Source organism: Nonomuraea sp. NPDC005730, assembly GCF_040630865.1.
Lineage (GTDB): Bacteria > Actinomycetota > Actinomycetes > Streptosporangiales > Streptosporangiaceae > Nonomuraea.
In genome coordinates this window covers 90,063-143,258 of sequence record NZ_JBEXYK010000007.1, presented here as the reverse complement: position 1 = coordinate 143,258, position 53,196 = coordinate 90,063, and the positions used below count along the sequence as shown (strand labels likewise).

59 protein-coding genes, 2 tRNA genes and 1 other RNA gene (2 of these 62 running past the window's edge) are annotated in these 53,196 nt (G+C 70.8%); 31 read left to right on the top strand and 31 right to left on the bottom strand.

What is annotated here, in order from left to right:
- From ABZ444_RS12705 to upp, 4 genes are all read right to left on the bottom strand, one after another.
- A protein-coding gene (locus tag ABZ444_RS12705) for a helix-turn-helix transcriptional regulator (RefSeq protein ID WP_357995118.1) crosses the window boundary here: on the bottom strand, positions 1-41 show its 5' end (the start). 1,303 nt of this gene lie to the left of the window's left edge; 41 of the gene's 1,344 nt are visible here — the first part of the coding sequence; its start codon is at positions 39-41; its stop codon lies beyond the left edge, outside the window.
- A 96-nt stretch (positions 42-137) separates the two neighbouring features.
- Complete coding sequence (locus tag ABZ444_RS12700) at positions 138-671, bottom strand: PH domain-containing protein (RefSeq protein ID WP_357973922.1); 534 nt, start codon at positions 669-671, stop codon at positions 138-140.
- Positions 672-923: 252 nt separating this feature from the next.
- The gene (locus ABZ444_RS12695; protein ID WP_352318442.1) at positions 924-1,148 is read right to left on the bottom strand and encodes a hypothetical protein; all 225 of its coding nucleotides are present in this window, start codon (positions 1,146-1,148) and stop codon (positions 924-926) included.
- Positions 1,149-1,358: 210 nt separating this feature from the next.
- Positions 1,359-1,997: a uracil phosphoribosyltransferase gene (gene upp, locus ABZ444_RS12690; RefSeq protein WP_357995116.1), complete on the bottom strand. Its 639-nt coding sequence runs from the start codon at positions 1,995-1,997 to the stop codon at positions 1,359-1,361.
- 155 nt (positions 1,998-2,152) lie between these two features.
- Here upp and ABZ444_RS12685 point away from each other — a divergent pair, with 155 nt between their 5' ends.
- From ABZ444_RS12685 to ABZ444_RS12670, 4 genes are all read left to right on the top strand, one after another.
- Positions 2,153-2,662, top strand: a complete 510-nt coding sequence (locus tag ABZ444_RS12685; protein ID WP_357973918.1) for a tRNA adenosine deaminase-associated protein — start codon at positions 2,153-2,155, stop codon at positions 2,660-2,662.
- A gap of 18 nt (positions 2,663-2,680) precedes the next feature.
- A complete protein-coding gene (locus tag ABZ444_RS12680) occupies positions 2,681-3,157 on the top strand; it encodes a tRNA adenosine deaminase-associated protein (protein ID WP_357995114.1) in 477 nt (158 codons plus the stop codon).
- Entirely contained in the window at positions 3,154-3,609 is a 456-nt protein-coding gene (tadA, locus tag ABZ444_RS12675) for a tRNA adenosine(34) deaminase TadA (RefSeq protein WP_357973914.1), read from the top strand. The genes ABZ444_RS12680 and tadA overlap by 4 nt, the downstream gene beginning before the upstream one ends.
- 10 nt (positions 3,610-3,619) lie before the next feature.
- Positions 3,620-3,709, top strand: a tRNA-Ser gene (locus ABZ444_RS12670).
- A 39-nt stretch (positions 3,710-3,748) separates the two neighbouring features.
- On the opposite strand, the gene ABZ444_RS12665 is transcribed toward ABZ444_RS12670, so the two are convergent.
- The 4 genes from ABZ444_RS12665 to ABZ444_RS12650 form a co-directional block, all read right to left on the bottom strand.
- A complete protein-coding gene (locus tag ABZ444_RS12665; protein ID WP_357995112.1) occupies positions 3,749-4,066 on the bottom strand; it encodes a hypothetical protein in 318 nt (105 codons plus the stop codon).
- A gap of 109 nt (positions 4,067-4,175) precedes the next feature.
- Complete coding sequence (locus tag ABZ444_RS12660; RefSeq protein WP_357995110.1) at positions 4,176-4,472, bottom strand: type II toxin-antitoxin system VapB family antitoxin; 297 nt, start codon at positions 4,470-4,472, stop codon at positions 4,176-4,178.
- Positions 4,473-4,517: 45 nt separating this feature from the next.
- Positions 4,518-5,375 carry a neutral zinc metallopeptidase gene (locus ABZ444_RS12655; RefSeq protein ID WP_357995108.1) on the bottom strand — a complete coding sequence of 286 codons (858 nt, stop codon included), beginning with the start codon at positions 5,373-5,375 and terminating at the stop codon, positions 4,518-4,520.
- Between the two features lie 53 nt (positions 5,376-5,428).
- On the bottom strand, positions 5,429-6,388 hold the full coding sequence (locus ABZ444_RS12650; RefSeq protein ID WP_357995106.1) for a neutral zinc metallopeptidase: 960 nt from the start codon (positions 6,386-6,388) through the stop codon (positions 5,429-5,431).
- Between the two features lie 88 nt (positions 6,389-6,476).
- Here ABZ444_RS12650 and ABZ444_RS12645 point away from each other — a divergent pair, with 88 nt between their 5' ends.
- Positions 6,477-7,118, top strand: a complete 642-nt coding sequence (locus ABZ444_RS12645; RefSeq protein ID WP_357995104.1) for a LysE family translocator — start codon at positions 6,477-6,479, stop codon at positions 7,116-7,118.
- Positions 7,119-7,125: 7 nt separating this feature from the next.
- Here ABZ444_RS12645 and ABZ444_RS12640 read toward each other — a convergent pair whose 3' ends face one another.
- Positions 7,126-7,602 carry a hypothetical protein gene (locus tag ABZ444_RS12640; RefSeq protein WP_357995102.1) on the bottom strand — a complete coding sequence of 159 codons (477 nt, stop codon included), beginning with the start codon at positions 7,600-7,602 and terminating at the stop codon, positions 7,126-7,128.
- A gap of 173 nt (positions 7,603-7,775) precedes the next feature.
- Here ABZ444_RS12640 and ABZ444_RS12635 point away from each other — a divergent pair, with 173 nt between their 5' ends.
- A complete protein-coding gene (locus ABZ444_RS12635) occupies positions 7,776-7,979 on the top strand; it encodes an SRPBCC family protein (protein WP_357995100.1) in 204 nt (67 codons plus the stop codon).
- A gap of 5 nt (positions 7,980-7,984) precedes the next feature.
- Here the strand turns inward: ABZ444_RS12635 and ABZ444_RS12630 are convergent, their stop codons facing one another.
- The 3 genes from ABZ444_RS12630 to ABZ444_RS12620 all read right to left on the bottom strand — a co-directional run bounded on the left by ABZ444_RS12630 (position 7,985) and on the right by ABZ444_RS12620 (position 10,010).
- Entirely contained in the window at positions 7,985-9,097 is a 1,113-nt protein-coding gene (locus tag ABZ444_RS12630; protein ID WP_357995098.1) for a CU044_5270 family protein, read from the bottom strand.
- On the bottom strand, positions 9,094-9,681 hold the full coding sequence (locus ABZ444_RS12625) for an RNA polymerase sigma factor (RefSeq protein ID WP_357995096.1): 588 nt from the start codon (positions 9,679-9,681) through the stop codon (positions 9,094-9,096). The genes ABZ444_RS12630 and ABZ444_RS12625 overlap by 4 nt, the downstream gene beginning before the upstream one ends.
- A gap of 241 nt (positions 9,682-9,922) precedes the next feature.
- Positions 9,923-10,010, bottom strand: a tRNA-Ser gene (locus ABZ444_RS12620).
- Positions 10,011-10,117: 107 nt separating this feature from the next.
- Between ABZ444_RS12620 and ffs the strand changes: the two genes are divergently transcribed.
- Together ffs and ABZ444_RS12610 are read left to right on the top strand one after the other, a co-directional pair.
- An RNA gene (gene ffs / locus ABZ444_RS12615) (signal recognition particle sRNA small type) lies at positions 10,118-10,213 on the top strand.
- Positions 10,214-10,244: 31 nt separating this feature from the next.
- Positions 10,245-12,605 carry a DNA polymerase III subunit gamma and tau gene (locus ABZ444_RS12610; protein ID WP_357995094.1) on the top strand — a complete coding sequence of 787 codons (2,361 nt, stop codon included), beginning with the start codon at positions 10,245-10,247 and terminating at the stop codon, positions 12,603-12,605.
- Between the two features lie 28 nt (positions 12,606-12,633).
- Here the strand turns inward: ABZ444_RS12610 and ABZ444_RS12605 are convergent, their stop codons facing one another.
- Entirely contained in the window at positions 12,634-13,890 is a 1,257-nt protein-coding gene (locus ABZ444_RS12605) for a GAF domain-containing protein (protein ID WP_357995092.1), read from the bottom strand.
- 494 nt (positions 13,891-14,384) lie between these two features.
- Here ABZ444_RS12605 and ABZ444_RS12600 point away from each other — a divergent pair, with 494 nt between their 5' ends.
- The 5 genes from ABZ444_RS12600 (at position 14,385) to ABZ444_RS12580 (ending at position 18,277) form a co-directional block, all read left to right on the top strand.
- On the top strand, positions 14,385-14,735 hold the full coding sequence (locus ABZ444_RS12600; RefSeq protein WP_125640519.1) for a YbaB/EbfC family nucleoid-associated protein: 351 nt from the start codon (positions 14,385-14,387) through the stop codon (positions 14,733-14,735).
- Positions 14,736-14,737: 2 nt separating this feature from the next.
- Positions 14,738-15,337 (top strand): recombination mediator RecR, encoded by a 600-nt coding sequence (recR, locus tag ABZ444_RS12595; RefSeq protein ID WP_352362189.1) that lies wholly within the window; start codon positions 14,738-14,740, stop codon positions 15,335-15,337.
- A complete protein-coding gene (locus tag ABZ444_RS12590; RefSeq protein WP_352362187.1) occupies positions 15,330-15,860 on the top strand; it encodes a DUF5063 domain-containing protein in 531 nt (176 codons plus the stop codon). Before recR ends, ABZ444_RS12590 begins: the two co-directional genes overlap by 8 nt.
- Before the next feature lie 87 nt (positions 15,861-15,947).
- Complete coding sequence (locus ABZ444_RS12585) at positions 15,948-17,222, top strand: aspartate kinase (RefSeq protein ID WP_352318411.1); 1,275 nt, start codon at positions 15,948-15,950, stop codon at positions 17,220-17,222.
- Positions 17,219-18,277 (top strand): aspartate-semialdehyde dehydrogenase, encoded by a 1,059-nt coding sequence (locus ABZ444_RS12580; RefSeq protein ID WP_357995090.1) that lies wholly within the window; start codon positions 17,219-17,221, stop codon positions 18,275-18,277. Before ABZ444_RS12585 ends, ABZ444_RS12580 begins: the two co-directional genes overlap by 4 nt.
- Positions 18,278-18,417: 140 nt before the next feature.
- Here the strand turns inward: ABZ444_RS12580 and ABZ444_RS12575 are convergent, their stop codons facing one another.
- Positions 18,418-19,167 carry a hypothetical protein gene (locus ABZ444_RS12575; protein ID WP_357995088.1) on the bottom strand — a complete coding sequence of 250 codons (750 nt, stop codon included), beginning with the start codon at positions 19,165-19,167 and terminating at the stop codon, positions 18,418-18,420.
- Between the two features lie 319 nt (positions 19,168-19,486).
- Between ABZ444_RS12575 and ABZ444_RS12570 the strand changes: the two genes are divergently transcribed.
- From ABZ444_RS12570 to ABZ444_RS12555, 4 genes are all read left to right on the top strand, one after another.
- The gene (locus ABZ444_RS12570; RefSeq protein WP_357973867.1) at positions 19,487-20,155 is read left to right on the top strand and encodes a TetR family transcriptional regulator; all 669 of its coding nucleotides are present in this window, start codon (positions 19,487-19,489) and stop codon (positions 20,153-20,155) included.
- 66 nt (positions 20,156-20,221) lie between these two features.
- Complete coding sequence (locus tag ABZ444_RS12565; protein WP_357995086.1) at positions 20,222-21,187, top strand: LLM class F420-dependent oxidoreductase; 966 nt, start codon at positions 20,222-20,224, stop codon at positions 21,185-21,187.
- Complete coding sequence (locus tag ABZ444_RS12560; protein ID WP_357995084.1) at positions 21,187-22,611, top strand: amidase; 1,425 nt, start codon at positions 21,187-21,189, stop codon at positions 22,609-22,611. The genes ABZ444_RS12565 and ABZ444_RS12560 overlap by 1 nt, the downstream gene beginning before the upstream one ends.
- Positions 22,612-22,676: 65 nt before the next feature.
- On the top strand, positions 22,677-23,021 hold the full coding sequence (locus ABZ444_RS12555; RefSeq protein ID WP_357995082.1) for a YkvA family protein: 345 nt from the start codon (positions 22,677-22,679) through the stop codon (positions 23,019-23,021).
- A gap of 18 nt (positions 23,022-23,039) precedes the next feature.
- On the opposite strand, the gene ABZ444_RS12550 is transcribed toward ABZ444_RS12555, so the two are convergent.
- The 4 genes from ABZ444_RS12550 to ABZ444_RS12535 all read right to left on the bottom strand — a co-directional run bounded on the left by ABZ444_RS12550 (position 23,040) and on the right by ABZ444_RS12535 (position 26,482).
- Complete coding sequence (locus ABZ444_RS12550) at positions 23,040-24,236, bottom strand: amidohydrolase family protein (protein WP_357995080.1); 1,197 nt, start codon at positions 24,234-24,236, stop codon at positions 23,040-23,042.
- Positions 24,237-24,394: 158 nt separating this feature from the next.
- Positions 24,395-25,138 (bottom strand): tyrosine-protein phosphatase, encoded by a 744-nt coding sequence (locus ABZ444_RS12545; protein ID WP_357995078.1) that lies wholly within the window; start codon positions 25,136-25,138, stop codon positions 24,395-24,397.
- A gap of 10 nt (positions 25,139-25,148) precedes the next feature.
- Positions 25,149-25,970 (bottom strand): SURF1 family protein, encoded by an 822-nt coding sequence (locus tag ABZ444_RS12540; RefSeq protein WP_357995076.1) that lies wholly within the window; start codon positions 25,968-25,970, stop codon positions 25,149-25,151.
- A gap of 32 nt (positions 25,971-26,002) precedes the next feature.
- Entirely contained in the window at positions 26,003-26,482 is a 480-nt protein-coding gene (locus tag ABZ444_RS12535) for a helix-turn-helix domain-containing protein (RefSeq protein WP_357995074.1), read from the bottom strand.
- A gap of 58 nt (positions 26,483-26,540) precedes the next feature.
- Between ABZ444_RS12535 and ABZ444_RS12530 the strand changes: the two genes are divergently transcribed.
- From ABZ444_RS12530 to ABZ444_RS12520, 3 genes are read left to right on the top strand one after another with little or no spacing between them, the layout of a single operon-like run.
- Entirely contained in the window at positions 26,541-27,053 is a 513-nt protein-coding gene (locus tag ABZ444_RS12530) for a GNAT family N-acetyltransferase (RefSeq protein WP_357995072.1), read from the top strand.
- Positions 27,050-27,649: a TetR/AcrR family transcriptional regulator gene (locus ABZ444_RS12525; RefSeq protein ID WP_357973844.1), complete on the top strand. Its 600-nt coding sequence runs from the start codon at positions 27,050-27,052 to the stop codon at positions 27,647-27,649. The genes ABZ444_RS12530 and ABZ444_RS12525 overlap by 4 nt, the downstream gene beginning before the upstream one ends.
- 33 nt (positions 27,650-27,682) lie before the next feature.
- A complete protein-coding gene (locus ABZ444_RS12520) occupies positions 27,683-28,660 on the top strand; it encodes an NAD(P)-dependent oxidoreductase (protein ID WP_357995070.1) in 978 nt (325 codons plus the stop codon).
- Here ABZ444_RS12520 and ABZ444_RS12515 read toward each other — a convergent pair.
- The gene (locus ABZ444_RS12515; RefSeq protein WP_352318383.1) at positions 28,632-28,934 is read right to left on the bottom strand and encodes a hypothetical protein; all 303 of its coding nucleotides are present in this window, start codon (positions 28,932-28,934) and stop codon (positions 28,632-28,634) included. The two genes, ABZ444_RS12520 and ABZ444_RS12515, sit on opposite strands and share 29 nt — an antisense overlap.
- A 124-nt stretch (positions 28,935-29,058) precedes the next feature.
- Here ABZ444_RS12515 and ABZ444_RS12510 point away from each other — a divergent pair, with 124 nt between their 5' ends.
- A complete protein-coding gene (locus ABZ444_RS12510) occupies positions 29,059-30,471 on the top strand; it encodes a class I SAM-dependent methyltransferase (protein ID WP_357995068.1) in 1,413 nt (470 codons plus the stop codon).
- Positions 30,472-30,726: 255 nt separating this feature from the next.
- Here ABZ444_RS12510 and ABZ444_RS12505 read toward each other — a convergent pair whose 3' ends face one another.
- From ABZ444_RS12505 to ABZ444_RS12495, 3 genes are all read right to left on the bottom strand, one after another.
- On the bottom strand, positions 30,727-33,732 hold the full coding sequence (locus tag ABZ444_RS12505) for a BTAD domain-containing putative transcriptional regulator (RefSeq protein WP_357995066.1): 3,006 nt from the start codon (positions 33,730-33,732) through the stop codon (positions 30,727-30,729).
- A gap of 255 nt (positions 33,733-33,987) precedes the next feature.
- Positions 33,988-34,632: a GNAT family protein gene (locus ABZ444_RS12500; RefSeq protein WP_357995064.1), complete on the bottom strand. Its 645-nt coding sequence runs from the start codon at positions 34,630-34,632 to the stop codon at positions 33,988-33,990.
- 141 nt (positions 34,633-34,773) lie between these two features.
- Positions 34,774-36,060, bottom strand: coding sequence for a pyridoxal phosphate-dependent aminotransferase (locus tag ABZ444_RS12495; RefSeq protein ID WP_357995062.1), 1,287 nt, complete (start codon positions 36,058-36,060; stop codon positions 34,774-34,776).
- Positions 36,061-36,139: 79 nt separating this feature from the next.
- Between ABZ444_RS12495 and ABZ444_RS12490 the strand changes: the two genes are divergently transcribed.
- The 3 genes from ABZ444_RS12490 to ABZ444_RS12480 are packed head-to-tail and all read left to right on the top strand — an operon-like array spanning position 36,140 to position 38,754.
- Entirely contained in the window at positions 36,140-37,075 is a 936-nt protein-coding gene (locus ABZ444_RS12490) for a LysR family transcriptional regulator (RefSeq protein WP_357995060.1), read from the top strand.
- A 9-nt stretch (positions 37,076-37,084) separates the two neighbouring features.
- Positions 37,085-37,756: a ribonuclease HII gene (locus tag ABZ444_RS12485; RefSeq protein ID WP_357995058.1), complete on the top strand. Its 672-nt coding sequence runs from the start codon at positions 37,085-37,087 to the stop codon at positions 37,754-37,756.
- Between the two features lie 17 nt (positions 37,757-37,773).
- Positions 37,774-38,754: an LLM class flavin-dependent oxidoreductase gene (locus ABZ444_RS12480; protein ID WP_357995056.1), complete on the top strand. Its 981-nt coding sequence runs from the start codon at positions 37,774-37,776 to the stop codon at positions 38,752-38,754.
- A 54-nt stretch (positions 38,755-38,808) separates the two neighbouring features.
- Here the strand turns inward: ABZ444_RS12480 and ABZ444_RS12475 are convergent, their stop codons facing one another.
- The 3 genes from ABZ444_RS12475 to ABZ444_RS12465 all read right to left on the bottom strand — a co-directional run bounded on the left by ABZ444_RS12475 (position 38,809) and on the right by ABZ444_RS12465 (position 41,680).
- Positions 38,809-39,195: an SCO5389 family protein gene (locus ABZ444_RS12475; protein ID WP_125640462.1), complete on the bottom strand. Its 387-nt coding sequence runs from the start codon at positions 39,193-39,195 to the stop codon at positions 38,809-38,811.
- 77 nt (positions 39,196-39,272) lie between these two features.
- Positions 39,273-40,202, bottom strand: a complete 930-nt coding sequence (locus ABZ444_RS12470; RefSeq protein ID WP_357995054.1) for an ATP-binding protein — start codon at positions 40,200-40,202, stop codon at positions 39,273-39,275.
- A 98-nt stretch (positions 40,203-40,300) separates the two neighbouring features.
- The gene (locus ABZ444_RS12465) at positions 40,301-41,680 is read right to left on the bottom strand and encodes an LCP family protein (RefSeq protein ID WP_357995052.1); all 1,380 of its coding nucleotides are present in this window, start codon (positions 41,678-41,680) and stop codon (positions 40,301-40,303) included.
- Positions 41,681-41,807: 127 nt separating this feature from the next.
- Here ABZ444_RS12465 and ABZ444_RS12460 point away from each other — a divergent pair, with 127 nt between their 5' ends.
- Both ABZ444_RS12460 and ABZ444_RS12455 read left to right on the top strand, forming a co-directional pair.
- Entirely contained in the window at positions 41,808-42,536 is a 729-nt protein-coding gene (locus tag ABZ444_RS12460) for a class I SAM-dependent methyltransferase (protein ID WP_357995050.1), read from the top strand.
- A gap of 40 nt (positions 42,537-42,576) precedes the next feature.
- Entirely contained in the window at positions 42,577-44,007 is a 1,431-nt protein-coding gene (locus ABZ444_RS12455) for an MFS transporter (protein ID WP_357995048.1), read from the top strand.
- Here the strand turns inward: ABZ444_RS12455 and ABZ444_RS12450 are convergent.
- From ABZ444_RS12450 to ABZ444_RS12440, 3 genes are all read right to left on the bottom strand, one after another.
- Positions 43,985-44,545, bottom strand: a complete 561-nt coding sequence (locus ABZ444_RS12450) for a hypothetical protein (RefSeq protein WP_357995046.1) — start codon at positions 44,543-44,545, stop codon at positions 43,985-43,987. The two genes, ABZ444_RS12455 and ABZ444_RS12450, sit on opposite strands and share 23 nt — an antisense overlap.
- A 48-nt stretch (positions 44,546-44,593) precedes the next feature.
- Positions 44,594-45,268, bottom strand: a complete 675-nt coding sequence (locus ABZ444_RS12445; protein ID WP_357995044.1) for a hypothetical protein — start codon at positions 45,266-45,268, stop codon at positions 44,594-44,596.
- Between the two features lie 84 nt (positions 45,269-45,352).
- The gene (locus tag ABZ444_RS12440; protein WP_357995042.1) at positions 45,353-46,336 is read right to left on the bottom strand and encodes a polyprenyl synthetase family protein; all 984 of its coding nucleotides are present in this window, start codon (positions 46,334-46,336) and stop codon (positions 45,353-45,355) included.
- A gap of 124 nt (positions 46,337-46,460) precedes the next feature.
- Here ABZ444_RS12440 and ABZ444_RS12435 point away from each other — a divergent pair, with 124 nt between their 5' ends.
- Positions 46,461-47,411: a serine hydrolase gene (locus ABZ444_RS12435; protein ID WP_357995040.1), complete on the top strand. Its 951-nt coding sequence runs from the start codon at positions 46,461-46,463 to the stop codon at positions 47,409-47,411.
- Between the two features lie 5 nt (positions 47,412-47,416).
- Here ABZ444_RS12435 and ABZ444_RS12430 read toward each other — a convergent pair whose 3' ends face one another.
- Positions 47,417-48,370 carry a zinc-binding dehydrogenase gene (locus ABZ444_RS12430; RefSeq protein ID WP_357995038.1) on the bottom strand — a complete coding sequence of 318 codons (954 nt, stop codon included), beginning with the start codon at positions 48,368-48,370 and terminating at the stop codon, positions 47,417-47,419.
- Positions 48,371-48,454: 84 nt separating this feature from the next.
- On the opposite strand from ABZ444_RS12430, the gene ABZ444_RS12425 reads away from it, so the two are divergent.
- Positions 48,455-49,042, top strand: a complete 588-nt coding sequence (locus ABZ444_RS12425) for a helix-turn-helix domain-containing protein (protein ID WP_357995036.1) — start codon at positions 48,455-48,457, stop codon at positions 49,040-49,042.
- A gap of 45 nt (positions 49,043-49,087) precedes the next feature.
- On the opposite strand, the gene ABZ444_RS12420 is transcribed toward ABZ444_RS12425, so the two are convergent.
- Positions 49,088-49,957 carry a LysR family transcriptional regulator gene (locus ABZ444_RS12420; protein ID WP_357995034.1) on the bottom strand — a complete coding sequence of 290 codons (870 nt, stop codon included), beginning with the start codon at positions 49,955-49,957 and terminating at the stop codon, positions 49,088-49,090.
- Between the two features lie 71 nt (positions 49,958-50,028).
- Between ABZ444_RS12420 and ABZ444_RS12415 the strand changes: the two genes are divergently transcribed.
- A complete protein-coding gene (locus ABZ444_RS12415) occupies positions 50,029-50,907 on the top strand; it encodes a 4-hydroxy-tetrahydrodipicolinate synthase (protein ID WP_357995032.1) in 879 nt (292 codons plus the stop codon).
- Here ABZ444_RS12415 and ABZ444_RS12410 read toward each other — a convergent pair.
- Complete coding sequence (locus ABZ444_RS12410; RefSeq protein ID WP_357995030.1) at positions 50,869-52,023, bottom strand: FAD-dependent monooxygenase; 1,155 nt, start codon at positions 52,021-52,023, stop codon at positions 50,869-50,871. The two genes, ABZ444_RS12415 and ABZ444_RS12410, sit on opposite strands and share 39 nt — an antisense overlap.
- A gap of 84 nt (positions 52,024-52,107) precedes the next feature.
- On the opposite strand from ABZ444_RS12410, the gene ABZ444_RS12405 reads away from it, so the two are divergent.
- On the top strand, positions 52,108-52,548 hold the full coding sequence (locus tag ABZ444_RS12405) for a MarR family transcriptional regulator (RefSeq protein ID WP_357995028.1): 441 nt from the start codon (positions 52,108-52,110) through the stop codon (positions 52,546-52,548).
- Positions 52,549-52,714: 166 nt separating this feature from the next.
- Positions 52,715-53,196, top strand: the start of a protein-coding gene (gene abc-f, locus ABZ444_RS12400; RefSeq protein ID WP_357995025.1) for a ribosomal protection-like ABC-F family protein. Its footprint extends 1,174 nt past the window's final position; only the first 482 of its 1,656 coding nucleotides appear in the window; the start codon lies at positions 52,715-52,717; its stop codon lies beyond the right edge, outside the window.

The window sequence follows — 53,196 nt, the reverse complement described above, 5'->3', positions numbered from 1 at the left end:
AGTCCACGGACGCGGTCACCGATGGTTCCCTGACTCGGCATCTCATCTCTCAAGGCGGGGAAGGGTCAACAACACGCAATGATTGCATGAAGTAGCCGAATCTGGTATCCCCGCGTGAAGAATTTGCCACGCGGAGTTTAATCGTCGCTCTCGTCCTTGCTGGGGAAAAGCATCTGGCAGACCTCCAGGTAGAGGGTCTCCGGATACGGAATGTACTCGACCGTTGACAGAGCCTGGTCCTGACCAGCGGACTCGAGGATGAACTCGCCGTAACCGAGCATGCGGCCCAGGAGAGATCGCTGGAAGCTCATGTCGGTGACCTTGCCGAGCGGCATCATCGCGACCTTGCGTGTGATCAACCCGGTGGTGAGCAGCATCCGCTTGGACGTCACCACAAAGTAATCGACCGACCACTCCGCGACTTTCCACACGAAACGCACGAGCAGCAGCAGCCACAGCCACCAGACCACGACGAGCGCCGTGCCGCCGGACTCCCCTCCACCGAAGAACTTGCTGAGGAGCCCGGCGATGATCAGGCCGCCGAAGACCTCGGCGACCGGACGCAGCAGCACGGCGGGATGACGCCGCACCATGATGACCTGTTGTTCATTGGGGAGGAGGTAGCGGTTGACCGACGACGGAGCAGAGTCCCCGTGGGTCACCAGTCTCATGCGAGGTTGTTCACAAATTGGGCCAGAGAGTCGGCCGCGTTGAACACCGTGTCGAACGCCCCCTTCACCGCGTCTGCGGCATCAGCTGGTCGTGCGAACAGGTAGTACGCCACAAATGCGATCCCACTGTATGTGAGGACTTTTTTGACCTGCACTGTCGCCTCCGTGCCACTAACCCACTCCACCCGCCGTATACATTACCCACCCGGTAGCCGGGGTAAAGGTAACTTGGCGGGTTAGTTTTGATCTTGCTTAGCCACGTTCGCTGGCGACCAGCGCCAGGACGTGAAGGTGCTTCCGGGCGATGCGCTCCACAAGGCTCGGATGCGCATAGCCGGTTACCTCCAGCGCGCCGTAGTGCGCTGCTTCCACACAGCGCGTTACGGTGGTGGAGGAATGCACGCCGGCGAACTCGTCGCGCAGCGCGGCCTCGACCTCCGCGTACGGGGTCGGGTCGGCCTCGGTGTGCTCGCTCATGCGCCCTCCTGTGCCGGTCGCATGAGACGGGGCGCTGCTGTTGCCGGTCGCTCGCTCGTTCACGAGGACCCCTCGGCACCGGGCATGTCGCTCATCGTGCTTCCCCCACGCGCATGCGGAAGTTCCCTTCCTGTCTCTTCGTACCCACCCAACCACAGTATGTAACGAAGTGACGACCCAGCGTAAGGAGAAGGGGAGCCGATGGAAGGGTCAGACCACGCCGTAGAGGCGGTCGCCGGCGTCGCCGAGGCCGGGGATGATGTAGCCGCTCTCGTTGAGCCGCTCGTCGAGGGCGGCGGTGACCACGCGGATGGGCTTGCCCGAGTTGGCGAACACCTTGTCCATGTACGCCAGGCCCTCGGGGGCGGCCAGCAGGCAGATGGCCGTGACGTCGACCGCGCCCCGGTCGAACAGGAACTGCACGGCCGCGGCGAGCGTGCCGCCGGTGGCGAGCATCGGGTCGACGACGAAGCACTGACGCCCGGACAGGTCGTCGGGCAGGCGGGTGGCGTACGTCTCGGCCTGGAGGGTGGACTCGTTGCGGATCATGCCGAGGAAGCCGACCTCGGCGGTGGGCAGCAGCCGGGTCATGCCGTCGAGCATGCCGAGCCCGGCCCGCAGGATGGGCACGACCAGCGGCTGGGGCTTGGCCAGGCGCACGCCGTGGGCGGGGGAGACCGGGGTCTGGACGGTCACCTCGGTGACCCGGACGTCGCGCGTCGCCTCGTACGCCAGCAGCGTCACCAACTCGTCCGCGAGCCTGCGGAAGGTCGGCGAGTCGGTGCGGACATCGCGCAGCGTGGTGAGCTTGTGGGCCACGAGCGGATGGTCGACGACGAGGGTTTCCATAGAGGCCAACGGTATCCGCTGGACGGAGTGGTGGCATCCCGGGCCTTTGGTTTTGATCACAATTTGGTCGGAGAAGCACACGCCGCGTGGCCTGTTCTGGAACGATTGGGGTCTGGTGCGAACCTGTCGTGTCAGAGGCTCGGGTGGGGATGGCGATGACAGACGAAGATGCGCTCGACTTCGCCATAGTGATTTACCGCGAGGACGAGCGGTGGCACGCCGAGCTGCTGCCCGTCACGCTCACGTCCGACCTCCAGGGTCTGATCCAGGCTCTCAGGCAGCAGCCGAGCGAGAGCGGCACCATCGGCCTGATCGCCGTCGGCGACGAGTTCTTCGTGGCGTTGCGCGTGCTCGGCGACCGCGTCGACGTCTTCCTGTCCGACATCGCCGCCTCCTGGGACTTCCCGCTCGCCCGCCAGGTGCTGCACTACCTCGACGTGCCGGTCCCCGACGAGGAGGAGCTCGACGAGATCCTCCAGGACGAGGAGACCGTGCTGCCGGCGGGAGATCTGTCGATCTTCGCCGATCTCGGATTGGACGAGATGGAGCTGGGCATCCTCTCCGGCGACATCGATCTCCTCCCCGAAGATGTGCTGTCCAGCATCGCCGCGCGGCTCGGCTTCTCCGAGCCGTTCGAGCGTGCCATCGAATCGGTCTTCGGCTGACCCCCCTGGAGTGCGGGCATGGCGTCCAACACCTTCTCTGCGGCTTTTGTCAGGACTTCTGACGGCTGGACCGGCGCAGAGGTCGATCTGCGGGACGCGGAGATCGTCGACGACTTCGGTGACGCCGTCATCGAGACCCTGGGTCTGACGGGCGACGAGCTGGCCCTGCTCTGCGTCGAGGTCGAGGACGAATGGTTCGCCATCGCCCGCTACCGCGGCGAGGACGAGCCCCGGGTGTTCCTGTCGGACGTGCACGCCATCGTCTCCAACAGCATGGGGGAGCTGTTCGCCGAGTTCGCCGGCGTTGCCCCCGACAAGGAGGGCAACGGGCTCGGCGTGCGTCCCGCCGGTGACTTCGAGCTGCTCAGCGACCTCGGCGTGAGCTCGGAGGAGCTGCTGGAGCTGAGCATGGAGGAGGGCCTGCTGCCCGCCGACATCCTCTCGGTGATCGCCGAGCGGCTGTCGTTCGCCGACGAGCTCGACCGGTTGCGTTGACCCACGAGGAAGCGATGCGCCTGGCCCTGGCCGAGGCCGTCGCGGCCGGCGGCAGAGGCGAGATCCCCGTCGGCGCCGTCGTGCTCGGCCCGCTCGGCGAGGTGCTGGCCGCGGCGGGCAACGACCGCGAGTCCGCCGCCGATCCCACCGCGCACGCCGAGGTGCTCGCGCTCAGGCGGGCCGCCGCGCTGCGCGGGCAGTGGCGGTTGAGCGGCTGCACGCTGGTGGTCACCCTGGAGCCGTGCACGATGTGCGCGGGCGCGTCCGTGCTCGCCCGGGTGGACCGGATCGTGTACGGCGCCGTCGACGCGAAGGCCGGCGCCGTGGGCTCGCTCTGGGACGTCGTACGCGACCGGAGGCTCAACCATCGGCCCGAGGTCGTCATGGGCGTCTTGGCCGGAGAATGCTCTGCCGTCCTCAAGGAGTTCTTCGCTACTCGGAGAATCCGGTAAGCTCGTCCGCGGTGGTGTCGCCTAGTGGCCGAGGGCGCACGCCTCGAAAGCGTGTGATGGGGCAACTCATCCGTGGGTTCAAATCCCACCACCACCGCCATCGGGCCTCCGACGACCTCGGAGGCCCTTTTCTTTGCCCTCAGGGCTGCTGGGTGGGCCCGTCGGCGGGCGGATTCAGGTTGAGCTGGATGTCCGGCGGGCTGTCCTCGACGACCTGCGTCTGGACCGTCTCGCCGACGCGGGCCTCCGGGCGGCCGTCGTCGGTCAGGACGAAGAACAGCGCACCGCAGGCGCTCAGGAGCAGCAGCGGCAGCCCGATGGCCAGCAGCACGATCAGGTTGCGATTGTCGAGCGGCTCGGGCTCCTCGACGTACTCGTGCGCCGGCGGCTGCGCGTAGTAGGGCGGCGGGCCGTATCCGGGTGGTGGCCACGACCCGTGTGGCGGTGGATACGACACGGCATTCTCCGAACGATGTTGAAAGACGCGGACGTGACACACGGCACGTCGATCAGGTTGACACATGAAAAAGGGAGCCGCGAATGGCGGCTCCCTTTTCCGGCGCGTTTCAGTTGGGCAGATCCAGGACCCTGGCGTGCAGGATCGACCGTTGGTGCAGGGCCGCACGCAGGGCCCGGTGGAGGCCGTCCTCCAGATAGAGCTCGCCCTTCCACTGCACCACGTGCGGGAACAGGTCGCCGTAGAAAGTGGAGTCGGCGGCGAGCAACGAGTGCAGGTCCAGCATGGCCTTCGTGGTGATCAACGAGTCGAGCCGGACCTGCCTGGGAGGGATCTGCGCCCACTCTCGGTTCGTCAGACCGTGTTCGGGATAAGGGCGTCCGTCGCCGACGAGCTTGAAGATCACCCACCTCATTTTAGGAGAGAATTCGACCTGCTGCGTTGTCGGGGGCTATCGGCCCAGCTCAGACTGTTCACAGTCGCCCGGCCGGCCGTTTTGGTAGCCGCGCTGGAAGGCGTTGACGCGTTGCTCGGACGAGCCGTGCGTAAACGATTCGGGATCGATTCTGCCGCTCGTGCGTTGCTGGATTCTGTCGTCGCCCACGGCGGCCGCGGCGTCCAGGGCCTCGGCGATTTCCGTCTGGGTGAACGGCTTTTCGTAGAAGCCGGTGCGGACGGCGTTGTGCGCCCAGACGCCCGCGTAACAGTCGGCCTGAAGCTCGACGGGGACCGAGCTGCCGGTGTCCGACTGGAGGGCGCCGCGCAGGTCCTGGACGTGGTGGCCGTATTCGTGGGCGATCACGTACGCCTGGGCGAAGGGGCCGCCCTTGGCGCCGAACTGGCTGTGGAGCTGGTCGAAGAAGCTCAGGTCGAGGTAGACGCGCTGGTCGCTCGGGCAGTAGAACGGCCCGACGGCGGAGCTGGCCGCGCCGCAGCCGGTACGGAGGCTGCCGGAGTACAGGACCGTCTTCGACTGCCGGTAGTCGGAGATCTCCTGCTTCCAGTAGTCCTGGATGCTGTTGACCACGCCCACGACGCGGCACTTCTCCGACTGGTCGGCGTCCTTGCCCGTCTTGCACTCCTCGGCGAGTTTGGCCGGGGGTTGCTTCTGCGCCGGCTCGCCGCCGCCGTCCCCGCCGCCCAGGTTGTTGAGCACGAACACCAGCACTAAGGCGATCAGGCCGACGATGCCGCCGCCCCCGAGGACCATGCCGCCGGGGAAGCCGCCGCCCGAGAACCCGCCGCCACCGCGACCGCCGACGTCCTCGACCTGCGACGAGTCGAGGTTGACGTCGTCCTTGAAATCCATATCTGACGTCCCTTCTGGGTGCTGCCCGCTAGAGGACTTCCCCAGGAGGGCGCCTAGATGCCATCCGAGAAGGTGTCACATCTGTCCGGGAGGCCGCTGTCGTACCCGACGCTGAACCACTTCTCGCGTTGCTGCGAGGTGCCGTGGGTGAACGCGTCGGGCGTGACGCGGCCCTGCGAGCGGCGCTGGATGCTGTCGTCACCGACCGCCGCGGCGGCGTCGAGGGCCTGGTTGATGTCGGCCGGTGTGAACGGCTCGCGGTAGAAGCCCGTCTTGACCGCGTTGTGCGCCCAGACGCCGGCGTAGCAGTCGGCCTGCAGCTCCAGGCGCACGGACGCGCTGCCGGCGCCCGGTCTGCTGTTGTTGCCGACCTTGTCCATGGTGCCGAGCAGGTTCTGGACGTGGTGGCCGTACTCGTGGGCGACCACGTATGCCTGGGCGAACGGGCCGCCCTCGGCGCCGAAGTCGCGCTGGAGCGTGTCGAAGAAGGCCAGGTCCAGGTAGACCTTGCGGTCGCGCGGGCAGTAGAACGGGCCCACGGCCGAGTCGGCGGGGCCGCAGCCGGTGTTCACGGCCCGCGAGAACAGCACGGTCTTGGCCGGCGTGTACTGCTTGTCGCGTTCCTTGAACTCCTGCCGCCAGTAGGACTGGATGCTGTTCACCGTGCCGACGATCCGGCAGTCCTCCGCCTGGTCGGCGTCGGCGCCCGTTCGGCAGCGTTCGGCCAGGTTGCCGCTGGGGGAGAGCTGGCCGGGGGCGCTCGGGTAGCGTCCGCCGCCCTGCTCGCCGCCCTCGTCGCCGCTGAACGGCGTGGGGGCGAGCTTGAACAGGAACAGCCCGGCCACCGCCAGGACCAGCAGCAGGCAGCCGCCGCCACGGCCGCCGATGGGCAGCATGCAGCCGCCGCCCGGCATCCCGCCCCAGCCGCCGCCGCCCCGGCCGGGCTGGGAGCCGGTGGCCCGGACGTCCTCGACCTGTGAGGGGTCGAGTGGCGCGTCATCGTCGAACTGCATGCTCTGAGTCATCCCCCGTAGTCGGGTGATTACGCAAAGCAATGTGCGGGACTGGGATTTTCTGCGACTTGTCCGCTAATCTGCCGCCATGACGGGTGGCTTGGTGGGGATCGCGCTGGTGTCCCTGGGCATGGTCCTGACGCCCGGACCGAACATGATCTATCTGGTCTCCCGCTCGATCAGCCAGGGGCGTCGTGCCGGGCTGATCTCGCTCGTCGGCGTCGCGCTGGGGTTCATGGCGTACCTGACGGCGACGTGCCTCGGGCTGACGGCCGTGTTCGCGTACGTGCCGGTGGCCTACACGGCGTTGAAGCTGGCCGGGGCCGCGTACCTGCTCTGGATGGCCTGGAACGCGGTAAGGCCGGGCGGCGCCTCGGTCTTCCAGCCGCGCGAGCTGGCGGTCGAGAGGCCGCGGAAACTGTTCGCCATGGGGCTGTTCACCTGCCTGCTGAACCCCAAGATCGCGATCCTGTACCTGTCGCTGCTGCCGCAGTTCATCGACCCCGCCATGGGGCACGTGCTGCTGCAGAGTCTCGCGCTCGGCTCGGTGCAGATCGCGATCGGCACGCTGGTCAACGCGCTGATCGCGATCTCGGCCGGCGGCCTCGCCGCCTTCCTCGCCCGCCGTCCGGTGTGGCTGCGGGTGCAGCGGTACGCGATGGGCACCGTGCTCGGCGTCTTCGCCGTACGGATGGTCGCCGACCGCTCCAAGGCGCTCGTACCGGCCTGAACGGGCTCTACTGGCTCACCTGGGCCCTGAAACGCTCGTGGGCCGCCTGCTTGGAGATCCCCATCGCCTCGCCGATCTCCGCCCAGGAGGCGCCGTTGTCCCGCGCCCCGGCGACGGCCTGGTCGAGCAGCGTCCGCTGCCAGCTCTCCACCTGGGACAGCAGGGTGAGCGCGGCCAGCGGCCGGTCGGCCGCGAGCTTGACGACCTGCTCGCACAGCAGGTTCGACCTGGTCACCAGCCAGCCGGGCGGGGCGGCGGCGAGCAGCGGCGGCGTGTGCCTGCTCCACCACCGGTACTCCGCCTCCTTGGCCCCCTCCGGCGTCGCCGGATACCGCCGCCGATCGGTCCATCCGCACGAACAGGCGGCCTGGTACCCGACGAACGTCCTGGTGAAGGCGCTGGACGACGAGGCCGGCTCGCCATCGGGCAGAACGGGCGCGACGAACCCCTCGTGCCCGGGAAGATCGGCGGTGCTCAAGGTCATGACCGTCAAGATATCCTGACGATTCTAGTTCTCGCCACCCCTTCCGTGCGTGCTCCTGCCCGCGTCAGCCCGGCCAGGTCTGCTCCGAGCACAGGACCCGACGCGCCCCTTCCCGGCGGCGCCTGAACCCCGTACCCACCGCACGGCCACCGCACCACCACAGGAGAACGACCATGGCATCGACCTCGGTCAGCGGCCTGCTGCCCGCCTCCCCGCAGCGGGTCTGGGACCTCATCGGCGGGTTCCACTCCCTGCCCGACTGGCTCCCCTACATTCCCGAGAGCACCATGCTCGAAGGCGGCCGCGTCCGCCGGCTGGCGAACCCGGACGGCGAGGTGATCACCGAACGCCTGATGCACTTCAGCGAGGGTCCGTGAGCACGTCAGCAGAACATCGGCGCTCCGGCGTTCTTCGGGACCTCCGGCATGGAGTCGACGACCCTCACCGTCATCACCGCCATGCTGCCGCTCGGGATCTCCTTGACCTGGCCGCCCTCCTGCCGGCCGATCCAGCTCCGGTAGCCGAGGAACCGGTACGTGGCCGGCTCGAAGATGAGCTCCCCACGCTCCCAGCCGCCGGGGCTCTCCGACTTGAGCGAGGCGCCCACCCCGTGTCGTCCGGCGGTGTCGGTGAGGTCGGGGACGACGGTCACGGCCGGCAGCTTCGACAGCGCGCCGAAGACCGTGGCCCTGGTCCGGGAGGGGATGAGCGGGGTCTCCGCCAGCCTGAGCAACTGGCTCGCGATGACCTTCTCGACCCGCATGTTGATCTCGTCCTGGCCCAGGTCCGTCTCTCCTCGCCTGAGCTGGTCGGACCGGACGAACGCCGCCGCGCCGTGGCGGATCTTCGCCAGCAGCCCATCGGGATCGGCGGGCAGATCGGCGGCCTGCGGAGGCAGGCCCAGGGGGCTCTCGGGGCACTGTCCCGCGCGCTCGTACTCCACTGTTCCCGGCGACTGCACACGCTCCGGGTTCCGTCCGGTGATCACGTGTGTCCGTCCGTACGTCGAGCGCGTCAGGGCGGCCCTGCCGGGATCCCCGGCGGGCATCCATATCTCTCGGCGCAGCTCCTGGGTGTACTCGCCTTCGGAGCCGCCGGCGAACGTCACGACCTTCTGATCGACGTAGAAGTACTGCCCCGGTCCGGGCCGTACGTCCTCCTGCGCCGCTGCCGAGGCCGCATGCCTGAGCAACTCGGCGGCACCGGCCGGAGCGGCCCCGAACGGAGCTGCGTCGTCACCTCCACGCACCATGACCAGGGCCGCGGTCACCGCCGCCGCCAGGCCCACGGCCACGCCGGCCCTCAGCGCCAGTCGGCCGCTCAGGAATCCGCGAGCCGGCCGCTGACGTGACCGCGACGGCTGACGGTGACCACCGCCGGCGCGCTCCGCGTCGACCTCTTCGGCCACCAGCACCCATGCACGGGCGGTCACCTCGGGCGCGGGTCCGGGCAGGCTGTCGTGGTGGGCCTTGATCACTTCGAGTTCGTCCGTCACAGTGCCTCCCCGGCGGGACCGATGATCTTGCGGAGCTTCTTGCGGGCGCGGTTGAGACGTGATCCCACCGTTCCCTGAGGTATGCCGAGGGCTTCGGCCACCTCGTCGTAGCCGAGTTGGGCGCAGGCGACCAGCAACAGGACGTCCCTGTCCCCGGCGGAGAGCCGGGCGAGCCCCGCGGCCAGCAGCGGCTGCATGACCGCCGCGGAGACCCGTTGCGCCACGCGTTCGTCGTGACTGGCGATCTCCGTGGTGGTGTCGGCGCTTCTGGCCAGCGCCCGGTATCTGCGCGCCTCGCTGCGATGGTGCTCGGCGACCAGGTTGGAGACGATGCCGTACAGCCAGGGGCGGGCGCTGGGACGGGTCAGGTCGAAGCGGTCCCGGTCGCGGAAGGCACGCAGAAAGGTCTCCGCGGCGAGGTCGTCCGCGGCCGACTCGCCCAGGCGCAGGTGGACATAGCGGTGGATGGATGCGAAATAGCGATCGAAGACGGCGCCGAAGCGATCCGGGTCACGCCGCGACGCCGCAATCACCTGGGCGTCGGTGTCCTGGCTGGTCGGCGCCGGGTTCGGGGGAGGTGGCATGCATGCTGGCCTTTCAGGCGGTTGCATCGGAACACCCGTTGTTCGGCGATCCCCCGATTCGTCTTCACGGCCCATCAGGGTTCATCGCGTCGCGCGTCCCAGTGATTGCCGATGACCCGAAGATGACCGCATGCCCGCGATCTCCCGAACCCGCCACAGCACCAAAGCCCCTTGTCAGGAGACGACTGAGGCTGGAAATGCAGAAGGGCCATGCCGTTGACCTGGCATGGCCCTTCTGGACTGGCGGAGGATAGGGGATTTGAACCCCTGATAGGTTGCCCTATACACGCTTTCCAAGCGTGCGCCCTCGGCCACTAGGCGAATCCTCCGCCGACGAGCTTACCGGACTTCCAGCACTGTGGTGACCGCGATTTTTCCAGGACATGCTCAACCCCGAACCGTGGAGCGAGCACTGCTGAGGCCGGTTAGACTGTCCAGGGACCCCTCGCGCGGCGTCATCCTGTGAACCTCCCCAGGGCCGGAAGGCAGCAAGGATAAGCGGGCTCTGGCGGGTGTGCGGGGGGTCTCTTCGTTGAGAGCCCCCTCGCAGGCGGGATGGTCGCATGAGCCTTGCGCTTTACCGCAAGTACCGACCCGGGACCTTCGCCGAGGTCAAGGGTCAGGAACACGTCACAGATCCGCTGCGACAGGCGTTGCGTACGGGCCGCATCAACCACGCGTACCTGTTCAGCGGCCCCCGCGGATGTGGCAAGACCTCCAGCGCGCGCATTCTCGCCCGCTCTCTCAACTGCGAGCAGGGCCCGACGCCCGAACCCTGCGGCACCTGCGAGTCGTGTGTGGCGCTCGCCCCGACCGGCCCCGGCCACCTCGACGTCATCGAGATCGACGCGGCCTCCCACGGTGGCGTCGACGACGCGCGTGACCTGCGCGAACGTGCCTTCTTCGCGCCCGTGTCGGCGCGCTACAAGATCTACATCATCGACGAGGCGCACATGGTGACCCGCGAGGGTTTCAACGCGCTGCTCAAGCTCGTCGAGGAGCCTCCGCCGCACCTGAAGTTCATCTTCGCGACGACCGAGCCGGAAAAGGTCATCGGCACCATCAAGTCGCGTACGCACCACTATCCGTTCAGGCTGATGCCGCCGGCGACGCTCAAGGCGCTGCTGGAGGAGATCCTCACCTCCGAGAGCGTGCCCTTCGAGCCGCCCGCCCTGCCGCTGGTCGTCCGCGCGGGCGCCGGTTCGGCCCGTGACTCGCTCTCCATCCTCGACCAGCTACTCGCCGGGGCCGAGGAGGACGGCATCACCTACGCCAAGGCCGTCTCCCTGCTCGGCTACACCGACGGCGACCTGCTCGACGAGGTCGTCAACGCGTTCGCCGCGCGAGAGGGCGGCCAGGTGTTCCAGGCGGTCAACCGGGTGATCGAGGGCGGCCACGACCCGCGCCGTTTCGCCTCCGACCTGCTGGAGCGCTTCCGCGACCTGGTGATCCTGGCCAACGTGCCCGAGGCGGCGTCCAGCGGGCTGCTCGACCGTCCCGCCGACGAGCTGGAGCGGCTGGTGGGGCAGGCGTCCTCGATGGGGCCCGCCGAGCTCACCCGCGCGGCCGAGATCTTCAACGCGGGGCTCACCGAGATGCGCGGCGCCACCTCGCCGCGGCTGCTGCTCGAACTGATGTGCGCGCGCGTCCTGCTGCCGGGTGCCTCGCAGGGCGAGGCGTCCCTGCTCGCCCGGCTCGAACGTCTGGAGCGCGGCGGCACGGTCGCCCAGATGGCCTCCAGGGCGGGCGCGGTGACGATCCCGCGTCCGGCTGCCCCGGGCGGCGGCCACGACGTGCACGTCCCCGCCGCGCCCCCGGCTGTCTCCGTCGGTACGGCCGCGCCGGTCGGCGGTGACGTGGCGGTTCCGCAGCCTGCGACGCCTGGTGGGAGCAACGGTTCCGCCGGTGGTCAAGGGCCGGTGGGCGGCGGGGCCGACGACTGGCCCGAGCCCGTACGTCCCGGTTCGGCGGCGGCTCCGGTCTCCGACGCGCCCGCACCGGCGCCCGTCGCCCAGGCTTCCGCTGCTCAGGTTCCCGCGGCGGCAGGCCCGGTCGCGGGCGGGGCGGGCAGCATGCAGCAGCAGTGGCCCGCCGTGCTGGCCGCACTCAAGCAGCGCAGCATCGTGGTCTGGGCCAACGTCAGTACGAACGCCCAGGTCGTGGGCGTCGAAGGCAACCTGGTAACGCTCGGGTTCAGCCAGGTCGGCGCGATGAAGAACTTCACGGGCGGCGGCAAGGACGCCGTCGTGGCGACCGCGCTCGGCGACGTGCTCGGCGGCACCTGGCGGGTCGAGGCGGTGGTCGGCGGCTCTCCGGCGCCCCAGGCCACCCGCGGCCCCGCACGCCAGCAGCCGCCGTCGGGCGGCCCCGGCAACCCCGCCCCGCAGGCGGCCCCGGCCGCGACCCAGGCGACGACCAGCCCGCAGGGCGGGACGGGCGTCCAGGCGACTTCCCAGGGGCGGTCCGGCTCGCACGGCGGCTCCCAGGACGAGCAGGGCTCCCAGGACCCGGGCCAACCTCCGGCCGCCGCGTCAGCGCACCCGACCGCCGAGTCCGCGCGCCCGACCACCGACGAGTCGTGGCCCGACGCGCCCGACGACCTCAGCCCCGGTTCTCCGCCGAGCCCCGACCCCACCCAGACCGTGACCGCCCGGCAGCCCGCCGCCGCGCCGGTCGGAGCGGGGCTGGCCGCCGCGCGGTCGGCCGCCAAGGCGGCCGCTCAGGCGGGTCCGCGTACCCCGGCGTCGCGCGCGGGTGGCACGACGGCGTGGCCGAGCGCGATCCCGGGCCGTGACAAGGCCGCCGACGCCGACGACGTCGACCCGCTGAACGACGCCGACGCCGACGTCGACGCCGTCTCCGGCATGGCCCTGCTGCAACGCGAACTCGGCGCCCAGGTCATCGGCGAGATCGACCACACCTGACAGAAGGCTCACTCCGCCCGAGCGGGGGTCAGGGGAAGAGGCGGGCGCGGGCGGCTGCCGAGCGGGGATCCGTCGGCGGAAGGGCCGACAGACGTTCCAGGATCTGGTAGTCGTCGCGGCCGTTGGGGGTCTGGGCGTAGGTCCACAGGTCGTCGGGCGAGCCGTGGCGCAGGAGGCACGCGCGTACCTGGGCTTCGAGCTCCTCGCGTTCGCGCCGGATGTCCGGCGACTCCGAGCGCGGCAGGAGCGGCCCGGGGTAGGCGCGGGCCAGCGCGCCGGTGTCGCCCGAGGCGAGGAGCCGGCGGACGCCGAGGAAGTCCGCCTCGACCGGGCAGACCAGCCGGTACGGCTTCGCCGCCAGCACCTCCCCGAGCTGACCGCGCAGCCGATGGATCTCGGCCCGGATGGTCACCGGGTTGCCGTCGTCGCCGTACAGGTGGAACGAGAGCTGGTCGGCCGACAGGCCCTGGGGGTGCAGGGCGAGGAGGGCCAGGATCTCGGCGTGGCGCAGTGAGAGCGGACGCGGGCGGTCGCCCAGGTCGGCCGTCGGGGTGCCCTCGCCGAGGCAGGTCAGGCGCAGGGTGGGCGGCGTCGCGGACGGGGTGTCGCGCAGGAGGTAGCCGTCGCAGAAGGGTTCGAGGAAGGCGACGCTCCCGTCACGCAGGATCATGCGCTGGCCGGACAGGGGGAGTCGGGCGCCGAGCCGGCCCATGGGATCGCCCGAGATGACCCGGCCCGTGGGGGACAGCAGGATGCCGCCCCGGTTGCGCAGCGACTCGTAGCGGCGGCGCAGGCGTTCGTCGCGCTCGTGCATCCGTACGGCGAGCTGCGACTCGGCGAGCTTGGCCGTCGCGCTGACCAGGGCGACGGTCGCCGGATGCAGGGACCGCGCGATGCCGCTGACGTCGACGCAGCCGATGACGTTGCCCGACTCCGGATCGCTGATCGGCGCCGCGCTGCACGACCAGACGTGCAGCACCCGCATCAGGTGCTCCTCGGAGTAGACGTGGACCGGCCGGCCGGTGGCGAGCGCGGTGCCGATGCCGTTGGTGCCGGCCATGCACTCGCCCCAGTGATGGCCGTCGGCCAGGCCCACCTGGTCCGCATCGCGCAGGATGCCGCCTTTGCCCTCACGCCAGAGCACTTGTCCGTCACGGTCTGTGACGATCATGACGTGGTCGGCCTCGTCGGCCAGGCCGGAGAGCGTCTGGGCGAGCAGGGGCAGCAGCGGCCGCAGCGGATGAGCCTCGCGGATGTCGACGACGTCGGAGGACTCGCAGACCAAAGGGGCGCTCCGGCCATCCGGGTCGATCCCCGCCGCGAGCGATCGCCGCCACGAGGCGGTGATCAGGGTGCGGGGCGAGTCGGACGAGGTCTGCCCCGTAGCCGCCGCTTCGTGTGCTCCGCGTAGAAGGCGGGAGTACGCATCGAGATGGCCGTAACTCATCGGTCACTCCAAGTAGTCAACAACGAGCATCCGTCCTGGCGGCGATATGCGCAAGCTGTTCAGGGGGATTGCGTAGGGTGATTGAATGAACGCAACGTGTGTGCAACGTTGGTCGCACTACCGTTCCGAAACACGCGTCGGCGTGGTGCGGCCGCTCCGTCCGACGTGATGGCCGGGTCTCGGACACTGGAGGGGGGCCGAGATCCGGCCATGACAAAGGCCCGCGACGAATGCCTGGAGGGAAACATGGGGAGCCCTCCCAGTACATGACGCCGCCCAAACACCGTAGGCTCGTGGCAGTCAAGAACCGGAGCCACGAGGAGCGCACGACGGTGAACCCAGGGGATGTCAACCTGCAGCAGCTGCTGGAGCAGGCTCAGCTCATGCAGCAGCAGCTTGTGAGCGCCCAGCAGGAGCTCAACGACGCGCAGATCGAGGGCTCGTCGGGCGGCGGCATGGTCACGGCCGTCGTCAACGGCTCAGGTGAGCTGCTCGAACTCAAGATCGACCCGAGCGTGATCGACGCGGCCGACCCGCAGGACACCGCCGACACGATCGCCGACCTGGTGATCGCGGCCGTCCGCGACGCGGTGCGTGCCGCCGCCGACCTGCAGCAGGAGAAGCTCGGCCCGCTCGCCCAAGGTCTGGGCGGCGGCGGACTCGGACAGCTGCCAGGGTTCTAGGCATGTACGAAGGGGTCGTCCAGAACCTGATCGACGAACTCGGCATGCTGCCCGGCGTCGGTCCCAAGAGCGCGCAGCGCATCGCGTTCCACCTGCTGGCGGCCGATCCGGCCGACGTCAGGCGGCTGGCGCACGCGCTGCTCGAAGTCAAGGACAAGGTGCGCTTCTGCCGGGTGTGCGGCAACGTGGCCGCCGAGGAGGAGTGCCGCATCTGCCGTGACCCGCGGCGCGACACGCACGTCATCTGCGTGGTCGAGGAGTCGAAGGACGTCGTGGCGATCGAGAAGACGCGCGAGTACCGCGGTACGTACCACGTGCTCGGCGGCGCGATCAGCCCGATCGACGGCATCGGCCCCGACGACCTGCGCATCCGCGAGCTCATGACGCGCCTGGCCGACGGGCGCGTCACCGAGCTCATCCTCGCCACCGACCCCAACCTCGAAGGCGAGGCGACCGCTACCTACCTCGCCCGTCTGGTCAAGCCGATGGGCATCAAAGTGACACGACTCGCCAGCGGCCTGCCGGTGGGCGGTGACCTCGAGTACGCCGACGAGGTGACCCTGGGCCGTGCTTTCGAAGGACGGAGGCTCCTGGATGTCTGATATGTGGGATGTGCTCGCCGAAGAGATCGCCGCGCACGCGCAGAACTACGTCGACGGCCTGACCAGGGTCGCCGGCGGTGAGGGCGGCGACGCGATCTGGTCGCTGCTCCTGGTGGAGGTCGCGCAGGTGAGCCTGGCCGGCGCCAAGCTCGGCGCCAACCGCGACGTGATCCTGTCGGGCAACTACGAGCCGCCGATGAGCGAGGACCCCGACATCGACGGCGTGCGCACGGCGCTGGCCGAGCGACTGGAGGCGGTCGACGACTACGCCGAGGTGTTCGACCCGTACAAGGACACGTCGGTCACGCCGTACCGGCTGTCGGACGACCTGACCGCGGTGGCCGCCGACCTCATCCACGGGCTGCGTCACTTCCACGCGGGTCGTCCGCACGAGGCGTTGTGGTGGTGGCAGTACTCCTACTTCAACACCTGGGGCAACCACGCGGGCGCGGCGATGCGCGCGTTGCAGGCCCTCGCCGCGCACTCGCGGCTCGACGTGGCGGAGGAAGCCACCACCGTGTGATGATCATCCACATAGTGGTATGAACCATCAGGCCCATAAGAGGCCCCCAGTAGACTGGCACTTCACAGTCCAGACCGGGAGACTCTCGTGGCGCTCGTTGTGCAAAAGTACGGTGGTTCGTCCGTCGCCGACGCGTCCTGCATCAAGCGGGTCGCGCAGCGGATCGTCGCGACGAAAAAAACCGGCAACGACGTGGTCGTGATCGTCTCCGCGATGGGTGACACGACGGATGAGCTGCTCGACCTGGCCGAGCAGGTGTCGCCGCTGCCTCCGGGCCGCGAGCTCGACATGTTGCTGACCTCCGGAGAGCGCATCTCGATGGCTCTGCTGGCCATGGCGATCGCCAACCTCGGCCACGAGGCGCGCTCGTTCACCGGCTCGCAGGCCGGCGTGATCACCGACTCCACCCACGGCAAGGCGCGCATCATCGACGTGACGCCGGGCCGCATCCGTGAGGCGCTCGACCAGGGTCACATCGCGATCGTGGCCGGGTTCCAGGGCGTCTCGCAGGACACCAAGGACATCACCACGCTGGGCCGCGGCGGCTCCGACACCACCGCGGTCGCGCTCGCGGCGGCCCTGGAGGCCGACGTCTGCGAGATCTACACCGACGTCGACGGCATCTTCACGGCCGACCCCCGCATCGTGCCCGTCGCCCGCAAGATCCCCAAGATCTCGTACGACGAGATGATGGAGATGGCGGCCTGCGGCGCGAAGATCCTGCATCTGCGCTGCGTCGAGTACGCTCGGCGGTTCGACCTGCCGATCCACGTACGCAGCTCGTTCAGCACCACGGAAGGCACGTGGGTCGTCTCCGACCCTTACACCGAAGGAACCGAGATGGAGCAGCCGATCATCTCCGGCGTCGCGCACGACCGGAGCGAGGCCAAGATCACTGTTGTCGGGGTCCCCGACAAGGTCGGCGAGGCTGCCTCGATCTTCAAAACGCTGGCCGACGCCGAGATCAACATCGACATGATCGTCCAGAACGTCTCGGCCGCGGCCACGGGCCGCACGGACATCTCCTTCACGCTGCCCACGGCCGACAGCCAGGTGGCGCTGACCGCGCTGAAGAAGATCCAGGGCCGCATCGGCTACGAGTCGCTGCTCTTCGACGACCAGATCGGGAAGGTGTCGCTGATCGGCGCGGGCATGCGCTCGCACCCCGGCGTCACGGCGACGTTCTTCGCGGCCCTCGCCGACGCGGGGGTCAACATCGAGATGATCTCCACCTCGGAGATCCGCATCTCGGTGATCGTCGAGCAGGACGGTGTCGACGCGGCCGTGGCGGCCGCCCACCGTGCCTTCGATCTCGACGCCGACCAGGTCGAAGCAGTGGTGTACGGAGGTAGCGGACGATGAGCAGGCCCAATCTCGCCCTGATCGGCGCCACCGGCGCCGTCGGCACCGTCATGCGGGACATCGTGTCCACCCGGGAGGACATCTGGGGCGAGATCCGTCTCGTCGCCTCCCCGCGCTCGGCGGGCAAGGTGCTGCGCGTGCGCGGCGAGGACGTCGTGGTCCAGGCGCTCGCGCCCGAGGTCTTCGACGGCATCGACATCGCCATCTTCGACGTGCCCGACGAGGTGTCGGCCGTGTGGGTGCCGATCGCGGCCGAGCGCGGCGCGATCGCGATCGACAAGTCCGGCACGTTCCGCATGGAGCCCGACGTTCCGCTGGTGGTGCCCGAGGTCAACCCGCTCGACGCGCGCGAGCGGCCCAGGAACATCATCTCGACCCCCAACTGCACCACGCTGTCGATGATGGCGGCCATGGGCGCGCTGCACGCCGAGTACGTGCTCAAGGAGCTCGTCGTCGCCTCCTACCAGGCGGTGTCGGGCGCGGGCGTGGCGGGCTCGGCCCGGCTCTACGACGAGGTCGAGGCCCTGGCCGGCGACCGTTCGCTCGGCCAGACGGCCGGCGACGTGCGCAAGGCGCTGGCCGGCAAGCTGCCCGACGAGTCGCCGTTCCCGGCGCCGATCGCGTTCAACGTGGTGCCGTGGGCGGGCTCGTACAAGGACGGCGGCTGGGCGTCCGAGGAGCTCAAGCTGCGCAACGAGTCGCGCAAGATCCTCGGCATCCCCGACCTGAAGGTCTCGGCGACCTGCGTCCGCGTGCCGGTGATCACCACCCACTCGCTGGCCGTGCACGCCCGTTTCGAGCGTGAGATCACGGTCGAGGACGCGCACCGCGTGCTCTCGGCGGCGCCGACGGTGGTGCTGATGGACGACCCGGCCAACGGCGTCTACCCGACGCCGCTCGACGTGGTCGGCAACGACCCGACCTACGTGGGCCGCGTCCGCCAGGCGATCGACTTCCCGAACACGCTCGACCTGTTCGTCTGCGGCGACAACCTGCGCAAGGGTGCCGCGCTCAACGCGGCTGAGATCGCCGAGCTGGTGGCCTCCGAGCTGTAGCCCGGCCGACTCCGTGGGGACGCCGTGCCGTGGTGCGGCGTCCTTCGCGTTTTCCGGAAGAGTTCTGTCGTCCCGGAAGAGTCGCGTTTCCCGGCGATTCGCGCTTCCCGGGGAGTCGTGTTCTCCCGCGGGCGGGCCTGTCACCGGAAGAGGATGTCCCAGTGGCTGCTCTCGTTGGCGAAGACGGTTCCGGTGGCGGAGCGGTAGAGCGCGGCGCCGTCGCCGCGGACGCCCGTCTTGCGGTGGTGCCTGGTGATGTAGCGGTCGATGCACGCGTTGTGCGTGATGTCGAGCTTGTAGCCGTTTCCGTGGCTGTACTGGCCGGGCGCGTGACCCGCCTCGGTGCCGCCGGTCACCATGACCGGGCAGCCGCTGTCATGCTTGAGGTCGATGATCCGGGCGATCGTGCCGGCCCTTACGGAGTCGAGCGAGGTGCAGTGGTGCATGTGGCGGCTCGTACAGTGGCCCGACGACTTCGTGCGCAGGCCCGAGCTCTTGAGCCAGCGGGCGGCCAGGGCGTGGGTCATGTGCATGGCGGCCTGCCTGGGCAGCACACGGGCCAGATCAAGCTGAGATCGCCTCTGCGACCTCTGCGGCCGGTTCTGGGGCGTCATCGCCTCCTCGACGCTCGCGGGCCTCGTGACGGCTTCTGAGCGCTCGGCGCGGTCCTGCATGTCCGACTGCTCGGCGAACGCCTCCTCGGCCTCGGCCCAGGCGTCCTCCGTCTCCTCGGAGTCCTCCTTCGACAGCTGTGACTTGGCGGCCGCGGGGTCCGCCTGGTGGTGCTCGACCTGGTATGTCTCCGCCAGGGCCGCCTCGACGGCGGCCTGCCGGATGTTCGTCCACGGTCCGTCGATCCCCTCCGGGAACCACAGGGACAGGTCGAGCATCCCCCCGGTCTCGTCAGGACGGTTGAACGGTGTTGGCGCCTGAACCCGCTCTCCACCTGATGGGTGGGAGGCGGCGGAAGCGGCCGACGCCAGCGCGATTATGGTGATCTGAATGCCGAGGAGCGCCACCACGAAGGTGCGCGCTGTTCCACGTATCCACATGTCGATGCCTTTTCGCGGAAAAGAGCCCTTCCGCCTGAAACGACAATCCCACCATTCCCAGGAGATAACTCATGTCTCATAGTCATCTTTGCCCTGTGGCGGCGATCACCGTGCCACTCCATGACCCACCGCGCTTTCAAGACGTAAAGTGACGAACGTGTCCGAAGCCCGAAACAGAGGATCGGAGAGCACCCGAGAGGTCATCGTCGAGACGGCCTTGCGACTGTTCCGTGAGCGTGGCTTCGACGCGACGACCATGCGTGCCATCGCCGCCGAGGCAGGGGTGTCAGTGGGCAACGCCTACTACTACTTCGAGAGCAAGGAGGCGCTGATCCAGGCCTACTACGACCGTGCGCAGGCCGAGCACGAGCAGGCCTGCCGGGAGTTCCTGGCCACGGAGAGGTCGTTCGCCGCGCGGCTGAGCGGGGTGCTGCGGGAGTGGGTGCGCGTGTCGGAGCCGTACCACGAGTTCGCGGTGAAGTTCTTCAAGCACGCGGCCGAGCCGACGAACCCGCTGAGCCCGTTCAGCGCGCAGTCGTCGCCGGCGCGGGAGGCGTCCATCGGGATCTACCGCGAGGTGGTCGAGGGGTCGAAGGACCGGATGAACGCGGAGTTGCGGGCGGAGCTGCCCGAGCTGCTGTGGTTGTTGTCGATGGGCATGGTGCTGTTCTGGGTGCACGACACCTCGCCGGGGTGCGCGCGGACGTACCGGCTGATCGAGGTCACGGTGCCGCTGGTGGACCGGCTGGTGGGGCTGTCGCATCTGCCCGGGTTGCAGGGGATAACGAAGGATTTCATCGCCGCGGTGCACGAATTGCGGGCCTAGGGGGCTCCTTGCGGTGACATACCGCTTGGTATGGTCGGCTCACCGTCGCCGAACCGGAGGCCCTGAATGACGCCGAACTGGGGCATGACCATCCCCTTCTACGACCGTTCCCTGGCCAGGTCGCAGGAGCTGATCGCGGAGCTGCCGGGCCTCGGCTACACCGACGCCTGGTCGGCCGAGGTCAACGGGAACGACGGGTTCGTCCCGCTGGCGATGGCCTCGCAGTGGGCTCCGGGGATGAGGCTCGGGAGCGCGATCGTCCCGGTCTCCACGCGGGGGCCGGGGCTGCTGGCCATGTCCGCGGCCACCCTGGCCGACCTGGCCCCCGGCCGGTTCGTGCTCGGCATCGGCTCCTCCTCGCCGGCGATCGTCGAGCGGTGGAACGCCGTGCAGTTCGCCAAGCCGTACGCCCGCACCCGCGACACGCTGCGCTTCCTGAGGAGGGCGCTGGCCGGGGAGAAGGTCTCCGAGCGGTACGAGACCTTCGAGATCAAGGGCTTCAAGCTGGAACGGGCGCCGAAGACCGCCCCCAAGATCGTGCTGGCCGCCCTCCGGCCCCGGATGTTGCGCCTGGCCGCCGAGGAGGCCGACGGCGCGATCACCAACTGGCTCGCCCCCGAGGACGTGCCCAAGGTGCGCGCCGAGATCGGCCCGGACACCGAGCTGATCGCCCGCCTGTTCGTCTGTGTGAGCGAGGACGCCGACAAGGTGCGCGAGATGGCCAGGTGGATGCTGGCGAGCTACCTGACCGTGCCCGCCTACGCCGCCTTCCACGACTGGCTGGGCCGGGGCGAGGTGCTGCGTCCCATGCACGAGGCGTGGGCGGCGGGCGACCGTCAGGCCGCGCTCAAGGCCATCCCCGACGAGGTGGTCGACGCCCTCGTCGTGCACGGCGACGCCGCCACCTGCCGGGCCAGGATCCGCCGGTACGTGGACAACGGGCTCGACACGCCGGTGCTCGCGCCCATCCCCGGCGGCGAGGTGCCGATCGAGCAGGCCGTGCGCGACCTGGCCCCGGTCCGGGAGGGCTGATGGACGACGTGCTGCGGCTCGACGCCGTCGGCCAGGCCCAGGCGGTCAGGGACGGGCAGGTGTCGGCCCGCGAGCTGGCCGAGGCCGCCATCGCCGCCGTCGAGGCCCACGACGGCGAGCTCAACGCCGTCGTCCACCGGCGGTTCGAGCGGGCGCTGGCCGAGATCGACGACCTCCCGGCGGACGCGCCCTTCCGCGGCGTGCCGATCCTGCTGAAGGACCTGGGCTGGCGGCAGGCCGGCGAGCCGTACGCCGCGGGCTCGCGGGTCCGCGACGACCTCGACGGCGCCGGCGCCCGGGACGGCCACGGCGTGGTGCGCCTGCGCCGGGCCGGTTTCGTGCTGCTGGGCCGGACGAACACCCCCGAGTTCGGCAGCACGATCACGACCGAGCCGGTGGCGTACGGCCCCACCCGCAACCCCTACGACCCGGCGTACTCGGCGGGCGGGTCGAGCGGCGGGTCGGCGGCGGCGGTGGCCGCGGGCATGGTCGCGCTGGCCACGGCGAGCGACGGCGGCGGCTCGATCCGCGTCCCTGCCTCGCTGTGCGGCCTGGTGGGGCTCAAGCCGACGCGCGGCCGGCTGAGCCTCGGCCCGTCCATGGGCGAGGGCTGGAGCGGCTTCTCCTGCCCCGGCTTCGTGAGCAGGACCGTGCGCGACACGGCGGCCGCGCTCGACGCGGTCTCCGGCTACGAGCCGGGCGACCCCTACGACGCCCCCGCGCTGCCCGGCCCCCTGACCGCCGAACTGCACGCCGACCCAGGACGGCTGCGCATCGGCTTCCTGACCGCCCACCCGAGGCCGGACGTGCCCGCCGATCCCGGCGTGGCCGAGGCCGTCACCCGGGCGGCGGCGCTGCTGGAGAGCCTCGGTCACGACGTGACCCCGGGCGGTCCGCCGGCGCTCGCCGAGCCGGAGTTCGCCCGGCATTTCGGCGCCATCGTCGCCAACAACGTCGCCGCGCACGTCGTGAGCCTGGGCGCGGCCCGCGGCAGGCCGGTGGAGCTGCACGAGCTCGAACCGCGCAACGCGGCCATGGTCACCGCCGCCCGCGCCAACAGCGCGGCCGACCACATCCTGGCCACCCAGTGGGTGGACGGCTTCCGCCGCCGCATGGCCTCCTGGTGGGCCGAGGGCAACGACCTGCTGCTGATGCCGTCGTCGGGGGCGGCGCCGTTCCCGCTGGGCTGGATCCCGCCCACCGACCTGAGCACCGCCTTCGGCAGGACCGCGCAGGTGGTGGCCTACACCTCGCCGATCAACGCGACCGGCCAGCCCGCCGTCTCGCTGCCGCTGCACAGGAACGCGGCGGGCATGCCGGTCGGCGTGCAGCTCGTGGCGGCGGCCGGCCGGGAGGATCTGCTGATCCGGGTGGCCGCGCAGATCGAGCAGGTCAGGCCGTTCGAGCACGCCGCCATGCGCTGATCGTCAGGAACCCCTCACCCGGCTGACGCGTTATGTCGTGAGAAGCCGGGGGTAGGAGGATCCTCATGATGGCCAAGGCAGCACGGGCAGCGGCGGCGTGGCGGACGTACCGCGAGGTGACCAAGCCTGGCACGCCGGGGATGTTGACCAGGGTGCGGGCGATCCCGCGCATGATCGGCGCGGTCACCCGCGGCCGCTACGAAGGCATGGGCAAGGGCAAGCTCGCCCTGATGGCGCTCGGCGTGGTCTACATCCTGTCGCCGGTCGACGTCATCCCCGACTTCCTGGTGCTCATCGGGGTGGCCGACGACTTCGGCGTGTTCCTGTGGCTGATCGCCTCGCTGCTCGGCGAGAGCGGTCGCTACGTCGAGCACGAGCGCAGGATCATCCAGGGGCGGCTGGAGGGCTGAGCCGGGGCCCGGCCCCGGCTAGATCTCCTCCATCCGCAACCAGGCGCGCGAGGGCAGCGGGTGCCCGAACAGGCGGGCGGCGTTGCCGTAGGCGACCCTGGCGATGTCGGCGGGCGGCAGCGCGCCGAGGTTCGCGGCCACGGTCTTCTGGGTGTCGGGCCAGGTCGAGTCGGAGTGCGGGTAACCGCTCTCCTGCAGCACGTGGTCGAGGCCGACCGCCAGGCGCACGCCGGACAGCGCGTGGTCGTCGAGCGTGCCGAAGAAGAAGTTGCGGCGCAGCACCTCGCTGGGCTTGAGGCCGCCGTCCCAGGCGGCCTCGCCCGCGACCGGGTGGTCGAGCGCGTAGTCGGCGCGCTCGGCCAGCATCGGCAGCCAGCCGACCCCGCCCTCGACGATGAGGATGCGCAGCCCGGGGAAACGCAGCGGCAGGCCCGACCAGAGCCAGTCGGCGCAGGCGAACATGGCGCTGGTGGGCATCAGCGTGGTGATCGCCTCGATGGGTGTGTCGGGCGAGGGCACGGGCGACCAGGAGGAGTCGCCGGTGTGCAGGGCCACGACCGTGCCGGTCTCCTCGCAGGCGGCGAAGAACGGGTCCCAGTGGCCGGTGTGGATCGACGGCAGCCTGAGCCTGGTCGGGAACTCGGGGAAGACCACGGCCTTGAAGCCGCGGGCGGCGTTGGCCCTGATCTCCTTCGCGGCGACGTCGGGATCGGGCAGCCAGGGCAGTTGCAGGCCGATGATCCGCTCGGGGTAGGTGCCGGCCCAGACGTCGATGTGCCAGTCGTTCCACGCCTTGACCAGGGCGAGGCCGAGCTCCTGGTCGCGGGTCCTGGCGAACGGCATGCCCGCCTGGCCGGCCAGCATGCCGGGGAAGCACAACGCGGCCCAGACGCCGGCGACGTCCATGTCCTGGACGCGGGCCTCGATGTCGTGGCAGCCGGGACGCATCTGCTCGAACCTGACCGGATCCAGGGTCCACTGCTCGCGCGGCAGCCCGGCGCCCACGTCGATGCCCGCGCACGGGTACGTGGCCCCGCCGTAGCGCCAGACCTGGTGACCGGCGTCCGTCTCCACGACCTTGGGCGCGACGTCGGCGTATTTCTCCGGGAGCCTGTCCTCGAAGAGGTCAGGAGGCTCGATCAGGTGATCGTCGGCAGAGATGATCACATAGTCGCGCCGCCGGGGGTCAGGGTCGGGGAGCAGCGGCGTAGTCACGCAGGTAACCGTACGACGACGGCATAACGTCGAACAAGCTGCGACGTATCCGTTGGGTATCCATGCATTCGTACCCGGGACCGCCTGGAGGGGGATGGGGGCGATCCCGGGCTTGTGGGGTCCTTGAGGATGCTGCCCCTTGCGGACCCCGGCGCCTTCTACCCGCGGGAGATCGAATCAGTCAGGAGATTTTCGCGAAGTTCCGCGATGGTGGCCCGGTCGACCTGGAGCACGCCGGTGACGTAGCCCTCGACGGAGCCGTGCCGGTCGATCAGGTCGTCCAGGAACAGGCGCATGGCCTGGGCGGGGGCCCGGCCGAACCCCGGCCACAGCGGGGCGTCCGGATGCCTCGTGCGCTGGTCGGCGATGAAGCGCTCGGTCGCCAGGCCGGTCAGGGCGTAGTCGGCGACGATGTCGTCCTCGGCGACGCCGGCGAGCGAGAGGATCAGCGCGGTGAGCAGGCCGGTGCGGTCCTTGCCCACCGCGCAGTGGATGACGACCGGCGCGTTGTCCGCGACGGCGACCGTCTCCACGGCGGCGCGCAGGTTCTCCACGCCGTCCTCGGTCACCTCCAGGTACCGGTCGGCGAGGTAGCGCTCGACGCCGATCTCCTCGCTGAACTGGGCGATGTCCCAGGGGCGGCCCTCGATCGGCAGGTTCCGGTAGCGCAGCCCCTCGGTCTCCGGCACCCGGCCGGCCCGCTCGACCTCGGCGGGCTGCCGCAGGTCGATCACGGTGCGCACGCGCAGCGCGTGGAAGGCCCGCAGGTCGTCGCCGGCCAGCCAGCCAAGGGAGTCGGCCCGGTAGAGCCGCTGCCACCGGACGGTGCGCCCGTCCTCGGTGGCATATCCACCTACGTCACGAAAGTTGCGGAGATTGGTGAACTCAATGTGGCGGATCACCCTCCACACCTTAATTGGCGGCGGTTTCCGCCTCCTGGGTCGCCACGGACTCGCCGGCGGGTCTCCCGGACTTCCGCTCGGCCACCTCGCGCCGGATCAGCAGGATCCAGCCGCCGATCGCGATGCCGATGAACAGCCACCACTGAACGCCGTAGGCCAGGTTGAGGCCGCCGCCGGAGCCGACGTCGGGGGCGGGCACCAGAGCGGGCGCGGCGGCGGCCCGCGGCTGCTGCCCGGTGAGCTCGACATAGCCGCCCACCAGCCGGTACGGCATGCGCTGCCCGATCTTGGCCGCGTCGATCAGCAGCACCTGGCCGTCCGGCAGCCCGGACCGCTCGCGGATGCCGGTGGAGTCCTCGGTCTCGCTTTGACGTAGCCGCCCGGTGACAGTTACCTGTCCGGTGGGCGGGGCGGGGACCTGGGGAGCCGCGTCGGCGCTGGCGGCGGCCGGGATCCAGCCGCGGTTGACGATCACGGCGGTGCCGTCGCCGGTGACGAGCGGGGTCAGGACGTAGAAGCCGTTGCGGCCCTCCTGGGGGCGGCGGCGGACGAGCAGGCCGTGGGACGTGTCGTACGTGCCGGACGCGACGACCGTGCGGTAACGGTCGCCCTCGCCGACCTGCCGGCCGGGAGCCGCGAGCCGGTCGAGCGGGACGGCGGCGGCCTCGATGTTGGCGGTCACCCTGTCCTTGTTGTCGGACCGCTCCTCGAAACGCCCGAACTGCCACCTGCCCAGGAACACGAAGGCGGGGATGACCAGGAGCACCACGACGTGGAGCGCCAGCCACCGGGGCGTCAGCAGGAACCGGTACACGTCTTCAAGGTTAGGCACCGGGGCGGGTGCTCCCTCACGCGGCTCGCCCGCTAGACGTTGCGCAGCCCGGGGCCCGGGCCGGGCACCGGCGTGACCTCGCGTGGCCCGGCCACCTCGTGGCCATCGGCGCAGCGGAAGTGCAGCTCGATGGGGGCGCCGCAGTCGCGGTGGGTGAGCAGGACCGGCGGGCCCTCCTCGTCGGCCAGGTATTTGTCACCCCAGTGCATGAGCGCGACGAGCAGCGGATAGAGGTCGCGGCCCTTGTCGGTCAGCCGGTATTCGTCGCGCTGGCGCTGGCCGGGCTCGCGGTAGGGCTCCTTGCGCAGCAGGCCCTCGTCGACCAGCCGGGCCAGGCGCGCGCTGAGCACCTGGCGGGGGGCGCCGGTGACCGCCTGCATGTCGGCGAACCTGCGCACGCCGCTGAACGCCTCGCGCAGCACCAGGAAGGTCCACTTCTCCCCGACGATGTCCAGGGTGCGCTCGATCGAGCAGTTGTCCACCCGGAAGCCCAATCGGAACGGCACGTTCATCTCGGCATTATATCTGAGTTCAATTGACAGACTCAGCTCCGAGGAGCAGGCTGAGTCTATGCACGGAACCCAGATCCGCCCGGTCCGCCCGGACGACGAGGAACGGATCAGACGCTTCCTGACGGGGTTGTCGCTGCACACTCAGACGCTGCGGTTCTTCACCGGCCTGGCCGTCCCGGCCGCCCACCTCGTCCGCACCCTGCTGACCCTGGACGAACGCCGCGACGCGCTCGTCGTCACCGCCGGGGACGAGATCGTCGGGCACGCCATGAGCTACCGGGGCGGCTGCGCCGACGTCGAGGTGGCCGTCGTGGTGGCCGATCGCTGGCAGGGGAACGGGCTCGGCCCGCGACTCGTCGACACGTTGCTGCTCAGGGCCGCCGTGTGGGGGGCGCGTACGGTCGGGATGGACGTGCTGGGCGAGAACCGGCGGGTGCTCAGGCTCGTCCGCAGGCTGTGGCCGGACGCCCAGATGAAGGTCGCGTCCGGGACTGTCGAGGTGACCGCTATGATCGATCTGGCCGGAGTATTTGCGGAACAAGGTTCTGGTAGCACACCATTGACAGTGTGAAGAGTGTCAAGAACGGACGCGACGGCCGCACCCGCATCATCGAGGGCGCCCTCCGCCGCTTCAGCCAGGACGGGGTCTCGGCCACCACGCTGGCCAGTCTGCGCGAGGAGAGCGGTGTAAGCGTCGGCAGCTTCTACCACCACTTCGCCAGCAAAGAGCATGTCTACGGCGTCCTCTACGCCGAGATCCTCGACGCCTACCAGCAGGAGTTCCTCGCCGAGCTGGTCCAGCACGACGACGCCCGCGCCGGCATCGAGGCCGTGGTCGCCTTCCACATGCGCTGGGCCGGCGAGCACCCCGAGCGGGCCAGGATCCTGGTCAGCGAGCGCCCGCCGCGCAAGCACGAGCCGGGCGGCGCCGAGGTGGCCGAGGCCAGGCGCGCGTTCTTCCGCCAGGTCTCCGACTGGTGGAAGCCGCACATGAAGAACGGGCAGCTCCAGCCCGTCCACGCCACCATGTGCTACGTCCTGTGGCTCGGGCCGGCGCAGGAGATGTGCCGCCTGTGGTTCGCCGGGGCGCACACCCCGACGGAGGAAGAGATCAAGGGCCTGGGCGAGGCGGCCTGGCAGAGTCTCCGCCAGCGCGGGGAGCAATGATCTGAGTACCGTCTGTGGTGTTATTGTCCAAATGTGAGAAGACCTCGGGCTCTCGTGCTGCCCGACCTGCCGCAGAGCGCGCTCGCCCGTCTGGGCGAGGTCGCCGACGTGGCCGAGGCTCCTCCCCGGCCGAGCGTCGGCTTCACCGACGAGCAGCTCGCCGACCTGGTCATCGAGACCGGCGCGAACGTGCTCATCACCGACGGCGACCAGGTTCGCACCTCGGTACTCGGACTCCACATCGACATCGTGGCCAGCCTGGGCGCCCCCACAGGGGTTGACCTGCGCCTGGCCGCCGAACGCGGGGTCACCGTCCTGCACGCCCCCGACCGCGACCCGGAGGCGGTGGCCGAGCTGACGCTCGCGCTGCTGTTCGCGGTCAGCAGGAACATCGTCACCGCCGACCGTGAGGTGCGCAGGGGCCGCGCCCACCGAGGCAGGGTGCCCCCCGCCCAGCGCCACCGCGGCAGACGGCTCACCGGGCGCACGTTCGGCATCGTCGGCCTCGGCCGGGTCGGCCGGGCCATGCGCTGGCGCTGCCAGGGGCTGGGCATGCGGGTGGTCACCTGCGACCCGTTCGTCCCCGAGGCCACGCACACCCTGCCCGCGCTGCTGGCGGAGGCCGACGTGGTGTCGCTGCACGTGCCGCTGACCCCGGACACGAGGGGCCTGTTCGGCTACAGCGAGTTCGGCGCGATGCGCCAGGGCGCCATCTACCTCAACACCTCGCGCGGCGCCCTGCACGACCTGACCGCCCTGGTGGACGCGCTGCGCCAGGGCCAGGTGGGCGGCGCAGGGCTCGACCACTTCGAGGGCGAATGGCTCGATCCGGCCCACCCGCTGACCAGGCTGCCGAACGTGGTGCTCACGCCCAGACTGGGCGAGGCCACCGGGGAGAGCCTGGAGGAGCTGGCGGAGGCGCTGGTGGAGGACATCGCGCGGTTGCTGCGGGGCGAGCCGCCCGCGTACGCGTACGCGCCGGTCAGGCCGGTTGCCGGATCCGCGTCCTGACCTGCCAGCGGGAGCGGTCGAGGGAGATGTCCAGCCGCAGGTCGCCGCGCTGCCTGCGCAGGCCGGGCACGCGCAGCCGGTCGTGCACGTCGAACCTGCCGCGCGAGGGGTAGCCGAACCCCAGCTCGCCGGGCAGCACCCGCAGGTCGTCGCGGTTGCCGCAGCGCGGGCAGGTCCACGAGACCAGGTCCAGGCCCCGGTTGTAGTCGGAGCAGGCGTTGAAGTACTCGTCGGGCCCGAATCGCGACTCGCAGGCCAAGCAGGGGATCAGCATGGGGGCGCGCTCCTCGGTACGGCGTCTTGCACCCCTAGAGATACCGCCACCCACTTGTCCATGGCTTGCAGAACGCTTGGGTGTGCAAGTAACAGTATGAGCACTGTCGGTGGCTGGTGAAAGGATGGTGCCCGTGGAACGACTGCGCCATCACCTCCTCGAAACCGGCTACACGATCGACGGCGTCCGCGACCGGCTCGGCGCCATGGCGGCCTCGGCCCTGGCGCGGGAGGAGCTCGTACCGGCCCTGCGGGCGACCGCCGACGGCGACCCGCTGGGCACCCTGATCAGGCTCTGGTGGCTCGGCGTGCCGGTGCCGGCCGGATCCGTGCCGGCCGCGGTCCTGGAGTCGGGGCTGGTGTCCGCCGACGGCGACCTGATCAGGGCGACCGTGCACCTCCAGCCGTGGGAGACCGGCGGCTACGTGGTCTCCGACCGCAAGGTCCGGCCCGGCGACCCGGCGCTGCGGGCCGACCACGTCGTGGGGGCCGGGGGCGCCTCGGCCAACCTGGCCCAGCTCGTCAGCCGCCGGCCCGTCCCGCGCGCGCTCGACCTCGGCACGGGCTGCGGCGTCCAGGTGCTCCACCTGGACGGGCGGGCCGAGCAGGTGGTGGCCACCGACCTCAATCCGCGTGCCGTCGAGCTGGCCCGGCTGAGCTGGGAGCTGTCCGGCGTGACCGGCGTCGACGCGCGGGTGGGGTCGATGTTCGAGCCGGTCGAGGGCGAGCTGTTCGACCTGGTCGTCAGCAACCCGCCGTTCGTCATCGCCCCCGGGGCCGAGCGCACGCTGACCTACCGCGAGTCCGGCGGCGACGCCGACGACTTCTGCCGCGACCTGGTCCGGCGCACCCCGCGCCACCTCGCGCCCGGCGGGCAGGCCCACTTCCTGGCCAACTGGCTCCACGTCGAGGGCGAAGACTGGCACGACCGGGTCGGCGGCTGGTTGCGCGAGACCGGCTGCGACGCCTGGGTCGTCCAGCGTGACGTGCAGGACCCGGCCGAATACGTCGAGCTGTGGCTCAAGGACGCGGCCGAGCAGGGCACCAAGGGCTACACCGACCACTACGACCGGTGGCTGGCCTGGTTCGACGAGCGCAAGGTCGAGGGCATCGGCTTCGGCTGGATCACCATGCGCAACTCGGGCACCCTCGACCCGGTCGTGCGCGTGGAGCACCTGCCCCACCAGGTGGCCCTCCCGGTCGGCGACTACGTCGACGACGTGCTCGACTCCATCGCCGCCGCCCACCGCGCCGCCGACCTCGACGCGGCGCTGCTGCGCACGGCCGAAGGGGTGCTGGACGAACGCGTCGGCCTGCCCGGCGCCGAGGACCCGATCCGCATCGTGCTGCGCCAGACGCAGGGGCTGCGGCGCAGCAGGGAGGTCGGCACCGTCGAGGCCGCCCTGGCCGGCGTGTGCGACGGCGAGCTGGCGCTCGGGCCGCTGCTCAACGTGATCGCCGAGCTGGTCGGCGACGGCGAGATCCCCAACGCCGACGCCGTCCGGCCGCTCATCGCCGAGGGGTATTTCCTGCTTTGATTCACCGTTGATCCGACGTTGACCACGCGGGTGGAGGCTTCTGACCGAGACGCGGGCCTGGGGGGTTCGAAGGTCCGCGTCGAGTCCGGCCGGTCGTCTGTGTGAGGCGGCTAGCCGTCACGCGAAGCATCCGGATGACCGGGCCCCCTGGCGACGCGTGGCGGTCAGGATGACCGGCCGGGCTGCCATCGGCATTGACTAAGGACAGCCTTGATCAACCATGTGTGGATGACACGTCTGGACGACGAGCTGTACTCAGGACTCGACGACGGACCGTTCGACGGCGAAGCCGTCCAGCAGCAGCTTCAGGTCACCGGCCTCGGGGGCGCCGAGCCTGGTGAAGACGTCGTAGGCCTGCCTGAGGCAGTCGAGGCTCCGCGCGACGCTGCCCAGTCCGCGTAGCGCCCGGCCGAGCACGGTGAGCGAGAGCGCCTCGCCGTAGGGGTGGCCGATCTCGCGCGAGACCATGAGTGCCTGCTCGGCGTGGCGGACGGCGTCGGGGTAGCGCCCGGCGGCGATGAACGTCTCGGCCAGCCGGGAGCACACGCGTTGCTCCCAGACCCGCTGCTTGCTGGAGCGGAAGAAGGCCAGGCACTCGGCGTGGTGGTGCACCGCCTCGGTGAGCCGGCCGACCCGGCTGAGCACGATGCCCAGGTGGTAGCGGGCGCGGGCGGTGCCGGCGCCGCTGCCGATCTCGGTGAAGATGGCCAGGCCCTTCTCCGCCGCGGCGATGGCGTCCTCGGCGTGGCCGAGGCCCAGGTGGTCGCGGGCCGAGTAGCTGAGCACCAGGGCCTCGCCGGCGGGGACGCCGTTCTCGCGGTAGTAGCGGGAGGCGGCGTCGAACAGGGTGAGGGCCTCGGTGTGGCGGCGCTGCCGGCCGACGACGACGGCCAGCGCGTTGAGCACCTCGCCGGTGACGATCTTCTCGTCGCGGGCGTCCGAGAGCTCGTAGACGCGGCGGAAGTGGGTCTCGGACTCCGAGAGCTGGTTGCCGGCGAACAGCACCCGGCCCAGCACGTACCGGGAGCGCAGCTCGCTCGCCTCGTCGCCGAGGCCCAGCGCGGCGGCGAGCACCGCGCGGGTGCCCTGGTCGAACTCGCGGGTGTGGGTACCGGCCTCCAGCAGCGGCTCCATGGCCACCAGCATGTCGGCGGCGGGCAGGAGCTGCTCGCCGGCGGTGGACGTGGTCGCGGCCTGGTTGATGGCCGCGAACAGCGAGTCGCCCTCGGAGATCAGCCAGGCCACGGCCTCGTCGACGGTGGTGAAGGTGAGCCCGCTGCCGACCACGGCCAGATTGTCGGGGATCATGCTGCCCTCGTAGGCCAGCCGGTGGGCGGACCGGGACGAGGCCAGGTAGAAGCCGAGCAGCCGGCGCAGCGCCAGCGTCTTGTCCTCGGGACGCTCGGTCTTGTCCAGGACGCGCCTGGCGAACAGCCTGAGCAGGTCGTGGAAGCGGTAGCGGCCGGGCGCGGTGGCCTCCAGGAGGCTCATGTCGACCAGCGACTCCAGCAGCTCCTCGGCCTCGTACATGTTCATCGCCAGGACGGCCGCGGCGGCCCCGATCGAGATGTCGGGGCCCTTCGGCAGGGACAGCAGGCGGAAGGCGCGGGCCTGGGCGGGTTCGAGCTGGCCGTAACCGAGCGCGAAGGTGGCCTCGACGGCCAGGTTGCCCACGCGCAACTCGTCGAGGCGGCGCTGCTCGTCGGCCAGCCTGGGCACCAGCGAGGCGACCGTCCAGGAGGGGCGGGAGGCCAGCCGCGCGGCCACGATCCGGACGGCCAGCGGCAGGAAACCGCAGGCGGCGACCACGTCCATGGCGGCGCCGTGCTCGGCGGCCACCCGCTCGGGCCCGGCCACGGAGGAGAACAGCGACAGCGCCTCGTCCGGCTCCATGACGTCGAGGTCGATCAGCCGGGCCGCGGGCAGGTCGGCCAGCTTGGCCCGGCTGGTGACGATCGTGGCGCAGCCCGGCGAGCCCGGCAGCAGCGGGCTGACCTGGTCGGCGTCGCGGGCGTTGTCCAGCAGCACGAGGATGCGCCGGTCGGACAGCAGCGAGCGGTAGAGCGCCGAACGTTCGGCCAGGCCGTCGGGGATGACGTCCGGCGGGATGCCGAGCGCGCGCAGGAAGCCGCCGAGCGCCGACTCGGGAGCGGTCACCTCGTCGCTGTGGCCGCGCAGGTCGGCGTAGAGCTGGCCGTCGGGGAACAGGTCGTCGGCCGCGTGCGCCACGTGGACGGCCAGCGTGGTCTTGCCGACGCCGCCGATGCCGCACAGCGCCACCACCGGCACGCCCTCGGCCGACGACTGCGAGGACAGCAGGGTGTGGACGCGGACGGCCACCTCCTTGCGGCCGGTGAAGTCGTTGACCGCGGCCGGGAGCTGCGCCGGACGGGGCAGTTCGAGCGCGGGCGGCTCCTCCTCGGCCTCGGGCTCGCCGGCGGCCTGCTCGGCCGGGGCGGCGGGCGGCGGCACGTGGGTGAGCGCCGGGTCGGCGGCCAGGATGCGGTGGTGGAGCGCGGTCAGCTCGCTGCCGGGCTCGATGCCCAGCTCGTCGATCAGCGCCTCGCGGGTCTCGGTGAACACGTTGAGGGCGTCGCCCTGCCGCCCGCACCGGTAGTAGGCCAGCATGAGCTGGGCGCGCAGCCGTTCGCGCAGGGGATGCTCGGCGGTGAGCGCGATCAGCTCGGACACGACCGCGGCGTGCTCGCCCAGCTCCAGGTCGAGGTCCATGAGCGTCTCGATGACGCTGACGCGGCGTTCGGCCAGGCGGTCGCGCTGGTGCTCGGCGTACGGGCCGACGGCTCCGGCCAGCGGCTCGCCCTCGAACAGGGTCAGCGCGGCCCGCATGCCCTCGGCGGCGGCGGAGAGCCGGCCGGACTTGCGGGCGGCCTCGGCCTCGGCGATGCCGCGTTCGAAGCGGGTCAGGTCGAGCGCGTCGTCGGGCAGGCGCAGCGCGTAGCCCCGGCCGATGGAGGTCAGCAGCTCGGGACGGGAGCGGGCGGGCCGGTCGGGTTCGAGCACCGTGCGCAGGCGGGAGACGTACGTGCGCAGCGCGCCCAGGGCGCGGGGCGGCGCCTCCTCGCCCCACACGGCGTCGATCATCTCGGCGGGGGTGACCGCGCGGCCCTCCCGCAGGAGCAGCATGCCGAGGATCGAGCGTTGCAGCGGGGTGCCCAGGTCGAGTTCCTGCCCCTCGCGCCACGCGCGGACGGGACCGAGCACGGCGAACCACAGCCCGCCCTCAACGCTCTGACCAGCCATGCCGTCTGTCTCCTGGGCAATGGAACGATTTGTGACCAAATGATAGATCCAGTACCGCTTACCACCTAGAACTGGGCTGATCGCCGGAACGAACCGTTGATCCGCCTTTGATCAGGTGTTGACCGTGCCTCCGCATGCTGATGGCAGGCCGTACATGGCGCACCGACACGGGGGCGTGTCATGTAGAGCCGATGGGGACGCGGAAAAATACAGGCCCCGCCCGGAAAAGTATGGGCGGGGCCGTTGCCGATGTTCCTACGCTGCCTCTACCAGTCCGAGCCGCATGGCCAGCCGTTCTCGGACGAGCGGCCATTCGGAGTTCAGGATCGAGTAGAAGGCCGTATCTCGGACCGTGTTGTCGGCGCCTCGGCTATCCGCTCGTCGCACCCCGTCGAAGTGTGCGCCGAGGGCCTCGATGGCGGCCCGGGATCGGACGTTCCTGACATCTGCCTTGAGTGTGATGCGGTGGACGTTCCAGGTCTCGAAGGCGAGTGAGAGCATGAGGAACTTGCTCTCCCGGTTGACGCCGGTGCCCTGGGCGCAGGCGCCCAGCCAGGTGTAACCGATGTCCGCCACGGACGGGATGTCGCCCACCGCACCGCGTGAACCCGGAGGCCAGGGCATGGGGCCCTGCCAGTACTCCAGGTGCATGAGACGGGTGGCACCGACCACGCGGTCGGTGTTCAGCCACCGGATGGCGAAGGGCAGCGTGCGGCCCTCCGCCTGCTCAGCCATGGCGGCCTCCACATAGGAGACCATCTCGTCCCGGCCGGCCGGGACGCGAGTGAAGGCGTAAGTGGAGCGGTCTTCACTCGCCGCGGCGACGAGATCGTCGATCACCGCGTGGCTGAGAGGTTCCAGGCGCACGGAGCGCCCGGACAAGGTGACAAGAGCGGGCATGAGCACATGATGAGGCTCGCGCGGCGCGCGCGTAACCAGGCTCTCAGAGCCATCTTTCCCGGGTTTCTGGATGTGCGGTGTTTCCGCAGGTCAGAGGGCTGATTTGGTGGGTGGTGAACCAGCTCTTGGGGAAAGATTCGCCTAACCGTGACATGGCGCCGGCACCAGCGCCGGGTGACGTTCACCCACGACGCCGTGACGGACCAGGGCGAGCTCCTTCAGACCCATGGACAGATGGTTCAGATTCGCTGCGATCCATGGCAGTTGAAGGGGATCGGTGCTGTTCAGGGCGGTCAGTCGCTCTTCGGGCGTGTCGCCGTAGAGCAGGCTCACCGCCACGCGTACCCGGGCGGCCGACGGGTCGTCGCCGAAGGCGTGTCCGGGAAGGACGCCGATGCCGTGCTCGTCCAGCAGGATCCGGGTGATCTCGGCGGAGCCGCCGAGCCTGAGGTGGCTCAGGTCGGGATAGAGGTAGAAGCCTCCCTGAGGTCGCGGCACCGAGGCGCCGATCTCCATGAAGCGCTCGTGGACGGCCCGCGCCACGATGCCGTGCAACCTCCGGCTGCCGGCGACCCGGTCGGTCAGCTCGCGCGGCTCGTCGAAGGCGTAGGACGCGGCCTCCTGGACGGGAGCGGCCGGCGCCGACCAGATCTCACTGGCCACCGCCAGCAGCCGGGTACGCAGCCCGTGCGCGCCCTCGGGCAGCCGGGCCACGCCGATCCGCCATCCGCCGAGCGCCAGGCTCTTGCTGAGCCCGGTGGTGATGATCGTGCGCTCGGGCGCGAGGTCGGCCGGCGAGGTGTAGCCGGCCGACTCGTCGTGGACCAGGTCGCGGTAGATCTCGTCGGAGATCACGATCAGGTCCAGCTCGCGCGCCACGGCCGCCAGGCGGGCGACCGTCTCCGGCGTGGCCAGCCGGCCGGTCGGGTTGTCGGGCAGCGTGACCAGCAGGGAGCTGACCGTCCTGCCCTCCGAACGGGCCCGGCGGACCGCCGCGACGACCAGGTCGGGGTCGGGCACCCCGCCCTCTCCTGGCGGTGCGGGCACCAGGATGGGGCGGGAGCCCACCAGATCGGCCTGCGCGGCATAGCTGACCCAGCTCGGCATGGGCAGGACGATGTCGCCGCCGATCGCCAGGAGCAGGCCGTACAGCAGCGACTTGCTGCCAGGTCCGCAGACGACCAGCTCGGGGTCGGTCAGGAGCCCCCGTCGTGCCCAGTAGCCCGCTGCCGCGGCCCGGAGCCCGGACGCGCCCGCGACCGGTCCGTAGCCGTTGCGCTCGGAAGCGGCGGCCAGCTTGTCGCGCAGCGCCGGGTGGACGGGCAGACCGGCCTCACCGAAGGCCAGGTGCAGCACGCGTTCCCCGGCGCGCCGTCTTCGTTCGATGTCTTCGTTCGCCGCCAAGGTGGCGGACAAGGTCACGGTCATGTTTGTCACGTTCCCAGGGTGGTTGTAAGAAGGCATCAGTACAAGCGAGGCTTTTTGTGGGTAGGCGTAAGGAAGTCTGATGCTCGAATTCCGGCGTTTGGCGCTGATCTGTGAGTTCGCTCGCCGGGGCAGCATCGCGGCCGCCGCCGAGTCACTGGGTTACAGCCCCTCGGCCGTCTCCCAGCAGCTCGCGGCGCTCGAACGGGAGACCGGCACCGCGCTGATCGACAGAACCGCGCGCAGCGCGGAGCTGACCGACGCCGGACGCCGGCTCGTCCAGCACGCCGAACGCATCCTGTCAATGGTCGAGGAGGCCGAGTCCGACCTCTCCGCCCATGCGGGCACCCCTTCGGGGCGCGTCGTCGTCACCGCCTTCCCCACAGCGGCCGTGGCATTCGCGCCGGCGCTCGCGCGTTCGCTGCGCCGCCACACCGAGCTGACGCTCCGCCTGGGCCAGAGCAGGTCGGGACGGGGCATGCGGGAGGTCCAGTCGGGCGAGGTGGACATCGCCCTCGTCGACGACTGGTACGGCTCGGTCCGCGAGAGCGAGAGCCTGCGGGTCTTCCCCCTGCTGCGCGACCCCATCGTGCTCGTCGTGCCGCGCAGGCACCGGCTGGCCGACCCCGGAGTGCCGCTCGACCTGCGCGAGCTGCGCGACGAGCCGTGGATGGCCACCCCCGACGGCGAGCCCTCACGCCTGGCCCTCGACCGGCTGTTTGTGGACGTCGGCGGCACCCGGCCGACGCCCTGGGAGTTCGAGGGGCTCGGGACGATCCTCTCCCTCGTCGCCAAGGGCATCGGCATCGCGGCGGTGCCCGCGCTGGCGCTGGCCGCCGGGGTGCGGGGGTTGTCGGTCAGGGAGTTCCCCGGCAACCCGGTCGGCCGTGACGTGCACGCGGTCGCCCGCAGGTCCAGCGTGCACCGGCCGTCGGTGTCGGTGACGTTGCGGGCGATCCACGTGGCCGCCCGGTACATCGCCGGCGATCTGGAGCCGGTGACCCCGGCCGAGCGGTAGCGTCTGCCCATGGCGCCGACGTACGAGATCGAGCAGCTCCTGCTGTCCATGCCGAGCACCCGCACGGTCGCGGGCGTCGACGAGGTGGGCAGGGGCGCCTGGGCGGGGCCGGTGACGGTCTGCGCCGTCGTGACCGACCTGTCCGCGCCGCCGCCCGGCCTGACCGACTCCAAGCAGGTCTCGGCCGCCAAACGTGGCCCGCTCGCCGACCAGCTGACCGCGTGGGCGGCCGGCATCGGGTTCGGCGAGGCCGGCCACGCCGAGATCGATGCGGTGGGCATGACCGAGGCGCTGCGCAGGGCCGCCCGCCGGGCACTCGAAGCCCTGCCGGTGCGCCCCGACGCCGTGATCCTCGACGGCAAGCACGACTACATCGGCGCCCCCTGGCCGGTCCGCCTGGAGATCAAGGGCGACGCGGCCAGCGTCTCGGTCGCGGCGGCCTCGGTCCTCGCCAAGGTGCGGCGGGACGCCTACATGGGGACGATCGGGCATGACGAGTACGGCTTCGCGGAGAACGCCGGATACCCCTCGCCCGCGCACCAGGAAGCCCTGGCCCGGCTCGGCCCCACACCGCACCACCGGCTCTCCTGGTCCTACCTGGACGACCTGCCGCGATGGCGGCATCTGAAGCAGGTCAGGGATCCGCTCGTGGGTGAAGGGCAGGCCGCGCTGTTCGGCTGAGCCGTAGGATCGGGGGAGTGCGGATCGGGATCTTCGTCATCGCGGCCTGCTTTCCCGGCCAGGATCCAGGGCAGGTCCTGCGGAACTCGGTGGAGCTGATCGAGGCCGCCGAGGCGGCCGGGTTCCACGACGCCTGGATCGCCGAGCACCACTTCATGTCCTACGGCGTGTGCCCGTCGGCGGTCACGCTGGCCGCCGTGGCGGCGGGGCGGACCAGCCGGATCGGGCTCGGCACGGCGGTCAGCGTGCTGTCCTCGCAACATCCCGTGGCGCTGGCCGAGCAGGCGGCCATGCTCCACCACCTGTCGGGCGGGCGGTTCACGCCCGGCGTCGGCAGGGGCGGCCCGTGGGTCGACCTGGAGGTGTTCGGCACCGGGCTCGACCGGTTCGAGCGGGGGTTCGCCGAGTCGCTCGACCTGCTGGTCGAGGCCCTGTCCGAGGGGCCGGTGGCGGCCGCGGGGGAGTTCTTCCGGTTCAGGGAGGTCGCCCTGGTGCCGGGGGCGCGGCTGCGGCCCGTGGTGGCGTGCACGTCGGGCTCGACGGTGGCGCTGGCGGCCGAGCGCGGGCTGCCGATGTTGCTCGGCATGCACATCGGCGACCGGGACAAGGCCCAGCTGGTCGCCGAGCACGTCGCGGGTGGCGGGAGCCCGGCGGGGCACATGGCGGCCGGGGTGGCCCACGTGGCCGACTCCACGGAGGCGGCCGTCCGGGAGCTGAAGGAGTCGATGCCCGCGTGGCTGGGCCCCGGGCTGGCCGGCTACGTGCCGGTGGACGGCCGGCCGCGCCCCTCGCGGGACGTCACCGCCTACGTCGACCTGCTGACGCGCATCCACCCGGTGGGCTCGCCCGCCCACTGCGCCGAGGTGCTGCTGCGCACGGCCGACAGCACCGGGATCGAGCACGTCATCCTGACCGTGGAGGGCATCGGCGACCACCGGCGGGCCCTGGAGGACGTGCGCCGCATCGGCGCGGAGGTCCTGCCCCTGCTGCGGAGGTGAGGCCGCGGAGACGAGGCCGGGGGCGAGCCGGGACGGCCCGGCTCGCCCGTGGGTTCAGCAGTCGACCAGCTCCGGTTTCTGGTTGAGGATCTGGGCCCGCGGGGTGACGAACTCGTCGAGGGCCTTGGTGGCCGACGGGTCGAAGACGGCGACCCGGTGGCAGTTCTGGAAGGCCAGCCGTACGCCGAAGTGGCGTTCGAGCGCGCCGCGCATCGCGTCGCTCGCCAGACACCGCAGGAGCTGACCGCGGGCCTCCTCGGACGGCGGTGGCACCTGGTTGTCGGCGAACTCGGCTCCGCTCTGCGCGCGCTCGGTGACCAGCTCACTGATCAGCGACCACGCGTAGGGGAGTGAGTCGCGGACGCAGGCGACGAACGCGGCGTCGTCCACGTCTCCGGCTCGGGCCTGGTCCAGCAGATCGTTCGGGACGGTCAGCGACATGCTGTCTCCTCTCGAAGGGGATCGAATCTGACGTTATGTGGGAGAAGGGGGTAGCTCCAGATGCCTGGAGGTGCGGTTTAGGGGCCGTAGACGAAGTCAGGATCGATCTGCTCGGCCAGGTCGGCTCCCGCGCGGGCGTTGGCCCACGCGCGGGCGTTGCGCAGGTGGAACTCCGCGGTCTGGCGGCCGAAGCGCGGCCAGTCCTTCTCCTGCGCGTCGAGGGTCTTGCGCAGGACGGCGAGCGCTTCGGTGTTGGCCGGCTCCAGGTCGTCGAGCGTGAAGTGGCGGCCCTGCTCCATGGCGCGCACCGCCGAGGAGTGCTCCATCCAGGTCAGCAGGTCGTCGCCCACGTGCGCGCGGAGGAACTCCACGTCGGACGGGCCGTGGACCTTGTTGCCGACCACGGCGATCGCGACGTCGTACTTGGCCGCGTGGTCGCGGTACTGCTGGTAGACGCTCACGCCCTGCCTGGTCGGCTCGGCGACGAGGAAGGTCAGGTCGAACCGGGTGAACAGCCCCGAGGCGAAGGAGTCGGAGCCGGCGGTCATGTCGACCACGACGTATTCGCCCTGGCCGTCGACCAGGTGGTTGAGCAGCAGCTCCACCGCGCCGACCTTCGAGTGGTAGCAGGCCACGCCGAGGTCGTCGTCGTCGAACGGGCCCGTGGCCAGCAGGCGCAGGCCGTGAGGGGTGGTCACGGCGTAGTCGAGGGCGGCCAGGTCGTCGAAGCGCAGCAGGCGCGAGCCGCGGCCCGGTGGGGTGGTCTTGACCATGGTCTCGGCCGAGGCGATGCGCGGGTTGTCGCCGCGCAGCAGGTCTTTGATCCCGGTGAGGTGGGCCCCGAGCGGCTCGGGCTGGGAGTCGAGGCCGAGCACCAGGGCCAGGTGCTGGTTGATGTCGGCGTCCATGACGACCACCGGGTCGCCCTGGGCCGCCACGTGCCGCGCGAACAGCGCCGAGATCGTCGTCTTCCCGCTGCCGCCCTTGCCGACGAATGCCACTCTCACGTGCGCTCCTGAAATGACGATGAAAATCGTTTCCGTTGGGCCCGCGCACCATCATGCCACACTCCGTACTCGGGTGATGGCTGTCGGAAAGGTGAGGTTCAGCCGCAGGCGGCGTCCAGGTTGACCGGGGTCTCCGGGTTCTGGGTCGGGGCGGCGGAGTGGTGCGCGCTCGCCGACCGGTTGGCGGGGCGCTCGTCCAGGGTCTCGGAGACCTTGCGCCTGATCAGGTACCAGTCGGGCGTGACGGTGCTGATCAGCGGCGGGACGAAGCTGAGGCTCCGGATCCTGGTGTCCTTCACCTTGTCCGACAGCTCGATCAGGGCGGGCAGCAGGTCCTGGGGCACGTCGCTGGAGATGGCCCGCTTGGTGGCCGCGGCCAGCTTCTCGAAGCTCTTGAGCACGGTCATCGGATCGGCCTGCTTGGCGACCGCGTTGAGCAGGCACTTCTGGCGGCCCATGCGCACGTAGTCGTCGCTGTCGGTGCGGGACCGGCCGTACCAGAGGGCCTCCTCGCCCGACAGTTTGCGGGTGCCCGCGGGCAGCAGGCCCTCGCGGTACCTGCCGTACACGATGGGGTCCTTGACGGTGACCCGGACGCCGCCCATCGCGTCGATGATCTCGGCGAAGCCCTTCATGTCGACCATGGCGTAGTAGCTGACCGGGATGCCGAGGATGTCGCTGACGGTGCGCTTGAGCAGCGACGGGCCGCGCTTGCCCTTGGACACGCCGGGGACCGTCTCCGGGTGGTCCTCGGCGTACTGGAAGATCTCGTTGAGCAGGCCGGGGGTGCTGGGGCCGTCGCCGGTGAAGCCGTAGGGGAAGCGGCTCCTGGCCGGGCCGTGCGGGAGCTGGACCTTCTGCAGGTTGCGCGGCAGGCCGAACAGGGTGGTGGCGCCGGTCTCGGTGTCCACGCTGGCCACGGTCATGCTGTCGGTGCGCACGCCGGGCCGGCCGGGGGCGGCGTCCGCGCCGATCAGCAGGAAGTTGACGCGCTCCGCGCCGTTCCACGGGTCCTGGGCGACGACGGGGGCGCTGCTGGTGGTGGTGGCGAAGACGTGGCTGACGACGTCGCGGGACAGGTAGGCCATGCGGGTGGCGTACGCGGTGGGGGCCAGGACGAGCGCGCAGAGGGCGGCCGCGAGCGTGGTGGTCAGGAAACGTCCGGCGGTGTCGGAGGACTCGGGACGGACGAGCAGGAACGACCGGATGATCACGGCGGTCCACGCGAGCGCGATCCCGACCAGCGCCACGGTGAGCACCGTGAGCCAGCCGGGCTGGACCGCCAGCGACAACAGGCGGGTGCTGAACGCCGTGAACACCGTCAGGACGCCGGCCAGCATCAGCACGTAGGCTGCCATGAGGGCGATGCCCATCCGGTGACGGTGGGTGGCCAGGTGCGCCACCCCCCAGAGCGCGGCCGACGCGACCGTCAGCGCGATGCTCGCTCCTAGCCCGAATTCGCGTTGTTTCCCTGTCATGCCTGGTCAAACCCCCAATGCCAGCCCATCCAAGTCACCATAGTTATTGCGTTGCGGGCCAATTGAGGGTGAAGGGGAAGTGTTTGCTCAATTCCCGGTCAAGACCCACTTGAGATATAACGTGAGAGTGAGCACTCGACACGGTAGCTACGGATTCGACGCGCCGTGGGCCCTCGGCGGACTGCTCTTCGGGGCGATCGTCCTGCTGGCTCTCGCGGCGGTCTCCTTCATGCTGGACATCCCCGCCGCCGGGATCGCCTTCGCCTTCGGCGGGCTCTACACGCTGGCCAGCGCGGCCAGCTACCTCTACACCACGCGCCGGGGCAAGTTCGCCGTCTGGGCCGAGCTGCTGGAGCCGCTCGAAGGCGGTGAACGGGTGCTCGACCTCGGCTGCGGGCGCGGCGCGGTGCTGCTGACCGCCGCCGCCCGGCTCACCTCCGGACGGGCTGCCGGCGTCGACCTGTGGAGCTCGAAGGACCAGTCGGGCAACGCCGCGGCCGTCACCCTGGCCAACGCCGCGGCCGAAGGCGTCGCCGACCGGATCGGCCTGGTCACGGGCGACATGCGCGACCTGCCGTTCGAGGACGGCGCGTTCGACGTCATCGTGTCGAGCCTGGCGATCCACAACATCCCCTCCGCCGAGGGCCGCGAGCGAGCGGTCGGGGAGGCCCATCGGGTGCTGCGGCCCGGCGGGCTCATGCTGATCGCGGACTTCCGGTACGCGCCCGACTACGAGGACGTCCTGCGCGGCCTGGGCGTGATCGACGTCCGCCGGCGCGACCTCGGCGCCCGCCTCTGGTACGGCGGCCCCTGGTTCGGCACCACCCTGGTCGAGGCCAGAAAACCTGCCGTGTAAGAACGTTTGCCGTCCGTTTACCGGGTACCCAGATGCCCTTATGAGCGACGTGGAAACCGGCACGGTAACTACCAAGGTGCCCGCACGGCTGGACCGGCTGCCGTGGTCCCGCTGGCACTGGATGATCGTCATCGGTCTTGGCACGGTATGGGTGCTCGACGGGTTAGAGGTCACCATCGTCGGAAACCTGTCCGGGCAGCTCGCCAAGCCCGGCAGCGGCCTGGACATCACCCAGGCGCAGGTCGCCGGCCTCGCCGCGGCCCTCTACGTGGCCGGGGCCTGCGTGGGGGCGCTGTTCTTCGGCTGGCTGACCGACAGGTTCGGCAGGAAGAAGCTGTTCCTGCTGACGCTCGTGGTCTACCTCGCGGCGACGCTGATGACCGCCCTGTCCTTCGACGCCTGGTGGTTCTTCCTGTTCCGCTTCATGACCGGTTTCGGCATCGGCGGCGAGTACGCGGCCATCAACTCGGCGATCGACGAGCTGATCCCCAGTCACCACCGGGGACGCATCGACATCATCATCAACGGCAGCTACTGGCTCGGCGCGGCGGGCGGCGCCCTGCTGACCGTGCCGCTGCTGAACGACCTGCCGGTCAACATCGGCTGGCGGGTGGCGTTCGGGCTGGGCGTGGTGCTCGGCCTGGCCATCCTCCTGGTCCGCAGGAACGTCCCGGAGAGCCCGCGCTGGCTGTTCATCCACGGCCGCGACCGCGAGGCCGAGCAGATCGTGGACGACATCGAACGCCAGATCGGCCGGGACCTGCCCGAGGCGCGCGAGTCGATGACCATCCACCAGCGTAAGTCGATCGGCTTCCTGAAGATCGCGCACACGATGGTCGCGCTCTACCCCAAGCGCACGGTCCTCGGGTTGTCGCTCTTCATCGGCCAGGCGTTCCTCTACAACGCGATCACCTTCGGGTACGCCCAGATCCTGACCACGTTCTTCAAGATCGACTCGCACACGGGCTACTACTTCGCGATCATCGCGGTCGGCAACTTCCTCGGCCCGCTGCTGCTCGGCAGGCTCTTCGACACCGTCGGCCGGGTCCCCATGATCTCGGCGACCTACATCGGCTCCGGGGTGCTGCTGCTCGGCACCGCCTGGCTGTTCAACCAGGGCGCGCTGACCGCGATGACGCTGACCCTCTGCTGGTCGGTGGTGCTCTTCGTGGCCTCGGCGGGGGCCAGCGCGGCGTACCTGACGGTGAGCGAGATCTTCCCCATGGAGACCAGGGCGATGGCCATCGCGTTCTTCTTCGCCATCGGCACGGCCGCCGGCGGCATCGCCGGGCCGCTCGTGTTCGCCTCGCTGGTCGAGAGCGGCGCGCCGGGCGACACGGCGCTGGCGTTCTCGATCGGCGCGATCGTGATGATCGTCGCGGGGCTGGTCGAGCTGGCCTTCGGGGTCAAGGCCGAGCGCAAGGGCCTGGAGGAGATCGCCGCGCCGCTCACCGCCGCGCGGGCCGCATGACGCGCAGCACCTGGGTGCTGTCGGCCAGGTACAGGTGCGGCACGTCCACGAACACCCGCATCGGCCCGCGCTCCAGTTCCAGGTCGCGGGCCATGGTCGCGTGCACCTCGGCGAGCGGCAGGTAGTTGAGGTAGCTGGTGAAGGCGTTCTGGGAGCGGAAGGTCGCGGTCATGGCGAGCGCGCCGTCCCGGATCCGGAACGCCACGCCGATCAGGCAGGGCACCGCGTCGTACGGCTCGCCGGGGATGGTCAGCGAGATCCACGCGCTCTTGCTGTACGGCTTGACCCGCAGCAGGTCGGCGGCCCAGGCGAGCTGACTCCTGATCCGGGCGCCGTAGCTGTACTTGAACGGCGGCACGATCACGTCCTCGCTGAACTTCCTGCTGTACAGGGCCAGCCGCTCCGCGTCGCCGTACCGCGCGATGATCGGGTCGTCGCCCCGCACCTCGGCGATCTCGAACAGCACGGACGGGGCCTCGATCACGGGGCCGCGGTCGTCGTCGGCGAGCGTGCCCGCCGTCCAGACATGTCGCATCATCCACATCCACGCCTCCCCACATGACGCCCATGACGCAGGGCCGGGCATTCAGGTCTCCTGATCCGGGAACTCGTAGGGGTCGCGCGGGAGCCGGCGCCGCCTGGTCACGTTGCAGCGCACGTAGTAGACGGCGTAGTGGACCAGCGTGACGAGGAGGATGCCGAAGGCGAGCAGGAGCAGGTCGGGCGCCTGCCCGCACAGGCCCGTGAGGCCCACCGTCAGGTAGGTCGAGTTCGCCAGCGCCAGCGTCGTCACGTTGATCCCGGGCCAGGCCAGCGGCGCGTACGTCTCCGGGAAGCGGGGGTCGATCGGCAGGTTCGGGCTCCAGGCGAGCCGGTCCTTGAGCCTGGAGGCGTACAGCAGGCGGAAGTTGTTGATCGCGCGGGCCGTCCTGGCGTGCGCGCCGACCGCCTCGATCAACCGCAGGAACGGCAGCACGCTGAGCACCCCGAACGCCGTGACCAGGGCGAACAGGTACCACGGCACGCGATGCCACTCCGTGAGGCTCTGCGGGTCCACCACCTTGGCGCTGGTCAGGGCGATGGCCGCCAGGAACGGCCCCGACAACAGGCTCATGGCGAGCCTGGTCATCTTCAGCCGTTCTTCCTTCGCGGCCAGGTGGACCGCGTAGATGCCGGTGAAGTCCACGGCGGCGAGCTGGAGGAAGTGACTGGCCTCAAGCCCGTCGTCCCGGATCATCATGCGAGGGGGGGTCTTTCGCATGTGCGCTCCTGTAGTGCGTGACTCCAGTATTAGCGCGATTCGCCGGGTTGTGGAGGCGATTCCTACCAATTGTTCCAACAAATCTCAACTGACGCCCGTCAACTGCGACGACACCTCCGCGACGTGGTCGATGTAGGCCGTCGGGAGGCCGTACAGGAGGGCCGCGATCTCCCTGTCGTGGATCACCGGAAGGGCGGCCAGCGCGTCCGAGGCCAGGCCGCGGCAGAACTCCAGCGTGTTGGCCACCAGGTCGCCCGCGCGCAGCCGGCGCAGCGCCTCCTCCACCTGTTCGTCGCTCATGTCGCGGCCGAGCAGGTCGCCGAGGTCGGTGCCCGACAGGAGCAGCGGCAGGCTGTAGACGCCCTGCCGCAGGTCGTTGCCGGCCGGCTTGCCCAGCTGGGCGCTGGAGGCGGTCAGGTCGAGCAGGTCGTCCAGCACCTGGAAGATCAGCCCGAACTTCTCGCCGTACGCCGCCACGCGCGCCCGGTCCTCGGCGGAGGCCCGCGCGCAGACGGCCGCCACCAGGCAGCCGGCCCGGAACAGCGCGGCGGTCTTGCCGGTGATCGAACGCAGCGCGCTCTCCCTGGTCCTGGCCGGGTTGAACAGGTCGCTCGTCTCCAGGTACTGGCCCTCGGCCAGCTCCACCACGGTGGCCGCGAGCACCTCGGCGACCGGCCTGGACACCGCGGTGATGGCCGCCAGGCCCGCCCTGGCCAGCATGAAGTCGCCGATCACCAGGGCCTTGCCGTCGCCCAGCTCGGCGTTGAGCGTACGGGTGCCGCGCCGCTCGGTCGCCCGGTCCATGAGGTCGTCGTGCACGAGCGAGCCGGCGTGGATCAGCTCGACGCACGCGGCGGCCGTGATCACCCGGCGGTCGGGGGCCTTGCCCAGGGCGAGCGAGGTCGCCAACGTCAGCGCCGGACGCAACCGCTTGCCTCCGGCGCTGACGATCCGCCCGGCGCCCGCGTTGATCCCCGGCAGCGCGGACGAGCCGCTGAGCCGCCTGATCCTGGCCTCGACCCTGCGCAGACCTTGGCTGACGGCGGGGCTGTTCACGAGTTGCTCCATGGGACCAAGCCTGCTCCCGCGCCGCTGTGCCGCTCCTGAGAGACGCTGAGGACGTTCTCAGCCCTTGACCCTGACATCGTGTGAGCGGGTACGACAGGATGTCCCCCGGGCTTAGGAGGTCATCATGGGAATGGCGGAGCGGGTCGAGGCGGTCCTGAACGCCGGCACGGCGCCCAATCTGCACGCGGTCGTGGTCATGCGAGGCGGCGAGGTCGTCGTCGAGCACTACGGCGCGGGCGTCGACCAGCGGATCACCGAGGAGCCCCGGCACGTCGTGTTCGACCGCGACACGCCGCACGACGTGCGGTCGGTCACCAAGAGCGTGGTCGCGCTGCTGTACGGCGTGGCCCTGCGCGACGGGCTGGTGCCGCCGCCGGACGCGAGGCTGGTGGAGCAGTTCCCCGAATATCCGGACCTGGTGGCCGATCCGGGCCGGGCGCACCTCACCGTCGGGCACGCGCTCACCATGACGCTCGGGATCGACTGGAACGAGGACCTGCCGTACACGAGCCCGGCCAACAGCGAGATCGCGATGGAGCTCGCTGCTGACCGGTACCGGTTCGTCCTGGAGCGTCCCGTGGTCGAGGAGGCCGGGAAGCGGTGGCGGTACTGCGGCGGCGCCTCGGCCGTGCTCGGCGGGCTCATCGAGCGGGGCGCCGGCGAACCGCTGGCGGAGTACGCCGCGAAGGCGCTGTTCGAGCCGCTCGGGATCACCCGGACCGAGTGGGTCAAGGGCACGGACGGCGTGGCGATGGCCGCGGCCGGGCTGCGGCTGCGGCCCCTCGACCTGGCCGCGCTCGGCCGGCTGGTGCTCGGCGGCGGGCTGGGCATCGTCCCCGAGCAGTGGGTGCGCGAGATGACGCGGCCCCGCGTGGTCATCGACGGCGACTTCCGCTACGGCTACCAGTGGTACGTGAGCACCGGCGACCGGCCGTGGACCGAGGCCATCGGGAACGGCGGCCAGCGGCTGCTCGTGCTGGCCGGCGAGGAGCTGGTCGTCGCGGTGACGGCCGGCGACTACAACGGGGAGCAGGTCAGCGCCACGGTCGTGCTGGACGCCGTACTCGACCGCTGAGCCGCTCACGGGACCAGCAGGACGCGGCCCGTGACCGCGCGCGACTCCAGGAGGCGGTGGGCCTCGGCCGCCTCGGCCAGCGGCAGGGTCTCGTGGACGACGGCCCGGCTGCGTCCTGAGCCGAGCCGGGCCAGCATCTCGGGATAGTGCGTGCCGAACACCTGGCCGGCCCAGCCGGGGCCGCTGCAGCCGATGACGGTCACGCCGCGGTCCATCAGGTCGGCGGCCGTGACGGCGGCGGGCTCGCCGCTCAGCATGCCGTAGAACAACATCCGCCCGGTGCCGGGCACGAGCCGGTCGAGCACCCGCCGGGCCGACGCGCCGCCGATCGACTCGAAGGCCACGTCGATGTCCGGCAGCGCGTCCGGCCAGCCCGGGTCGCCGTGGTCCAGGGCCTGGTCGGCGCCGAGATCGAGGGCCCGCCGCCGCTTGGCCGGCGAGCCCGCGGTGGCGATCACCCGGGCCGCCCCGAACTCCTCGGCGTGCGCCACCACGTAGCCGCCGACCGCGCTGGTGCCCGCCTCGACCAGCACGGTCTCCCCGCCGCCGAGCCGCGCCCGGTGCAGCAGGGCGAGGGCGATCGCGCCGGGCGCGGCCCCGGCCAGGGCCTCCAGGGGCGTCACGTCCTCGGGTACGGGGCAGGTCATGGCGGCGGGCATGGCCACGTACTCCGCGTAGGCGCCGAGGCCGCCGGTCACCCCCACGCGTACGGTGCCGAGCAGGCCGCCGTCCACGCCCTCGCCCGTCTCGACGACCTCGCCGACCGCCTCCGCGCCGAGCACGACGGGCAGCGGCAGCGGGAACGGCAGCGCGCCCGAGCGGATCTGCGTCTCGGCGTAGCCGACGCCGATCGCCTGCGCGCGGACGAGGACCTGGCCCGCCTCGGGGCGCGGGCGGGGCAGGTCCACCGGCCGCAGGGTCTCCGGGCCGCCGGTCGCGTCGAGCTGGATGGCACGCATGGTTGATCCCGTCTGTATCTGAACCATTGGTCCAGTTAATATATGGACCGCTGGTCAAGTTTGTCCATGGGCAACAATGACCGGATGGAACGTCAAGAGCGGGCCGACGCCGCGCGCAACCGGCGGGCGATCCTGCGGGCGGCGGAGGAACTGCTGCGCCGCCACCCGCCCGACCAGGTCTCCGTCGAGCGGGTGGCGGTGGCCGCCGGCGTGGGCAAGGGCACGGTGTTCCACCGGTTCGGCAGCCGTACGGGCTTGATGCGGGAGCTCATGAGCGAGCGGGCCCGCAAGCTGGACAAGGCGGTGGCCGAGGGCCCGCCGCCGCTCGGCCCCGGGGCGCCGCCCGTCGAGCGGCTGGTCGCCTTCCTGGGCGCGGTGGCCGAGCTGGCGGCGCGCAACGGCAACCTGGTGGCGGCGCACGAGCACGCGGTCGCGACCAGCAGGTCCGAACCCCGCGAGACCAACCCGATCTACGCCGGCTGGCACCGGCACGTCACCGCGCTGATCACCGAGGGTCGCCCCGACGTGGACGCGGACGAGATCGCGCACCTGCTGCTCGGGTCCCTGCACATGGAGCCGATCGCGAGCCGGTTGCGGGCGGGGGACAGCGCGCGGCTGGCCCGCAGCTTCGCCGCCCTCGCCGAAGGTCTGCTCGGCAGGCCCAGCCCTTAGGCGCCCGGCCCCTCGCCGACGACGCCTTCCGGGCCGGGCGGGCGGTCAGAGGGGGAGGGTGGTGGCGGCGGTGTGGAAGGCGGCGACGGCCGCGCGGACCGCCGGGTGGTCGCCGTAGCCGCGGCGGAAGGCGGCCCGCGTGCGGCGGCTCAGGGGCAGGCGGGTCAGCGAGACGCCGTCCGGCGGGGTCAGCGCCGCCAGCCTGGGCACGAGCGCGACGCCCTGACCCGCGGCGGCGAAGGCGAGCACGGTGTCGAAGTCGTCGATGTGGTGCCGGACCCGAGGCTCGAACCCGGCCGCCTGGCAGGCCCTGATCGCCATGGTGTGGCAGAGCGTGCCCGGCTTGCTCATGATCCACGGGTCGTCGCGGGCGTCGAGGACGCGGGCGCGGTCGGTCAGGTACATCGGCTCGGTGAACAGCGGCTCGGTCTCGATGGAGGCGTCGGTGACCGGGGGCACGAAGTCGTACTCGTGCACGAGGGCGACGTCGAGCTCGCCCGCCCGCAGCGCCGCCGAGACGTCGGCGGGGTCGATCTCGGCCACCATCGGCTCCAGCCCCGGACAGTCCGCGGCCAGGCGGGCGAGCGCGGGCGGCAGCAGCACGCGGGTGGCCGTCGGGAACGCGCCGATCCGCAGGGGCCCCGACGGCCCGCCCTGGACGGCGGCGAGCGCGGCCGAGGCGCGTTCGAGCTGCTCCAGGACGGCCTGCGCGTGCTCGACGAGCAGCAGCCCGGCGGGGGTGAGCGTGACCGTGCGCCCGGTGCGTTCCAGCAGCGGCACGCCCGCCTCCCGTTCCAGGGCGCTGAGCTGCTGCGAGACCGCCGAAGGGGTGAACGTGACCGCCTCGGCCACGGCGGTGATCGTGCCGCGCCTGGCCAGCTCGCGGAGCAGGTGGAGCTTGCGAGGGTCGAGCATAAGTTCATCTTAAGCTCGGACGAAGAAATCCGAACTGGACCTAACAGGTCTGCGGGCGGCAGGCTCGAAGCATGCTGAGAGGAATCCACGTACCGCTGGTCACGCCGTTCACGTCGTCGGGGGAGGTGGCCGCCGACGCGGTCGAGAAGCTCGCCCGGCAGATGCTCGACGAGGGCGCAGCCGGTCTGGTGGCGCTGGGGACGACGGCCGAGGTGGCCGCCCTCGACCCCGAGGAGCGGGCCCTGGTGGTCGAGACCTGCGTACGCGTGTGCGCGGAGCGCCGGGCGCTGCTGACCGTCGGCGTGACCGGGAACGACACCCGCACGACCGCCGCGGCGCTGCGTGAGCTGCCCGCCGGGGTGGACGCGGCCCTGGTGACCGTGCCGTACTTCCTGCGGCCCGGCGAGCGCGGCGTGATCGCGCACTTCGAGGCGCTGGCCGAGGCGTCACCAGTGCCGCTGGTGATCTACCACATCCCCTACCGGACCGGGCAGGCCGTGGGCGCCGCGGCGCTGCGGGCGATCGGGGAGCATCCGAACGTCGCGGGCGTCAAGTACGCCGCCGGCGGCATCGACCAGGACACGGTGGACCTGCTCGCGGACCTGCCCGACGGCTTCGAGGTGCTGGGCGGCGACGACGCGTTCGTCTCGCCGCTGCTCGCGCTCGGCGCCTCCGGCGGCATCCTGGCCTCGGCGCACGTGCTGACCCGGAGCTTCGTCGAGCTGGTCGACGCCTGGGTGGCCGGTGACGTGGCCACCGCGCGCCCGCTCGGGCACCGGCTGGCCCAGGTCTCCCGCGCGCTCTTCGCCGAGCCCAACCCGACCGTGATCAAGGGCGTCCTGCACGCCAGGGGCCTGATCCCGACGCCGGACGTGCGGCTGCCGCTGCTGCCCGCCTCCGCCGCCGCGGTGTCACAGGCCGACCTGGTGGCGGTACATCCAGGCCAGTGACTCCTGGCTCGCGCTCCGCTTCAGGAACATCGGCAGCATCAGGTCGCGGAAGACCCGAACGACCGGGCCCGCGGCCTTGCTGTTGCTGATCGTCCTGGAGTAGGCCACCACCCGCTCGACCCTGGGCCGCCGCTCGGCCTCGAACCGCTCGAACGCCGCGCGATGCCCCTTCGCCTCGCGCAGGCACCTGGCCAGCACGATCGCGTCCTCGACGGCCAGCGAGGCGCCCTGGCCGGAGCTGGGCGAGGTGGCGTGGGCGGCGTCCCCGGTGAGCAGGACGCGGCCCCGGTGCCAGACGGGCACCGGCGGCAGGTCGTACACCGGCAGCGCGGGGCCCACGGGGCCGCGGCGGACGAGGTCGGCCGAGGGGTTCGCGTCCCCCTCGAACGCCGCCGCCAGGACGGGCCGCCAGTCCGCGGGCACGTCGCCGAGCCGCCTGGGCAGGTTCGCGAACCACCACGTGTCACCCGACTCGGTCACCGTGCAGCCGAAGAAGGCCCGCTTGCCGAAGACCATGTTGTAGACCCCGGGCTCGCCGCCGAATCCGGCGTTTTCCGTGCTCCTGACGATGCCGCCGAAGCTGTACAGGCCGCTGTAGCGCGGGCCGGGCGCGCCTGGGTCGAGCAGCGAGCGGGTGCGTGAGTGCACGCCGTCGCAGGCGATCAGCAGGTCGCCGGTGGCCGAGGTGCCGTCCTCGAAGGTCGCCACGACCTGGTCGCCGGTGTCGTCGTAGGAGACCAGGCGCCTGCCGTACGCGATGGGGACGCCGCGCCGGGCGGCCTCGTCGCGCAGGGTGCCGTAGAGGTCGGAGCGGAGCACGGTGTGGCTGACCGTGCCGTCGTCGAGGCGCAGGCCGTTGGCCACCTCGCCGAGGCGCTTGCCGGTGCCGCTCCACATGACCATGCGCGGGGTGGGGATGGCCGACGACAGCACCTCGCGGTGGACGCCGAGCACGCGCAGGGCGGCCAGGCCGTTGGAGGCGAGGTTGAGGAACGAGCCGACGTTCTCGGCGCCCCGCGGGTACGCCTCGTGGATCTCGGCGTCGATGCCGGCCGCCTGCAGGGCCATCGCGGTGACGGGCCCGCCGATCCCGCAGCCTATGATCAGAGCCTTCATGCTGGTATCCTTTCGTTCGGCCGAACGAAATATATGAGCATGGGTGGCGGGATGTCCAGGGATATTTCGGAGCATCGAAAGAAATTGTTGGACGAACTGGTCGAGGCAGGCCGGGAGAGCAGCAACGCCGCGGTCATGTACCACAGCGCCATGGGCCAGCGGCTGGGCCTGGGGATGACCGAGGAGAAGACGCTCGACCTGCTCCAACGCCACGGGCCGCTGACCGCGGGGGAGCTGTCCCAGCACACGGGCCTCGCCCCGGCCTCCGTCAGCGGGCTGATCGACCGGCTGGAGGCCAAATGGCTGGTCCGCAGGGTGCGCGACACCAAAGACCGGCGCCGGGTCATCGTCGAGATCAACTGGGAGCGGCTGGCCGGCTTCGGCGAGCTGTTCGAGCCGTTCGTGGCCGCGATGTCCGGCCTGTACGACCGCTACACCGACGACGAACTGGCCCTGATCGTCGACTTCCTCCGGCGCTCCACGGCCCTGCAACGGGCGGCCACCACCGAGCTGCGCGCCGAATAGCCGAAATAGGGGCTGTACATAAGTCCGCCTATGGGCTACGGTGTCCGGCGATATGGGTTACTGCTTCCTGTGATTCTCACGCCCGAGGCGCATACGCGTTGAGCCGACCGCTCCGCCGCGCCTCGTACCGGTCATATCCGCGTTGAGACAAGGAGGTGGAGCCTCTATGCGTACCGCTGCCCAATTGGCGCTGAACGAGATCACCAAGCGTTACGACACCCGAATCGTCCTGGACCGTGTGTCGCTCACCGTCCGGCCCGGCGAGAAGGCCGGGATGATCGGCGACAACGGCTCGGGCAAGTCCACGCTGCTCAGGCTCATGGCGGGCGTCGAGCGTCCGGACAACGGCGAGCTGACCGTGGTCGCGCCCGGCGGCGTGGGGCACCTGCCGCAGTCGCTGGAGCTGCCGCCGCACGCCACCGTGGCCGACGTGGTCGATCTGGCCCTGGCCGAGCTGCGCGAGATCGAGGCGCGCATGCGCGCGCTCGCCGGCACCGACCTGGACGCCTACGCCGCCGCCACGGCCGAGTTCGAGGCGCGCGGCGGCTACGAGGCCGACACCCGGGTGGACGTCGCGCTGCACGGCCTGGGCCTGCCCGGCCTGGACCGGGACCGCCCGGTCGCGACGATGTCGGGCGGCGAGCGGTC

Bases quoted from the DNA above. Each gene is read 5' to 3' on its own strand.
- ABZ444_RS12700 (WP_357973922.1), bottom strand. From the start codon at position 671: ATGAGACTGGTGACCCACGGGGACTCTGCTCCGTCGTCGGTCAACCGC.
- ABZ444_RS12695 (WP_352318442.1), bottom strand. From the start codon at position 1,148: ATGAGCGAGCACACCGAGGCCGACCCGACCCCGTACGCGGAGGTCGAG.
- upp (WP_357995116.1), bottom strand. From the start codon at position 1,997: ATGGAAACCCTCGTCGTCGACCATCCGCTCGTGGCCCACAAGCTCACC.
- ABZ444_RS12685 (WP_357973918.1), top strand. From the start codon at position 2,153: ATGACAGACGAAGATGCGCTCGACTTCGCCATAGTGATTTACCGCGAG.
- ABZ444_RS12680 (WP_357995114.1), top strand. From the start codon at position 2,681: ATGGCGTCCAACACCTTCTCTGCGGCTTTTGTCAGGACTTCTGACGGC.
- ABZ444_RS12655 (WP_357995108.1), bottom strand. From the start codon at position 5,375: ATGGATTTCAAGGACGACGTCAACCTCGACTCGTCGCAGGTCGAGGAC.
- ABZ444_RS12650 (WP_357995106.1), bottom strand. From the start codon at position 6,388: ATGCAGTTCGACGATGACGCGCCACTCGACCCCTCACAGGTCGAGGAC.
- ABZ444_RS12645 (WP_357995104.1), top strand. From the start codon at position 6,477: ATGACGGGTGGCTTGGTGGGGATCGCGCTGGTGTCCCTGGGCATGGTC.
- ABZ444_RS12640 (WP_357995102.1), bottom strand. From the start codon at position 7,602: ATGACCTTGAGCACCGCCGATCTTCCCGGGCACGAGGGGTTCGTCGCG.
- ABZ444_RS12635 (WP_357995100.1), top strand. From the start codon at position 7,776: ATGGCATCGACCTCGGTCAGCGGCCTGCTGCCCGCCTCCCCGCAGCGG.
- ABZ444_RS12625 (WP_357995096.1), bottom strand. From the start codon at position 9,681: ATGCCACCTCCCCCGAACCCGGCGCCGACCAGCCAGGACACCGACGCC.
- ABZ444_RS12610 (WP_357995094.1), top strand. From the start codon at position 10,245: ATGAGCCTTGCGCTTTACCGCAAGTACCGACCCGGGACCTTCGCCGAG.
- recR (WP_352362189.1), top strand. From the start codon at position 14,738: ATGTACGAAGGGGTCGTCCAGAACCTGATCGACGAACTCGGCATGCTG.
- ABZ444_RS12590 (WP_352362187.1), top strand. From the start codon at position 15,330: ATGTCTGATATGTGGGATGTGCTCGCCGAAGAGATCGCCGCGCACGCG.
- ABZ444_RS12580 (WP_357995090.1), top strand. From the start codon at position 17,219: ATGAGCAGGCCCAATCTCGCCCTGATCGGCGCCACCGGCGCCGTCGGC.
- ABZ444_RS12575 (WP_357995088.1), bottom strand. From the start codon at position 19,167: ATGCTCGACCTGTCCCTGTGGTTCCCGGAGGGGATCGACGGACCGTGG.
- ABZ444_RS12565 (WP_357995086.1), top strand. From the start codon at position 20,222: ATGACGCCGAACTGGGGCATGACCATCCCCTTCTACGACCGTTCCCTG.
- ABZ444_RS12560 (WP_357995084.1), top strand. From the start codon at position 21,187: ATGGACGACGTGCTGCGGCTCGACGCCGTCGGCCAGGCCCAGGCGGTC.
- ABZ444_RS12555 (WP_357995082.1), top strand. From the start codon at position 22,677: ATGATGGCCAAGGCAGCACGGGCAGCGGCGGCGTGGCGGACGTACCGC.
- ABZ444_RS12535 (WP_357995074.1), bottom strand. From the start codon at position 26,482: ATGAACGTGCCGTTCCGATTGGGCTTCCGGGTGGACAACTGCTCGATC.
- ABZ444_RS12530 (WP_357995072.1), top strand. From the start codon at position 26,541: ATGCACGGAACCCAGATCCGCCCGGTCCGCCCGGACGACGAGGAACGG.
- ABZ444_RS12515 (WP_352318383.1), bottom strand. From the start codon at position 28,934: ATGCTGATCCCCTGCTTGGCCTGCGAGTCGCGATTCGGGCCCGACGAG.
- ABZ444_RS12510 (WP_357995068.1), top strand. From the start codon at position 29,059: ATGGTGCCCGTGGAACGACTGCGCCATCACCTCCTCGAAACCGGCTAC.
- ABZ444_RS12505 (WP_357995066.1), bottom strand. From the start codon at position 33,732: ATGGCTGGTCAGAGCGTTGAGGGCGGGCTGTGGTTCGCCGTGCTCGGT.
- ABZ444_RS12500 (WP_357995064.1), bottom strand. From the start codon at position 34,632: ATGCCCGCTCTTGTCACCTTGTCCGGGCGCTCCGTGCGCCTGGAACCT.
- ABZ444_RS12495 (WP_357995062.1), bottom strand. From the start codon at position 36,060: ATGACCGTGACCTTGTCCGCCACCTTGGCGGCGAACGAAGACATCGAA.
- ABZ444_RS12490 (WP_357995060.1), top strand. From the start codon at position 36,140: ATGCTCGAATTCCGGCGTTTGGCGCTGATCTGTGAGTTCGCTCGCCGG.
- ABZ444_RS12485 (WP_357995058.1), top strand. From the start codon at position 37,085: ATGGCGCCGACGTACGAGATCGAGCAGCTCCTGCTGTCCATGCCGAGC.
- ABZ444_RS12475 (WP_125640462.1), bottom strand. From the start codon at position 39,195: ATGTCGCTGACCGTCCCGAACGATCTGCTGGACCAGGCCCGAGCCGGA.
- ABZ444_RS12465 (WP_357995052.1), bottom strand. From the start codon at position 41,680: ATGACAGGGAAACAACGCGAATTCGGGCTAGGAGCGAGCATCGCGCTG.
- ABZ444_RS12455 (WP_357995048.1), top strand. From the start codon at position 42,577: ATGAGCGACGTGGAAACCGGCACGGTAACTACCAAGGTGCCCGCACGG.
- ABZ444_RS12450 (WP_357995046.1), bottom strand. From the start codon at position 44,545: ATGATGCGACATGTCTGGACGGCGGGCACGCTCGCCGACGACGACCGC.
- ABZ444_RS12445 (WP_357995044.1), bottom strand. From the start codon at position 45,268: ATGCGAAAGACCCCCCCTCGCATGATGATCCGGGACGACGGGCTTGAG.
- ABZ444_RS12440 (WP_357995042.1), bottom strand. From the start codon at position 46,336: ATGGAGCAACTCGTGAACAGCCCCGCCGTCAGCCAAGGTCTGCGCAGG.
- ABZ444_RS12435 (WP_357995040.1), top strand. From the start codon at position 46,461: ATGGGAATGGCGGAGCGGGTCGAGGCGGTCCTGAACGCCGGCACGGCG.
- ABZ444_RS12430 (WP_357995038.1), bottom strand. From the start codon at position 48,370: ATGCGTGCCATCCAGCTCGACGCGACCGGCGGCCCGGAGACCCTGCGG.
- ABZ444_RS12425 (WP_357995036.1), top strand. From the start codon at position 48,455: ATGGAACGTCAAGAGCGGGCCGACGCCGCGCGCAACCGGCGGGCGATC.
- ABZ444_RS12420 (WP_357995034.1), bottom strand. From the start codon at position 49,957: ATGCTCGACCCTCGCAAGCTCCACCTGCTCCGCGAGCTGGCCAGGCGC.
- ABZ444_RS12415 (WP_357995032.1), top strand. From the start codon at position 50,029: ATGCTGAGAGGAATCCACGTACCGCTGGTCACGCCGTTCACGTCGTCG.
- ABZ444_RS12410 (WP_357995030.1), bottom strand. From the start codon at position 52,023: ATGAAGGCTCTGATCATAGGCTGCGGGATCGGCGGGCCCGTCACCGCG.